Here is a 57671-nt window from a genome sequence, read left to right on the forward strand (position 1 = left end):
CCAGAAACCAGAGTGCGCCTCACGCCGCGGCGAAGACGCCGCGACGCGAGGCGCGAGCTGCCGCTGTTGTAGCCGCACCCTCATAGAATTCACGACGGCGCTGTCTCGTTCGCGTTGACACGTTCCGTAACGGCGGCTCCACAAGATCAGAGCATCGAGTTGAGACTCTCCTGCGGACAGACGATAGAGCTGCTTCAGGGTATTGCGACTGCAATCTACAAGGGTGGAAAGCGGGTGGATGTCTCAAAGAAGATATCATGGGAGTGGAACAGCAAGAAACAGACAACGGGTCCTGTCGTGAATGCACGCTCGTTGCTGGATCCTTTGACCGCACAGTTCAACGGCTCAAGCACGACGGTGACCATCAAAGCGCGCATCGAGGTCGGAAGTAAGCGCAAGTTTGCGAGATTTCAGCTTGGGCTTTCCTGCGATGTGTCGAGCATCAAGGCCAAGCCCAAAGACACGGTTCTCCTCACGCGACTCATCTACGCCGAGGCAGCAGACGCACCAACGGATGACGAGCGCGCTGCGGTGGGGTGGTCGATATTGAACCGCAAAGCCGCCATCAAAACGCACCCCAAGTCGACGATGGCCTCCTTTGGTGCGAAAGACGACATCGGTACAGTCATCGCCCACGTCACGAGCCGGGGTCAGGTCCAGTACGAGTCTTATTCAAAAGGCATGAAGCAGCTCGAACGCGAGCGCGCGAGCAAGCAGGCGGAGCCACGAGCGCAGGGGTGGAACCAGCTCGATCGTCCCGAGCAGTTGAATTGCAGCGAGTGCGCAAAGCTCAAGAAGTGCGCCGAAATCGCCGAAGGCATCTTGAGCGGCACGATCAAGGGCCCATACGCCGCCGCTGGAGGTACTTACTTTTTCCATCTGGATCAGAATGGTGTCGCGAGCGGCGAGCGTAAATACAACATCGTTCGTTTGCCCAAGAAGCCGAATTACGTACACTATTTCTGGACATACGACTTGTCGGAGCAAACGCAGTGAAGTGCGCAGACCGCCGACGAGTCACGTCGGTATGTCAATCTAGCTAGGCGCCGGGGGAGGAGGAAATGCGGTTTGCCCTACGTGCTCGGGCAGGAGGGTCGCATTCGCCGGACCCCCGTCCCGAGCGGGATCCCCAGCATCCCGTTCCCGTCTCGCTTCCCCATTCGCGTTCGCACTGCGCGGCATGACGCCGATACTGAAGAAACACGTGCTTCGCGCGCCCTTGGCCTCCACTACCTCGTCAAAGCCAGCGCTCTCAAGCCATAAGTCCTCGCTCAGCACCGTCTCAGGGATTCAGTACGACGACCCGAGCGACGTCAAAATCCTCAGCGTGTAGGTGATCTTCGTGAAAGGGGGTATACACCGTGTGTTGAAGTCCCCCCTTCCAGCCGCTGCTCCCCCTACGGATTCTTGCAAAATAATGATCTCGCAGTGCATTGACCTTTAGCTGCTCATCGGCCTGCGTGGTCAGGTAGAGCGTATCTGCACTATCACCATTCGGGTGAGTCACACTCGGGTAGCTCGTCGCATCGTCGAAACACATTCCCGTGCACACGATATCGCCCCTGCCGAGCTGGATCAGCGCACCGAGGAAACCGGCAAAACAACCTGGATTGCAGGATCTTCTTTCGGTGTTTTCGTAGGCAAACGTAGCCCACACCCTGTTTGTGCCCGTTTCCGCGTCGTAGTTTAGGTCGTTCGGCATTTGTACCAAATCGACCATGTCAAGAGGATTATTTGGACTTGCCAGGTCGTACCTTTTGATGCCATACGTGGTGCCGGGTTTGCCTGTTGTAACGATCCCAAAGTATAGCCATCGCGGATCCTTGGTTGTCATGTCCGGCGGGGTGGCGGGCTGGTTGTAGTAGTAATTCGTATCGGCATCACCTCCCGGAGCGGCATGTGACTCTATATGTCCCGCTGGTACCGCGGTCCCAGTAACGGTTTGACCATTGGCCCGCCTCCTCACGCTGGTCTGCGGAACCTCACAGATCTCGTGACAATTATCGATCCTGTTGAAAAAATAGTACTTCACCCTATCTGTGAAGTCGTTCTCGATGTGGGAGATCTTCTTCCGCACCGTCCTCCCGCTGTCTGTATACGTCGGCAAAAAGTTGTACGTATTGTCTCTGTGGTGGATTTCGTAGACCTTCTTGTTTTCTATTGTGAGCGGAAACTCCACCGCATTGGTGAAAGAAAAGCTCTCCCATGCGCAAGAGAGCTCGATCCCGATCGACGGCAGGTTCCGCCCTGCGTCTTGGATGTGCTCTGCCCAGACATCGAATTCGGCTCGCGCGTGAGGTCTAAGGGTCAGCTTGAAAATCGCCTTGTTGTTGAATTCGACCAAGTTGTTGTAGGCGCAGGCTCCCGTGTTGTCATTGAGCGCGGATGTTTCCCCTACCCGTGCGGTGAAACTCTCGACATCAGCGGTTCCATCGGTCACTCGCAGCACCTGCTGCGAAACGCCAGTGAGACGTTCGTCATTTGTTCTGAGCTTGATGGTCACACTTGCGCCGTGCCAGACATACGTGCACTCGACGACGACATAAACCACTCGTCCGAGAACATGCGTGTAGATTCTGTCCAGGCGAACCGTGGTCGTACCGTCCGTCTCTGTCACGACTTTGGTTGCAAAGTAGGCACGGAGGGCCAGGACCTGGCATGCGGCGATCGAACCAATCGATGATATCGCGCCATCGTCGGTGCTGGGGGGTGTAGGGGAGGTGGTAAAGGAGTTCATCACTGTGCTTCCTTCGAGATATCGGCCAAAGTCCGCTCCAACAGGAGCAGCAACGTGGATTCGAATCGCTCGGCGAGAGCGCTCGTATCCCTGACGCTCATGTCCGCCAGTGCCTGCTGCACGGCGGGATACAACCAATCACGCGAGATCCCGTGACCGAGCGCGAACATCGCCGTGACCAGGATAGTCTGCGCTCGCGCTCCATGGAGGCCGTAACCGCTCGCCTCCACCCTTCCGCGTCGGATCAGGCCCTGTAGTCTTTCCCGGCCGACATAGGCAGCCTTCTTGGGGAACGATGACGCCAACGCCTGCAGCATGTTCGCGTCAAAGTCGTCGACACGGGCCCCGCTGCTTCGCGCCAGATCGATGAGCGCGGCCAGCGCATCGCGTAGATTCCTACTGCCCTGTCCCAGCACGACGGACTGGTACGCTACGATCTCGTCGTAGATGCGTTCGGCGCGGACCATCTGATCGGTGCTCGCACTGAGCTGCGATGCAAAAACCGGGTATTGCGGGTCGGTATCAAAGTGAGCGCCGAACAGCAGCATGGTCTCCAAGAAGAGTCGTATCGGCCCCTTATTGGTGAATTCGTACACCCTGGCGCGATTGATCCCGTCTCGGACAGCCATGCGCAGTTGCCCATCGTCTATCTCGCGACACCGTCGCGGCGCAAAGGTTCTGATATGCGAGGTCATCTCCTCCTCGAAGCTGCGCTGGGCGCTGGCTTCGAAAGCTTGTATTTGATTTTGTGAAATCTTTAACATAGTACAGTTCGGCTGCCCTCGCGAGGCGCTCATGGCCGGGAAAGGAGTTGCTAGGCGCGGAACGGCAGTGGCCTGCGAATCGTCAGCCATTCACCGGCGCTACAGCCGAGAAAGCAACACCCAGGTCAGCGACCGTCCTCAAACTCGCCACAGACTCCCCCGTCAGCCTCTCCTCTCCACCTACGATACCCGTTCAACGAAGTGCGCAGCTTCTTGCTCGACTACCAGAAACAGTATCCTGCACCAACATGAAAGGCCGCATCCGGTTGTCTTGACGCAGGGGGCCTCCCCTTCACCCCTGAACCATCTCCTGCGTTACCATCCGAAACAAATACTCGCACCTTCCCCACGCCCAGCGCATGCTCTCGCGTACCTGCTCGATCTCCGCATCGACCTGCTTGCGTTCGCGCGGATTGTCCTTGCAATGCTCGAGCAGCCTCGCCAACGCCCCAGGATCCTCCGCCACCTGCGTCATGTGGAAAAATGCCCTCCGGACCGCCGCGATGTCCGGTAACATTACGTTTGCGTCGAGCGGCGCCCGCCCCCGCGCGAGATTCTCGAAAAAAAGGTTCACCGCCTCCTCGAATTGCACACACGCTTCCGAGTACGCCCTCGTGTTGACGTCGCCCCCCACGTACGTCGTCGTCTGTAGCTTCTCGCGCAAAATCACCAGCTCGGGATGATCCTTGAAATGGTGTAACGCCGCCCAGGTCCGCGGCATGTGCCGTCGCATCCACGCGTCGCGCAGGTTCGCGTCCCGTGCCAATCGCTCGCCACTCTCGCCGCGTAGCGGCTTCTTGATGCTCCCAAAACAGGCTGCGAGACCGGCGTCGAAGGCTTTGGTCAACTTGGCTACGACGTTGTTGAAGACATGATCGCCTTTGCCCATGACACGCTCCTCGTAGGCGACGAACCTATGCGACCCCGCCGGACCTACCCACCGCCACCACCCGGAGTGCCCGCCCCCGCCCCTCGAATTGGTCCTGCTGCGGATGTACTTCCCCCACGATCCTCCCCCGCCACCGCCTCCACATCGGCACCTTCTTCCCCACCTCCTCCGGCAGATACCCCACGATCCCCGCCTTCTCCCCCGGCAACCAAATCAAACACCGCAAGAACCTCCCCCCGAACACCTCTCTCTTCTGGTAATGCCTCCCCCCGAGCAGCACCCTCTCCATCTGCTGCTCCAGATAATCCGCCGGCAACCCCTTCTTCTCCCGCGAAAACGCGTCCCTTATCCGCGTCGTCAACCCCTCGCACACCGCCGGTGCCGCCGATAACCCCGGCATCTGCACGAAATCCTTCGCCACCCCGACCGCCGCCTTCAGCCCCTCATCCGCCGCCGTCACCAGCGGCGCCGCCGTCGACATCGCCGCCTTGAGCGCCTCCAGCTCGTCGAACGGCATCTCAATCTCCCCGGCCAGCAACACCATCGGCGGGACAAACTTCCCGTCCTCCCCGATCGCGCCCTCCAGCGCCTCCTCCACACCCTTGCCGTCGGTCCGCGGCGCCTTGGCGAGGACCTGAAAAACCTCTTGCCGATCCTCGATCTCCCACGGCTCGCGCGCTCCATCCACGATCTCGATCTCTCGCGAGCGCGGGCTCCGCTCGAGCTCCTCGAATACCTTCTTCCACGCCGGCACCCGCCGCATTCGCGCTATGCTCTCGGGGTCGTACCACAGAAGCTGCAACATCTCCCGCGCCGGCTCGACGCCCGCGACCTCGTTCTCCGCGATCGCCGGACGCAAATCCCGCTTCGGCACGCTCCACGGCACCGCACCCGCCGCCGCATTCGACGCGGCTACCGCTCCCTCCTGGCTCGCTCGATCCACGCTCGGCGTCGCAATCGCCGCCGCAGCAGCCGCAGCAGCCGCCGCGGCCGAGCCAATCGTCTCCCTGGACGGCGCGGCCATGGCCGGAGCGCCCGCGTTCCATACGCTCTCCGCCGTCGCGCGCGGAGCCGCCACCGGCGGAGGAGGCGGCACGTACGCGGGAGGCGCAATCGGCGGCGCGCTCGCGGCCGGCGTCACAGCCTTCCTCGCCATGGGCGGAAGCAACGTTTGATCCCCCGCCACCGGCAGCGCCGCCGCCTCCAACGCCCGCAGCGCCGCCAAACTCGCCTGCTGCCCGAACGGCAATCCCGCCCCCGCCCCACGCGACGACGACGCGCCCCCCGACTCCGACGGCTTCGCTCCTCCCCAAAACGGCATCACCGGCCCCGCCGCCTTCCCCCCGAACGCTGGCACCAGCGTCATTGCCGCCAGATCCTCCCCCTCATCCCCCTCCCCTGCCGTCAGCGCCGTCGGCGGAATCGTCTCCAGCAAATCTTCCTCGATCTCCTCCGCGGCGACCTCCGCCCTCGAGGCCCCCGCCTCCTCCATCCTCACCACAATCCGCCCCGCCTCCTCCGCGCTCCGTAGCCCGATCCTCCCCCGCCAAACCACGCAGCACAACCCGCGGTCCGTGTCAATCCACAATGTATCCGCGACGAGCTGCACTTCTTCCCGCTCCCCCGTCGCCCGATCCACCACCACGCTCGGCCGCACCCCCGGCAAACTCGTCACCACCCGCGCATGCTCCGGATGCAACCCTTCCAGCACGATCCGCTCGTTCGGCCGGATCTCCGCCACCTGCTGATCCGGCGGCGCCGCCTGGAAATATGCGGCATCCAGCCCCTCCGGCAGCGGCCGCTCCGCCCACCCCGCCTGCGAAAACGTCCCCGCCAAACGCCCGAGCCGCTGCTTCCGCCCCGGCCACTCCCCTCCGACCGGGCCATAACACACCGGGGCATACGTATCCGACCGCTTCGACACGAACATCCCCGGCGGCTGCAAATTCGGGATCGGCACCATTCCATACGCATCCGGCGCCGCGTCGAACCTCATCCCCACGGGGTTGTTCGTCTCCGGCCCGCCCGCCGCTCGCTCCCACCGGAGCGGCATCTTCAAGAACCGCGGCCCTTCCAGCAGTTGCCCGTCCTGCACCCGGAACCCTCGATCACACCACACCTCGATCGACTTATCGAGCTCCCCCACGACGAGCCGCGTCATCACCAATCGCACCGGCTGTTTCCCCGGCGCATACGCGTGCCCCACGAGCATCACGTCCGCGCGTGGCTTGTACGGCGCATTGTCGCTCGGCGTGACCACGCTCCGCGCAGGATCGTCGTCCCAGCTTCCATCCTCCTCGTGCACCGGCTTCTGCTCCGGCGCGAGCGTGCAATGGCCCGGCGCTACCACGAAAGTAGCCTTGACAACCACCGTCAACGCATGCGCCCCGTTATGGGCCTGCCAGGCGAACGTCGACGCGCGAAGGGGACAGAGACAAACGAGTTCCATGGCGACTCCCGATCCTACCTCTTCTTCGTCTTCGTGCCCTGCGCCTTCTCAGGCTCCTCGGGTTCGTCCTCGTGCGCGGGCTCCTCGATACACTTCGGCGGCGGCATCGCCGCGATCTCCGCCGTCGCGCTCGCGATGCCCCGCTCCGCCTTTGCGGGTGCCGGCGCCGGTCCGTGCATCCGATCCCCCACGATCACCGCCACCAGGATCAGCGACATCAGCCCGCCGAGCACGTTCAGCGCTTGCGACCCCGGACGCATCGCGACCGCCGCCGCGCTCGTCGACGCCGCCTGCGTTCGCACCATCGCCGCCGCCGTTGATCCTTCGGGCCGCGAGGGCAACGTCTCGGGGATCCACGAAAAGCCGTCGCTCCCGTGCCACGATTGCGTGATCCGTGGCTCCGGCGCCGCCCAGGGACGCGTCAAGCGCCCGGGCTCCACCATCAACATCGAGTCCGTCAAGCGTCGCGCCGTGCACGCGCGCAGCGCCAGGTACAGATCGAGCCGATCGGCGACCGTCGCGGCCTTCGCGATTCTTTGCTCGCGATCACGCTCCAGACAGTACGCCACCAGATCGTCGAGCTCGGGGTCCACGTTCATCACGTAATCCGAAACGCGCGGCGTCGGACGCGGTCGCAAGCCGTGGCCCTCCTTCAGCTCGAGTGGATAAACCGGACGCACGCCCGTCAGCATCTCGAACAGCACGACGCCGAGCGACCAAACGTCCGTGCGCGCGTCCACGTCGTGCGGCGATGCGAGCTGCTCCGGGCTCATGTACGCAGGGGTCCCGACGATTCCATTGCGCTCGGTCACCAGCGTGTCGCTTGCGTGGAGCAGCTTGGCCACGCCGAAATCGAGCACCTTGACGACGAACTCCTCGGTCCCGGGCTCTTGATGCAAGAAGACGTTCGACGGCTTGATGTCGCGGTGAATGACGTTCTTCGCGTGCGCCGCCGCGAGCGCGCGGGCGATGTCGCGGCCGATCCGCGCGACCTCCGCCTCTTTGAAGCGCCTCGCCCTGCGCAGCCGATCGGCGAGCGTCTCGCCGTGGAGGAGCTGCATCACGACGTAGGGCTCGCACGCCTCCGTCTCGCCCGCGTCGTGCACCTCGACGACGTTGCGATGCGCGATGGCGCCGCAAAGGCGCGCCTCTCGCTGCAAGCGATGCCGGTGGCTCTCGGAGGGCACGCGGAGGACCTTCACCGCCACGCGACGCGATGTCGCGATGTGCTCGGCCTCCCACACGACTCCCATCGCGCCCTCTCCGAGCGGGCGTAACAAGCGGTACCTGCCTCCGAGTCGGCTCCCGGCGATCATGCACAGGGCGCTAGCAGTGTTTTTTCGGAAAGGACAAGTTCGTAGCATGGTCAAACACGGAGCGCGCTCGCAGCTTCGTGTCGACGCTTGCGCGTGCTCGCTCAGAGGCCCGATGGAGAGAACTGGTTTTTGGACTTGTTCACGTTCCTGCACCCGACCCGGAGCGTCAGCGTGCACGGCGGCAGCGGCGTGTACGTCGCCGAAGGCTTTGCAGGCGGCACGGGCCGCGCAGAGGACGACGGCGGAGGCGCGACGTTGGACGAAGGCGCAGCGCTTGGCGCAGCCGTCAGCGTCGACGACGGCGTTGGTGGTGGTGCCGGGGATGTCGTCGGCGCCGCAGATGGTTTGTGCTCAAAATGAATCGCCGGCTTCGTGGTCGACGCGTCCGGGGCCGTCGACGATGCAGGTGCCTCGGTGGCCACCGCTCGCTCGCTCTCCGGCTGTCGCATCACGAGGACGAGCAAGACGAGGGCGAGCATCGCCGCCGCGCCGAGTCCGAACGACAGAAGACGGATCATCCGACCCTGCCGGCGACGAAGAACGGTCGTGCTCGTCGTCGCGGGCTCCTCGCGCACGATCGGCGGCGCTGTTGCTTCCGCGGCAGGCAAGGGGATACCCGCCGTCAACGTCGAGCTGCGCCGATGCGCGGAGAGCGACTCCTGCATCTCGCGCCTCCACGGCGGCAGCGGGTCGGGCACGGGCGCGTCCTTCTGCAAGAGCGCCGTTCCATCCGGCGTCGCGTCGGACGCGACGAGCAGCGGAGACGACGATTGTGAAGGCCGCGCGACGGAGATCGCGGCGCTCGACGGCGCCCTCCAGATCCGGCTCGACTCCACGAGCGGCGTGAGCAACGCGGCGAGCTCGGCGGCGCTCGCGACACGCTTGTCGCGCTCTCTCTCGAGGCACCGCATCACGACGTCCTCGAGCTCCTGCGGCACGTCGCGCACACGCGCCGAGATCGGCGGGATGGGCGCGACGAGCACCTGGCGCACCACATCCTGCAGCGACCCGGTGAAGGGACGAACGCCCGCGAGCAGCTCGTAGAGCAGGATCCCGAGCGACCAGAGGTCCGTTCGATGATCGATGTCGGCGCGAAGCCCGACCTGCTCGGGGCTCATGTATCCGGGTGATCCGATCACCATGCCCGTCACGGTCGCCTGCGTCTCCTCGGCGGGGCCGAGGCTCTTCGCGACGCCGAAGTCGAGCACCTTCACCACGAAGTCGTCCTCTCCCGCGCCCGGCGCGCGGTGCAGGAAGACGTTCGCGGGCTTCAGATCGCGGTGCATGATCTTCGCCTGATGCGCCGCTTCGAGCGCGTTCGCGATGTCGCGGGTGATCCGCGCGGCGACCCTCGGCTCGATGCGCCGCTTGGTCTTCAGCATGTCGGCGAGCGACTCGCCGGAGAGCAGCTCGAGCACGAGGTACGGCTCGGCGTCGTCGGTCTCGCCCGCGTCGAGCAGGCGCACGATGTTCGGATGCGACAGGCGAGCCGAGAGCCGCGCCTCGCGCAAGAACCGCTGCCGCAGCTCCGGCGTCGACTTCGAGAGCAACTTCAGGGCGACCTCGCGGCGCGTCCCGAGCTCCTCCGCGGCCCAGACCGTGCCCATCGAGCCCGAGCCGATGGACCGGACGAGGCGGTACTTCTTCCCGATCGTGCTTCCAGCTTTCATCGTTGGTCAGGGCGGACATGTCGGCAATGCTGCCGATGCCGGGCATGGTAGCGTACGAGGCGCGCCGTGTAACGATTCGTGGTAAGATTTGTTGCCCGTTACCTGGTCTGCGTGATCTGATGCCACGAGCCAAACCCATGTCGGACGCGAGGGGCGCATGACGACGGTCTTCATCATCATCGGCATCATCATCACGGCGCTGGTCGTCGTTTTGATCGTCCTCGGCATGCGCGCTTCGAAGCTCACGGAGGAGCTCGAGGCGGCCGAGATGAAGCATCAGTCGCTCGCCGCGGCGAACCGTGAGCTCCAGGCGCAGGTCACCACGCTCGGCGCCGAGAACCAGAAGAAGATCGGCTGGCTCGACCACATGGAAGAGGAGCTCAACTGGCACAAGGGCGAGCTCGAGAAGCGGCCGAAGATCGATCGCAAGGTCTACCGGATCCTGACGCTCGGCATGAAGGCGACGGGCAAGAGCTCGCTCACGCTGAAGTGGTCGAACCCGCTCGTGGATCTCGGGACGATCGAGGGGACGAAGATCGAGCGCTACGAGCGCACCGTGAGCCACGTGCGCAACAAGGACACGCTCGTCGAGCACGTGTTCGAGGTGCACGACTGGGGCGGCGAGCACATCGTGGACGCGCAGCAGGAGCTCATCATCGAGGAGATCCACGGGCTCTTGATGGTGGTCGACCTCGGCGGCAAGGACGCGCGTCAGGTCGACACGAACCGCATCGGCGAGCAGCTCAACGAGTTCAACCCGCAGGCGCTGAAGTACTTCTTCAGCCCGAAGACGGTGGCGTCATGCAAGAGCGTGGTGCTCTTCATCAACAAGAGCGACCTCATCCCGGGCTCACCCGCGCAGGCGGAGGCGCAGGCGAAGGCGCTCTACGCGCCGCTCATCGACAGCCTGCGGCAGTACGCGACGCAGATCGACGTGAAGGTGCTCGTCGGCTCGGCGAGTTACGGGCACTCGACGCACGTCCTGTTCTCGCACTTCGTCGAGCAGATCCTGCCGAAGTCGGCGTACGACAACCAGCTCCTGCAGCGCATGAAGAGTGAGTTCCGGTCGAGGGCGTCGACGATCACGCCGGGGATGAACGGGCCGACGTCGCAGTCGCAGCCGTCGTTCCCGGCGCCGCAGATCCCGCACGCGCTGCCGCCGTCGAACGGGCATGGGCAGATGCCGGCGCCGCAGCATTACGGGCAGGCTCCGCAGCACACGCCTGCGCCGCAGCCGCCGGTCGCGCCGCCCTTCGGCCCGCGGCCGGGGTTCGGGCAGAAGCTGAACGTCAAGGCGACGATGCCGCTCGAGGACCTCAACCCGATGGAGGCCACGGCGCCGCTCCTGAATCGCCAGCCGCCTCCTCGGCGGGGTTGAGCGGAGGTGGACATGGACGAGACGCACGTGGTCACTGCGGGATACGAGGTCCCGACGTACAAGGTGCCCTACGGGGCGACCTGGTTCCACTTCCTCCACGGCAACGTGCCGGGGCATCAGATCGACTTCATCTACCGGCCCGACGTGCCGCAGGAGCCGCTGACGCGCCAGCATTTCAGCCACCTCTCGCGCCTCGTGAAGTACATCGAGCCGCGGCACGGGAGCGCGTACGCGTTCGCGATCGGGAACCTGTCGCGCGACGACACGCAATACGAGGCGGGGCATGGTGGCCTCGCGTTCATCTTCGGCCTGCGAATCAAGGGCGCAAAGGACCACGCAGGGCGGCAAGACCCGCCGTTTTGCCATTCCGCGGCGATCATCGACCGGCACCTCGACGGAGAGACGATTTACGGGACGGCTTTGCAGTTTTACCAGAAGCTCTTGCCGGACGAGGAGTCGCAGGCGGAGGGGAGCGGCTGGTATCACACGTACGTGCAGCACGCGCAGAACCCGGATGCGCTGTTGCCGCTCTTGAAGATGTACCTCGAGGATTTCGAGGATTTGCACAAGCCGGGGCCGAGTGGACTTTCGTTCCGGTGGACGGTGGAGCACTCGACGCCGCCGAAGCGGGTGGTGATCGTGTACCCGGACCGGGTGGATTTCCCGACGCTGGCGTATTGCATGGCGCGGATCGCGAACGTGCTCGTGGAGTCGGACATCAAGTGGACGGCCATTTCCAATGGGCGCGAGCAGGACGTGGTCGGAGGGTTGACGGTGCGCTTCGTGCCGCGGCGGGAGGCGACGGCGGAGCCTGCGGACGTGGTGCTGATGTATCTGGAGCAGGTGCCGGAGGATCCGGCGGAGATCGCGGCACAATTGTTCAATGCGCACGAGGTGCGGATCTCGCAGATGCCGGACCTGCGGATGAACTGGCGGTTCGTCCAGGAGCAGCAGGCGAAGCAGAATGGGGTGACGACGGGGCACGGCGCGGCGGCGGGGACGGCGACAGCGACGGGGAGTAATGGGATCGGTTCGGTGAGGCCGGGGCCGATGGAGGGAGCGCGGCCGTGGGCGCAGCCGGTGGAGGTGCCAGCGGCGGAGGAGCCGGCGGGGCTCGGCGGGCTGGTTCAGGTGGTGGAGAAGGCGGAGGCGGCGCCGGGGTTGGGGTTGGGGTTGCCGCAGGTGGATCTGGCGGCGGAGCTGAAGAAGAAGCAGCGGAGGAGTCAGTTCACGACGTTGATCGGGGTGGGGGTGTTCATTGCGGTGATGGGGGTGATTGCGGCGGTGTGGATTGGATCGGCGCCGACGGTGCCGGTGGAGGAGCCGGGGGGCGTGGGGAGTGTGGTGCCGGTGGTGGGGACGGGGAAGCCGGAGCCTACTGCCGTACCGACAGCGAAGGCGACGGCTGCGCCGACGGCGACGGCGACGGCGAGCGTGAACGGGCAGGATGCGTCGGTTATTTTGGAGGAGCAGTCGGTGGGGGTGAGTGCGCCCAAGGCGACGGGGACGGCGGCGGGGACGGTGAAGGCACCGGCAGGGACGACGGGGACGAAGAAGAAGGATCCGTTCAAGAAGCCGTTGAAGTTACCGTAGGCAGGGTCATTGGCAGCGGCGGGGGAAGCCGGTGCAGTTGTTGCTGTTGCATTGGCCGGCGCTGACGCAGTAGGAGCCGGTCGGGAGCAGGCAGGCGAAAGTGTCCAGGTTGCACTTGGTGCCGGCTACGCAATCGGCGTCGGAGCTGCATTCTTTGCATTGATTGTCCACGCAGTTCCGGCTGCCGCATTGCGCGTTCCCGGTGCATGGAGCATCGATCGATAAACTGCACAGCTTGCCTTGGCACGTCCCCTCCGCACAATCCGCGCTGGCATCACACGGTTGCCCCAGGAGCGCCTTGCAGGAACCACCTTCGCAAGTGGCTCCCATCGCGCAGGCCAGCCCACCCGCGCGGCCGCAGCTCTTGCAGGTCTTGGTCGCGGGGTCGCACAAGTTCGAGAGGCACTCCACGTCGTCGGCGCAGGGCTCGCCCGCGGCGGAGCGGCAGTAGGGCTTGCGGCAAGCACCGCTCGAACAATCGCTCGTTGCGAAGCAATTCGCGCCGAGCGCACCCTTACCGCCGAGATTGACGCACTCGCCCGTGGCACCACATGCCTTGATGTCTTCGCAGCCTGTGACCTGCAACCCATTCGCCATGCGCGTGCAGGCCCCCTCGGTTCCGGTCCGATTGCAAGATCTGCACGGCCCGGGGCATTCGACGTCGCAGCATATGCTATCAGCTTCGTCGCATACAGTGCTCTCGCACTGGTCGCCAGCGGTGCATGCCGTCCCGTCACAGCGCGGCTTGCAGGCCTCGTCGGTACACGTCAGGCAACTCTGGCACCCTGCGGCTTCATCGCAGAAGCCACCGCTGCATACCGCGCCCACCAATGGTGTGTGGCACTCCCCCGCACCTATACGCTCATCCAGCGTGCACTCGTTCCCGTCGTCCTCGCACGGCTCGTGGCCACCCGCCCCGCCATTCCCACCGATTCCCCCACCGCCACTCGCACCACCATTCCCCGTCGACGCATTCTTCTCACTGTACGTGGCCGTATCGAACGGGTCGAACGAGCAGCCGTCCGCCACCAGGACAATTCCCACGAAAAGGATCCCAAGCCCCAGCGGCGCTCCATATCGCTTCATGCGCTTACCCTCGAGCAACGACACAACCGATCGCCAACTCGCCCCTACCACACACCTTGCACGACGAGGCCGCCCAGCGTCGGGGCCACCATAAACGAAACTCGGGGTGGCTCCTTCATGTCCGCGGACTGTTTTTCCCACGGTTTGGCGTAGATCAGCGTCGCCACACCAACCGCCCCCGCCCCGATGAACGAAACGAGCGACGTATACGCGAGCCCGACCCGCGTCGATACGTACTCGTCATGCCGACGTGCGCAGTCGATTTCGCAGCCGGCCGATAGGGCTTCTTGCTCCCGAGCGTGGATGACGTTCACCCCGATCGCCGTGCCCGTTCCCAGGAGCACGAGGGCGCTGGTCAGACCGACCCCCGCATACACCAGACCGTTGCCTGTCGACGGGGGCTGCGCTTCCTCCTTTCGGTCTGGAAAGGGTCGCGTCGGCTTTTCGATCGGGACCAGCATCACTCCGACCAGCATCGGCTTCGTGTCCCCCTCCTCGAGCGTCACCCGGCGCTGCTCCGTGACAAACCCCGGCGCCGAGACGACGATGTCATGGCTCCCGGGATCGAGCATCCGTGGCGTGTCGAGCTGGCTACCGGAGATGTCGACGCCATCCACGGTGACTCGGACCGCTTCGGACGGGGCTCCGGTCACGCGCAAGTGGATGGAGGGGATGCGGGTATCGACCGCCTTCAGTAGCTCCGACGCTTCGGCCTGCGCCGCGAGAAATGCCGCATTGCCGTCGGCGGGCAGTCTCGAGACCTCCAGGAGAACATTGCGAGCCTCGACCAGCCGGCCAAGCTCCCCGTATGCCTTCGCGAGGTCGAGCCCTGTCGTGGGGACGTACATGAGCCCGTGGGCTTTCTGGAAGTGCTCGAGTGCCGCCTCCGCGTCGCCCGCAGCGAGTTTTTCGCGTCCCTCGATCAGTAGCTTGCGGGCGACGTCACGATCCGTCTGCGAAGGCTGACCGTGAGCCGCGGAGGAGACGAGGAGCCCCGCGGCGAGGAGCAGCATGAACGGAATGTGCGAACCCGTGAATGATGCGCGGTGTCCCATGAAAAACCTCCGGCGCGGATCGAGGCGCACGGGCAAGGGAAGCGCAGGCTTGGTGGGTTTGTCAAGAAAGTGGCGTGCGTGTTATGGTGTCATTCGCAGCGGCGGGGGAAGCCGGTGCAGTTGTTGCTGTTGCATTGGCCGGCGCTGACGCAGTAGGAGCCGGTCGGGAGCAGGCAGGCGAAGGTGTCGAGGTTGCATTTGGTGCCGCCAACGCAATCGGCATCGGAGCTGCATTCCTTGCATTGATTGTCCACGCAGTTCCGACTGGTGCACTGCGCGTTCTCGGTGCAGGTTGCCTCGGTCGGTAGACTGCACAGCTTGCCTTGGCACGTCCCCTCTGCGCAATCTGCGTTGGCATCACAGGGTTGCCCCAGGAGCGCCTTGCAGGAACCACCTTCGCAAGTGGCTCCCATCGCGCAGGCCAGCCCACCCGCGCCGCCGCAGCTCTTGCAGGTCTTGGTCGCGGAGTCGCACAAGTTCGAGAGGCACTCCACGTCGTCGGCGCAGGGCTCGCCCGCGGCGGAGCGGCAGTAGGGCTTGCGGCAAGCACCGCTCGAACAATCGCCCGTATTGCTGCACGTTGCACCAAGCGCGCCCTTGCCGGCGAGGCTACCGCATGCCCCCGTCGCATCACACGCATCGCTGCCGTCGCAGTCGGGAACCTGCAATCCATTCGGCATCCGCGTACAGGTCCCCTCCGTCCCGGTCCGATTGCAAGATTTGCACGGTCCGGCGCATTCGACGTCACAGCATATGCCATCAGCATCGTCGCATACCGTGCTCTTGCACTGGTCGCCAGCGGTGCAAGCCGTTCCGTCACAGCGCGGCTTGCAGGCATCATCGGTACACGTCAGGCAACTCTGGCACCCTGCGGCTTCATCGCAGAAGCCACCGTTGCATACGGCGCCCACCAATGGCGTGTGGCACTCCCCCGCATCCGTACGCTCATCCAGCGTGCACTCGTTCCCGTCATCCTCGCACGGCTCTTGGCCCCCCGCTCCACCATTCCCCCCAATTCCCCCGCCACCGCTCGCCCCCGCCCCACCGCTACCGCTTGTGTTCGCCTCTTCATAACTCGGCATGGCAAACGGATTGGCCTCACAGCCATCTGCCGCAACCACCAACCCGACGAAAACGCCTCCCATCAAGAGCGACGCGCCATACCGCCTCATTCGTGCACCTCCAACCCAAGAGAAGATCCGTCGTCCTCGCGCAACCTACCTACCAAGTGCCCTGCACGACGATGCCCCCCACGGTCGGCACAACGACGAACGAAGCCATCGAAGCCTCCTTCGTGTCCGCAGTCTGCTTCTTTCCGCTCAACGCGTGGATCAAAGTCACCGTACCCACCGCCCCCGCGCCGATGAACGAGATGAGCGACGTGTACGCGAGCCCCTCCACCATTGAAGCGCGCTGTTCGTAGAGCGGCTTGCATTCTTGATCGCCGCTGCAACCAACGTTCCGCGCCGCATCGAACGCCTGGTCCTGAGCGACCTTCCCCCCGATCGCCGTCCCAATCCCGAGCAGCAAAAGCCCCCCACTCACCCCCGCCCCCACATACATCCACGTCTTATCCTTCGGCGGCGGCGACTTCTTCCCCGGATCCACCGGATCCCCAACGAGCCCCCCTCCACCCCCCACCGCCCCAAGCTTCAGCGGCACCCCGACCTCCGCCCCCGCCGACAGCTCGAGACTCTGACTTGCCCCCTGAAACCCATCCTTCTTCGCCTCGAACGAATGCGTCCCCGGCGGCAAGAAAATCGGCCCTGGCAAAAGTTGCTTCTCGATCGGCCGCCCATCCACCAGCACCTCGGCGTCCGCCGGCTCGACCTTCATCGTGACCGTCACGATCTTCGGCTTTGCTTCCTTGATCAGCGCCTGGGCCGCTGCCACCTCCGCCGGGTCCGGATTCGGCTCTTCCCGCAGGAAATACTGCAGGTGCTCTGCCCCGGACAACGCGTCGCCCACCTTCACCTCGGCTCGACCCAGATTCAGAGCGATCTGCGGCAGCGGCCTCAACGCGAACGCCTTCCCGAACGCCGTCCGCGCCTTTTCCCACTGCGCGAAGCCTGCCGCGACCTGGCCCTCCTCGAAAAGCCGCTTGACTTCCGTGTTCACGTCGGGCTGCGCCGATGCCGCAGGTGCCGCCGCAGGCCCCTGCGCAAACGCAGGCACCGTCACGAGCAAGGTCGCCGCGATGAGTGTCGTCCTCAACATGGTCCGCCGTTCGTCATGTGTTGCGCGTCGCGATTGTTCCGCAGTTTCAGCGCGTCCACAAGAGGCTAGCTCGGGAAGCACACGTCAGCCCGGCGAACACTTCCTGAACAGTCCCACGCCCGTGCACTTCGGGGGCGCCGCCGACTTGTAGACCCTCTTCGTGGCTGGCGCCTTGTACGTGGCCGGCGGAGCAGGCGCTTTCGCAGCAGCCGACTGCGCCACCGTGGGCGCAGCCGTCGCCACCTCCACCGTCGCGCTCGTCGCCACCATGGCGCTCGCCGCCACGACCGGCTCCGACGGTGCCTCCGCCGTCGCCTCCGCCTTCACCGGAGCCCTCGGCAACTCCGGCGCCGCCGCTGGAATCACCACCGCGCTCCTCGCGGCCTCCGCCCCTTCCTTCCCGCTCGCCGTCCCCTCCCCCGCGCCGATCTTCCCCGCGTTCACCACCAGCAACCCGACCACCCCGATCGCCGCTGCCACCCCCGCGCCCATCACCCCGAACAACACGCCCTTCCCGCGCTTGCGCTTCCCCGCCATCGCTGGATCCACCAGCGGCATCGGCGGCGCGGGATAACCTCCCGTGCCGTGTGCGAGCGCGCCTGCGGCCGACGTCGTGCCCGACGGATCCATCGTCGGGATACGCACCATCTGCGCCTCGCTCACCATCTGCGTCTGCCCGTTCGACGCTTGCTCCGGCACCACACCTTCCAGCGCGATGTGCGACTGCCGATGCGCTGCGATCGCCTGCTGCATCTCCTCCTTCCACGCGGGCGCCGGCGACGCGATCGGCAGGTTCGGCTGCAGGAGCTGCGTGCCCGTCGACGCGTCCTCCCCGCGCGCTGCCTTCGGCGCGCTCGGCCGCATGTCCATCAACATCCGACCCTGCAGCGGCAACGTCGCGGCGAGCTCACTCTCGTCGTCTACACTCTCCAGCGTCGCGCGCAGCGCTGCGCCTGGCAGCGGCGCGGTCACGTCCATCGGCGTGAGCGTCGGGATGCGTTGCGCGACCGCTGCCTGCGGGATCGGCTGATCCACGCCCGTGAACGTCGCCTTGCGCGTCATCGGCCGCGGCATCCCCGCGATCGCGAGCAACGTGTGCGCGAGCTCGTCCGTGCTCGGGAACCGCGCGTCACGCTTCGCCGCCGTGCAACGCGCGACGACCTCGTCGAGCTCCGCGGGCACGTCGCGCACCTTGCTCGACGGCGGCGGCACGGGCGTGATCAGGATGTGTCGGATCACGTCCTGCACCGAGCCCGTGAAGGGACGGCTCCCCGTCAGCATCTCGTACAGCACGATCCCGAGCGACCAGATGTCCGTGCGGTGGTCGAGGTCCTTGCGCATGCCCACCTGCTCGGGGCTCATGTACGCGGGCGACCCCACGGCTGTGCCCGTCTGCGTCGCGACGCTGTCGACCGAGTCGAGGTTCTTGCACACGCCGAAGTCGAGCACCTTCGCGAGGAACGAGTCCTCGGACAAACCCTCCTCGCGGTGCAGGAAGATGTTCGCGGGCTTCAGGTCTCGATGGATGACCTGCGCGGCGTGCGCGACGGCGAGCCCACTCGCGACTTCGCCCGCGATACGCGCCGCGACCGCTGGCTCGATGCGTCGCTTCACCTTGAGCATCTCGCCGAGCGTCTGCCCGTGCAGCAGCTCCAGCACGAGGAACGGCTCTCCTTGCGGCGTCTCGCCCACGTCGAAGATCTGGACGATGTTCCGGTGCCGCAGCTTCCCGCACGCGCGCGCCTCGCGCAGGAGGCGCTGGCGCAGGTCGTGCGTCAGATGCTCCTTCTGCTGCGGCAAGATCAGCTTGAGGGCGACCTTGCGGTTCGTCGCGTGGTCGAACGCCGCCCACACGGCGCCCATCGCGCCCTTGCCGATCTCCTGTTCGAGCCGGTACTTGCCGCCGAGGAGGTCGCCCGATTTCATGGTCTCGCAAGCATTCCATGGAAGCGAGCAGTGTCACAAGATTTTTGTTTGGCGCCGTGCTCTGTTCACGAACTTCACAAGCACGTTTGACGTTTTCTAGACGTTGCCCGATTGGTCTGGGCACGCGTTCAGCAGCAACACATGTTCCCGGAAGGGGCGCCGCGCGGCGCCGCGAGCGAGCTACCTCGCCAAACCCAGGATCACGGCCACACCGACACCAAATGCCACGAGCGCGCTCACGGCGAGGCCCAGCATGGATGGGCGCCTCCGCTTCTTCGACGCCGGAGCGATGCTCGACGGTTCGACGGGCCTCGCCACGTGCTGCATGGACGGCGGCGGAGGGCTCGGTGGGGGCGTGGAGCGCTGCGCTTGCGCGAGCACCACACGCGCATCGATCATGAGCGCGGTCCCACGGGGACCCGTGATCGGTTTCGTGGGCTCTTTCCCGAGCTGGCTCACCGGAGCGGACACGGGAAGCGCCATGGCGCGCTCCGCGAGACCGACGTGAATCCGCGACCCTTCCTCGGGCCCCACGTAGGCCTGGAGCAGGCGCTCGACCACCGCGGCGGACGCAATCCGTTTGGCACGGTCACGCTCGAGGCACATGGCCACGACGTCGTCGAACGCCGGCTCCACGTGGCGCAGGCTCTCCGAAACGCGGGGGATCTTGCCGGTCGCGATCCGAATGAGCAGCTCTTGCCCCCCGCCTTGAAAGGGCCTCGTCCCCGCGAGCATCTCGAAGAGAACGACGCCGAGCGACCAGATGTCCGTGCGAGCGTCGAGATCCCGCGCGCCCCGGAGGGCCTCCGGGCTCATGTATGCCGGGGACCCGACGGCGCCGCCGACGGCCGTCACGAGGGATTCGTTCGCCTCGAGGTTCTTCGCGACCCCGAAATCGAGGACCTTCACGACGAGCCCGTCGACCCCGGCCTCCTGATGGAGAAACACATTGGCGGGCTTGAGGTCCCGGTGGATGACGTTCACGGCGTGCGCTGCAGTGAGAGCGCGAGCGATGTCACGCCCGATCCGAGCGGCGAGAGGCTGCGCGAGTCGACGCTTTCGGCGGAGCAACTCGGCGAGCGTTTCGCCGGAGAGGAGCTGCATCACGAGGTAGGGCTCTCCCTCGGGTGTCTCCCCGGTGTCGTGAATCTCGATGACGTTCCGGTGCGCTATCGCTCCGCAAATGCGGGCTTCACGGAGCAGGCGATGCCGGAGATCGTCGGACGGTTTCGTGAGCAGCTTGATGGCCACGCGCCGCTGGGTAATTTCGTGCAAGGCTTCCCAGACGACGCCCATGGCACCTGCGCCAAGCTGGCGCAGTAGGCGGTACTTGTTTCCGAGTCGATCCCCGGCCTTCATCCGGAGCGTCCTAACACCGTAAGCTCTGGTTCGACAAGTTTTGTGCAAGGGCCAACAGACGCGCAGCGCTCGATACCACGCCAATCACATGATCGCGAATGGGAGGAGTTGGCTCCATGCTCGACCGCGTCCGGGAAACGTTTCCGCCTTCGGCTACCATTGTCGCGCCTTGCGCCACTGCCACATCGTGTGCCCGCAGTCGTTCGTCACCGAAGCGATGGGCCCGCGCCAATTCACACGTGTGTCCGCAGGTCAAGAAAAATCGACGCGCAGCGGCCAGACGATTCACGCGTGATGATATCCAGGATCCGAGCGTGGTAAAGGCTACCGATTGCGGACAATAACGCAAAGCGGCGTGGGGCAACCGACGGCAAAGTGTTCGACCTCGATTTTCGTGGGACTCGCCCCGCGCTACAGTCGCGCAGCGCTCTCGCGAGCCGGCACCAGAGGGAGGACCACCTTGCCCAGCGTCTCGACCAAAGTCGACCTTTGCCAGGGACACGACGCGTGTACCCCCCGCCCGTTCAATACGTTCAGCCCCAGCGTCCTCGTCGAGGGCTTCGAGGTCGCGCGCGAAACCGACGTGTTCCAGGATCACGGCTGCCCCGATCACGTGCCACACAGCGCCGTCGTCACGCAGGGCTACCCGAGCATCACGGCGAACGGGCTCCGGATCGCCTACGTCGGCGCCCCCGTCTCCTGCCCATCGAGCGTCGTCGGCACGGGCCGACCCAGCGTCCTCGCTGGAGAGGGCTCCCGGATCTCCTGGAGCCGCTGAGGGAGCGAGGCGCCCATCATGAAGGTTCGCTCGCTCGGACCACTCCCTGCGGACGCGCTCGTGTATCGTCCTCGCGACGACAGGTGGCGGCTCGCGATCGTCTGCAAATCGACGCAACGGCTGGTGCCTGGCCAGGCGACGCTCGCGACGGCCCAGGAGCCGCTCCACGCCGACGACCTCCTACCGATCAAGCCGCGCGTCGATATCGTCCTCGTCGGCACCGCGCACGCGCCCCGTCGCGCTCCGGCTCGCTCGATTCCCGTGCGGCTCGTCGTGGGCGACCTCGAGAAATCCCTCGAAGCATGCCTCCCACGAACCGTCTGCCCGGACGGCGCGCTTCGGGAGGGCGCGCTCGTCCAATCGATCCCGCTCCGGTGGGAGCTCGCGGCCGGTGGGCCAGGCACGGCGAACCCCGTCGGCATGGCCCAGGACGTCCACCCGGCGTTCGGCACCCGCGTCCTGCCCCAGATCCAGCCCCTCGGGTGGTTCCCCGCCGAGCCGAGCGACGAGATCCCCATTGTCGGGTTCGGCCCCATCTCGCCGGCCTGGCCCGGCCGCAGGGACAGGCTCGGCGACCGCGCGGCGAGCTTCCGCCACGGCGACTGGTCGAACGAGGTCCTCGGTGACGGCTTCGATCTCCTGTACTTCCAGGCCGCGCCGCCCGATCAACAGCTCGAATCGTTGCGCCCCGACGAACGAATCATCCTGGAGAATCTGCTCCCCGACAGCCCGCGGCTCGTGACGAACCTCGCGGGGTTCATGCCTCGCGCCTTCCTCCACCGGAGCCCCGGCGGCATATCGCCGGTCGCGCTCCGCGCCGACACCCTCTGCATCGACGCGGATCGCGGCCTTTGCACCGTCACGTACCGCGGCCATCTGGATCTGGTGACACGCGCGGATCCCGGGATCGTCTACATCGTCCTCGAGGAGCCCGGGCAGCCCATCGGCGTCGAGGAGCTCGAGGCTCGGCTCGGAGCCCTCGCGGCGTCCGACATTTCCAGCGAGAGCTGGGCCGGGGCCCCTGTCCCCCCATCACATTCGGAGAATGCCGCCGCGGCGCAGATGCTCGCGGCGTTTGGCTCCAACGGGACGACCGAGATCGACCTCGACGCGCTCAGCCTGCCGCCCGCGCTGCCATTCCAGCCGAAACAACCCCGGGCGCCCTCGCGCGACGCGGATGATGACGAGGCTCGCACGGCCGTGATGAATGTCGCCGGGCTCCGCGCCGAGGTCGAGCGGCGCTCCTCGCCCCCGGGATCGGCAGGAGAGCGGGACGAAAAAACGGGCATGTTCCCGAATACAGGGCTCGGCCCGAGCCCCGTCTTGCCCTTTGTCAAGCCTGCCTCGCCGCCTGCGACGCCCGCCGTTCCGCCCGTGCCGGGCCCCCTGCCCGCGATGGCCCCGCCGCCGACGCCGCCGATGGCCGCGAGCCCGCCGCCCTCGGCGCCCACCTTCGGGCCGCCACCTTCGGCCATGCGCTCGACGCCCACGTCGTTGCCTGCCTGGGTCGTCCCTCCCGCTCCCGTGGCGCCGATCCCAGTGGCTGCGGCGCCGGTCGCGCCCACGCCTGCGCCCACGCCCACGCCTGCGCCGTGGGATCAGCGCCGCCTCGGCGCCGCCCCTGCGGCTCCGCGGCCCGACGCGTCCGAGCGCCCTGCGGGCAAATCGATCGAGCTCATCTGGTTCGACCCGGCGTTCATCGCGCGCATGAAAAAGCACCCGCAATGGGGACCCATGTTCAAGCCGGCCCCGAAGCCGCCGGCGCCCGAGCGAGGCAAGCCCCCCCCGCCGCCGCCCTCGCCGGAGGCGATCGAAGAGGCACAAAGGGCCGACATCTTCGGCATTCTTTCCTGCGCGGAGCCCTCGTCCCAGGGCGAGCTCGCGACCGGCGGCGGGAACGGGGCTTCGGAGGGCGCCCCGCTCCACCTCGTCGCGGGGACGCTCTCGTTCCCGCTCGACGATATCGAGCTGCTCAAGGCGACCACCGCTGCCGCCGCCCCGCTCGCGACGACCGACAAGAAACTCAAGGAGCTGCTCGAGCTCGTCGAGGGCGTCCTGAAAATGCCGCTCGAGGGCGCGCCCGAGGTGGCGACGAGCTTCGTCCAGCGCATCCGCGAGGCGTGGTCGAGCGCCAACCGCATCCTGCCGCCCGATTACCTCGTGACGCACACGGAGTGGGTGCTCTTGAACCAGCGCCATTACCAGAAGCGCGAGCTGCTCGACCAGGCATGGGTCCGCGCGCTCTTTTCGGCCGAGGGCTCGAGCTCGCCGCTCCCTGCGTACGTCTCCGCCAAGCTCTCGAAGCGCCTGCCGCTCTTCCGCCAGTTCCCCGCGCGCCTCGTCGTGGAGGTGCTCCCGCAGCAGGACATGTACGAATCGAGCCCGATCGCACTACGCGTCGTCGCCCTCGCGCGGCAGCTCGACGCGGCGACGCGGCAGACCAAAACGAGGAGCCAATCCACCTAGGAGGGACCATGTCCGTCGGTCAGACGTCCGGGCGCAATACGACGAACTCGGCGCCAGCGCAGAACGCGAATCGGCCGCGCGTTCACTGGTGGCGCCGTATGGATTACAACAGCTTCGAGCGCAAGATCTCGCAGTTCGGGATCGAATCAGCGCGCGTCGGGAACAAGTACATCATCACGTCGAACAACATCCGGCTCGAGGTCTCTCCGATCGATTTTTCGGGGATCGTCGTCGCAGATTTCGATGCGATGAACGAGAAGATCAGCCGGTGGCGCCAGGCCAAGGTCAATGACGACCTGCTCGCCTACGGCGCGACGACCGGCTCGCTGCTCGATCAGTCGAACGCTCAGGGCTACATGGGCAGCGAGCAGCACACGGTGTGGGCGATGGGCGCCTCGGCCCGCACGGGCTGCTTCATCCCGCCGGAGTTCTTCTTCGAAAACGAGGGGTTCGGCGGCACCGCGGGCAATGGGCCGAACGTCTTGCCGCTCGGGAACACGGGCGAACCGATGTCGACCATCGCGATGGCCCACGATTCCGACTGGATGATCGGCCGCCTCTTCAGCATGGGCCCGCTCGCGCGGCTGAACACCGTCACGCCGCACATGCAGTACCAGATCCAGCGAATGGGCTCCGCGGGCCTGTTCGACGGGTTCCAGACGAACGAGCTCTTCGCGCGGGACAACCGATTTCCTCTCATCTCGGATCCGCGGACGCAACAGGAGCGGGAGATCAACGCCCGCATCACCTCGCTCCTCGACGCGGCCGGGGCGCAGGACACGTATTATCGCGAGAACGGGATCTGGCTGCGACAGGGCCGTTGGGGCTGGAACGTGAAATACACCCGGGCGCACGCGGCCTTCGATTTGCAGGTGAGGTGGCGCTCGTGGCTCCAGATCATCGGCGTATCGGGCACGGTGTACGATTTCGCGCCCGAGTACCTGTGGGATGGCAACGAGAGCGCGACGCGTGGAAAAAACGACGTGCGCACCCACAACGACGCGCGCGCGCCGGGGTTCCCGGAGTGAAGGACGGTCCCTCATGAACGATGTCCAGAAATTCGCCGGTGCCACGACCTCGAAGCTCGGCGCGCCGACCCTCGGGGAGAACGCACGCCTCGGCTTCCCGGACCTGCCCGATGTGCGGCTCTCGGTCCGCGAATTCGAGGTCGAGGAAGGAATCAGCCGCCTCTTCACGATCCGGCTCGTGTGCGTCTCGCCCGCCGAGGATCTCGACCTCGCCGCGCTCGTCGGGGCGCGCGCCGGCTTCGAGCTCTCCTGGCGCCCCGATCGGGTCCTTCGTGGGCTCTGCGCGTCGGCGGAGCTCGTCCGGGTCTCCGACGACAAGGAGGGCCTCGCCACGTACGAGGTCGTCCTCGTGCCCACGCTCTGGCGGCTCTCGCAGCGCGTCCAGAATCGCCTGTTCCAGCACGTCACGATCCCCGAGATCGTCCGGACGATCCTCGGCGAGTGGAAGATCGAGCATACGTGGCGCATCCAGGAGCACGCGTATCCGCCGCTCGAGCTGCGCACGCAATACGGCGAGACGGACCTCGCCTTCGTGTCGCGCCTGCTCGAGGAGGCGGGGATCTCGTACTGGTTCGTCGACGAGGGCGCAGAGGCGAGCCGCCTCGTCCTGGGAGACGCCCCGCACAGCGGGGAGCGACGCGCCGGCGGGCCCATCCCGTTCGTGGACGACGTCTCGCTCGCGGCGCCCGCCCGGAGCGATCACCTGACGCACGTGCGATTGAAAGAGCAATCGCGCCCCGGGCGATTCTCGACCCGCGATTACGATTTCTTGCGGCCTCGGCACGCGCTCTTCGCGCAGGCGGACGCGACGCGCGCCGTCGAGCACGCGCACGAGCAATTCCATTTCGCCCCGGGCTTCGGCCTCGCGGAGAACCCCCTGCTCTCCGGTCGGACCTCGCAGACGCCCGTCGCCGACGACCTCGGCGTCGCCCGTCGCCGCGAGGAGTACGCGCAGGAGCGCCAGAAGCGCATGCTCGAGGCGGCGAGCGGCGAGCGGCGCGTCGCCACGTACGAGGCGAGCGTCTCGGATCTGTCGCCGGGCGCGGTGTTCTGCATGGGCCGGCACCCGCACCCCGAGCTCGCGGAGGACAAGGCCCTGCTCGCCGTCCGGCACCGCATGACGGGCACGGTCGCGGATACGAGCTCGTGGCGCTTCGAGGGCGCCGCTGTCCACGCGTCCGTCCCCTTCCGGCCGCCACAGATCACGCCGAAGCCGCGGATCCACGGCCTGCAGACCGCGGTCGTCGTGGGCCCGGAGCCCTCGAACCTCGCGGCGCAGGTCTCTCTGCCGCGCGCGGTCGGGGCGGTGGAGAGGCTCGCGGTGGAGGGCGCCGCCTCGGCCGACGTCCTCGTCGACAACACCATTTACGTCGACGAGCACGGCCGCGTCCGCGTGCAGTTTCCCTGGGATCGCGAGCACGGCTTCGACCAGCGGAGCTCGGCGTGGACGCGCGTGAGCCAGGGCTGGGCGGGCGCGGGATATGGCCTGTTCACGATCCCGCGTGTCGGTCACGAGGTCCTCATCGCGTTCCTCGACGGCGACCCGGACCAGCCGCTCGTGGTGGGCCGCGTGCACAACGCGGCCGAGCCCACGCCCTACCCCTTGCCAGCGGCGAAGACGGTGAGCACGTGGAAGACCGCGTCCTCCCCCGGCGGCGAAGGCGCGAACGAGCTCCGCTTCGACGACGCCGCGGGCGCCGAGCATGTCTACCTGCAAGCGCAGAAGGACATGGATCACCTCGTCAAGAACGACCTCAAGCAGGCCGTCGGCAAGGACGCGACGCGGTTCGTCCAGGCCCACGACACACACGCCGTCGGCGGCAGCCGGACCGATTTCGTCAACTTGAACGAGGCGCGCGCCGTCGGGGTGAACAAGGCCGAGTTTGTCGGAATGAACCGTACGAGCCACGTCGGCGTCGACGACCAGACGGTGGTGGGCACGCGCTGGAGCGTGACGGTCGCGCGTGGCTTGACGAACCGGCTCGTCCACGATCTCGAGGCCATCGCGGGCAACGTCGGCGACGTCGTGCGCAGCGCGGCGACGACCGTGCTCGGCGGCATCCCCGCGACGCCGCTCTCGGTCGCGGCGGAGTCGGCGCTCGCGAGCCTCGGGAGCGCGCTTTACGAAGGGCTGAAATCACTCGTCGAGCCGCCGAACCTCGGCTTCGAGACCGAACCCGGCCCGCCGCCCACGACGATCGAGGTGGTGGACCGGCAGATCAAATTCTCGACGGGCGAGGCGTCGATCATCCTCGACGGGCCCAACGTGACGATCAGCGCGCAGGGCAACATCGTGCTCCACGCGATGGATCACGTCTCGGTGCTGAGCGAAAAAGAGGTCGCGATCGGCGGGCGGAGCAAGGTCGCCGTCGTCTCGGCGACGGACGACGTGATCGTGCAATCGAGCAAGGACCTGCACCTGAACCCCTTCGCCTCGGGCGGCGGCCTCCCGAAGGCGCAGCGCCTCGATCCAGCGGCGCCCATGGCGATCGGGCCCGAGGTCTGCGCGGTGTGCGGCGGCGAGCTCGTCGGCGAGGACATGTTCCGCCGCTCCTGCGCCGCGATGCTGGGCGCGCTCCCCGCGGGTCGCGCCTCGAGCCTGCCCACCTCCGCGGGCGCGGGCGGAGGAGATGGCGAGGCCTTCGCGAGCGAAGCGCGGAGCCTCCAGGTCGATCTGCAGCGCCACGGCTTCAAGGGCGACATCATGGAGCACGCGGTGGACGTCATCACGCGTGGCCTCGATGGCAGGTCGCCGGCCTACGAAGACGTGCTCGCCTGGCTCGCCGAGCAGCGCCACATCGACCGGCAGACGCACGAGCGCCTTCGCGCGATCACCCCGGCGGACGCGGCAGCGTTCAGCGGGATCTACCTTGGATGGTGGTCGCAAGGAGCCGAAGCGCCGGCGATGGCTGTGTGGTCGTGGGGCGGCGCAGCGTTGACGCCGGAGCCGATCGGCAAATGCCAGATCGATCTCGTCATCGGCCTCCCCACGGGAGCGCGGGTCACGTTCTGCGATCGAAGGGTGCTCCAGGTTTTCATCGAGCTCATGCTGACCGGGACGGTGCGACATGTCTGAGACGAAGAAGGCGCCCGAGCTCCTGCACGTCGCGCTCTTGCGCGAGGCCGACGATCTGCGGGCGCTGCACAAGCTCATCGGGTTGCGGATCGACGAGGACCCTTGGGAGTACTGGGACACCACCGGCGTGGCGCTCCCGAGCGCGGTGGAGAGCCTGCTCGGCGTCTGCGGTTTCGGCGGAAAAGCGCCGCCCGTGCCGGAGGTGCGTGTCCTCGACGAGACCGGCGTGAACGCGGTCCCGATGATGGGATTCACGGTCCCTGCGGCTGAATACGGCGCCGTGCGCGCGGCGCTCATGGCCTCGGCGCGTGGCCAGATCGGCGGGTTTTCCCCGATCGTCGTCGCGCTCTCGGGCTTCCACGACGCGGCGATCGACGTCTTCGCCCACGTCTGGAGCCTGTCCGGCAGGCCACGCGTCTGGGTGCGGAGCGCCGCGCTCGGCACGCGCGGCAGCGCCGAGAGCGCGCCGCAGAGCTTGCTCCCCTTCGCAGGGCGCGACCCGAGCTTCTCGGCGAGCAGCTACATCCGTTCGCTCGCGCGCGCCGCCGGCGGCTGACGATCCGGCGGGGCGGAGCTACAAAACCCGCCGGATCACGTCCACGACCTCCCTCGCCGTCGGCCGCGCGTCCGGATCCTCGGCGAGGCAACGTTCGAAGAGCGCCGCGAGCGAAGGGGGGAGCCCCGGCACCCGCCGCAGGTTGTCCGGAACCTCGATGGGCCTTCCTTGCACGACGAGGAAGAGCGGCGGCATCGGGAAGGGTCGCTCCTCCGTCAGGAGCTCGTACGCGATGATCCCCAGGCTGAAGACATCGGAGGAAGGGCGCAAGGCCCGCGAGCGACGCGCGAGCTCGGGCGCCATGTAGCCCGGTGTCCCCACGAGCATCCCGGTCCTCGTCACGTTCATCCCGGCGGGTTTGTTCCTGGGCAATATCCTTGTTTTCTCGTCGTCATTCGCCTCGGTAGTTCCCTCCATCTCCTCGACGGTCGCGGCGATCGCGTCGTCGCCGGCGAGCGTCGAGATGCCGAAATCGGCGAGCTTGATGAGGGGCGTCCCGTCGGGCTCTAGCGTGACGAGCACGTTGCTCGGCTTGAGATCCCGGTGCACCACGCCGCTCGCGTGAACGGCGGCGAGCCCCTCGGCGATCTGCGCGAGCGTCGAGAGCGCGAACGCGACATCACCCCTGCGCCTCTCGTGTTTGTCGAGCGGCGCGCCGGCGACGAGCTCCATCACGAGGTAGAGGTGCCCCGCCTCGGTCACGTCGACGTCCGCGATCGACACGAGGTTCGGGTGGTTGAGGCGCGCGAGGATGTTCGCCTCGCGGATGAAGCGAGCGACCGCGGGTTTGTCCTTCGCGCCGGTGAGCAGCTTCAGCGCGACGCTGCGCCCGTCGGTGACCCGCGTCGCCTCGTACACGACGCCCATGGCGCCCTCCCCGAGCTTGCGCACGACGCGATATCGAGCGGCGGCGACGTCGCCAGCCTTCAGCCGAGGCACGGGCGCGCCGCTCTCGTGCCCGAGCACGGCCGAGAGGAGCGTCATGGTGCGCGCCTCGATCTTGCGGCGCAGCTCGTCGTTCAGCACCTCCACCTCGGCGTTCTTCGCCTCGAGCATCTGGATCTTCGCCCGGACATCGCGGCGCATCCCTTCGAGCGCGAGCCCGAGCTCGGCGAGCTCGCTCCCGCCGTCCACCGCGATCGGCGTCTCGATGTCGCCCTTCGCCAGACGCGAGGCCGCGTCGAGCAGCGCCCCTTGCTTCTCGATGCGCCTCTCCTGGAGCGCGCTCATGAGCTCCAGGCGGACGGCGCGTGTCGTGACGATCGTGATGGAGAGCTGCGTCCCGAGGCCGAGGAGGATGGTGAGATCGGCGTCGTTGAAGGGCGCGCGCGACTCGTCCGCCTCGAGGTACACGACGCCGAGCAGCTCGTCGCGGATCAGTAGCGGCGCGGCCATGGCGCTCCGGCGCCGCTTGCCGCTCTGGCTGCGCGTGATGAGGGGGCGGCGCTCGGCGCGCACGCGCTCGACGACGTCGGCTCGAAGCGCGAGGCCTTCGAGGCTCCTCGACATCTCCGCGGGGCCTGCGCCGATCGACGCCCCGGCCACGTCTCGTTTGGCGCGCAGCTCGAGCTCACCGGTCCGTTCGCCCTCGGTCCTCGTGAGGAAGAGCAGCGCGCGTTTCGCCTTGAGCAAGCGGATGAGCTCGTCGAGCGCGACCTGCGCCTGCTGCCCAGGCTCGAGCACGCGCGCGGACGCGAGGCTCAACCCGAGCACGGTGGAGTATTGCCCGAGCCGCTCCTGCACCTCGAGGAAGCGCCGCGCGAGGATGAGGCCCATGGCGAGTGTCAGGATGAAGAAGCCGATGTGCCCGAGGGGCAGGTTCGCCCGCGAGAGCACGCCCATCGCGCCGAGGACGTCGTAACAACCCGCGGTGGCCGCGGCGATGAACCCGGCGCCGAAGATCCGCGCGTCGGGGCTGCCGTCCCAGGCGCCGCGCACCGCGCGCGTGATGAGGACGACGGCGGCGACGAGGAGCAGGACCTGGTAGGGCAAGAGCGTACGGAGGACGGGCACGACGCCGGCGGCGACGAGGACGGCGGCGAGGGCGGTGTATCCGACGAAAGCGAAGCGGATCCACCGGACGAGCCCGAGCCATCCCCGGCCGAAGATATGCTCGAAATAGGCCGTCAGGAAGCTGCCCATGAGATAGAGGCAGAAGAGCTCGGCGTGGACCCAGGCGAGCGGCGCGTCGGCGACGAGCTGCCGGGAGGGCGATACGGCCGTGAAATAGGCGCCCGTGGAGAGCGCGAGGATGCTGTACGTGAGGTACGCTCTCTCCTTGCGGCGCGCGAGGAAGAGGCAAAACACGAACGCGCCGAGCGAGAGCATGATGAGGCCCATGCCGAGCGTCGGCAGGTCACGCTTGATGACGGCGGTCACGAGCGCCGATCGCTCCCCGAGCATCGGCTCGCCGAAGAGGCCGATGTTGACGTGATCGGAGTGGATCCGGAGCGCCAGGTGTTTCCCGTGAAACCCCTCGCCGAGCGGGAGGTAATGCGCCTTGTATCCGAGGAAGCGCCGGGCGCCCTCGCCCTCGAAGTTGCCGAAATGGTAGATCTGCTCGCCGTCGAGGTACGCTTCGAAGATCTGATCGACGCCGCGCAGGTACAGGGTATCGTCGCCGGGGGCGTCCCCGGAGAGCTTCGTGCGGAGCCAGAGGGTGGTGCGGCCCTCGCGTCCCGACGGTGAGCCCCTCGCGTCGAGCGCCAAAAAGCCCGGGGCGTCGCCAGGCGCGGCCCAGGCGAGTGATCCGTCGGCGAGCCGCGGCGAGTCCCCCCAGCGGTATTCCCAGGCGCCCGTGTAGAGCCGCACGGACTCGACCGGGGTCGAGACCTCTGCGCGCGCGTCCAGAGGCACGGCCAGCGAGAGCCCGAAGGTCACGACGAGCCATCGAAGGCCGAGCCGAGGTTTGGCGCGCATGTCTCGTTCAACCCTGCGATCCCGGGGAGGAAGGCCCCGAGCCGCGCGAGGCGAAGCGGGCCTCTCCGTTGCAGAGGAGCCCTGCGAGATCGGCCGGGTCGAGTGCGTCCTGGTCGTTGCCCGCCACCATTGGTATTCTACCAGCGCGGACGGCTTCGCCGCAACGCCGATGGTGGGCGCGGAGGGCCGCGGCTGCCATGCGGTCCCGCACACGCCTTTTCGCGGTCGAGCGTGGACTCGCCTTCCTCGCAACCCGCACCGGCGACGAGACCGCGCCTTTGGTCCAGGCCATGCGCGGTCTCGTCGCCGCCCATTTGCTCACGCGTGGAGAAACGCCCGATCCGGCGCGCATCAACAGGGGATGGTTCCTGGGTGCGAATGCGAGGAGGCCGTCGCGTAGCATCGGCGTTTGGTCAATTCAGGCTCTGGCGGTCGCCCTCCCCAGCTCGGCACTTCCCTGATACGGTTCATCGGCGGCCTCCATCATGCCCATCGCCATGCCCTCCAAGATTCGGATCCTGTTCCTGGGAGCCAACCCCTCCGATACCACGCGTTTGGCGCTCGGGCGGGAGGTCCGCGAGATCACGCAGCGCCTTCGCGGAACACACGAAGGCGAGCGCTTCGAGATCGTGCAGGAGTGGGCCGTTCGTGTCGGCGACCTGCAGGCGGCGCTGCTCCGGCACAGGCCACAGATCGTCCACTTCTCGGGGCACGGGCGGAGCGAGCGGAGCGGCAGCTCCCCCGGTTCGATCGACGTCGCGCGGGAGATGTTGTCCGCCGATGCGTCGAGCGAGGAGGATCTCGACGGCGAGATCCTGGTCGAGGACGATGGTGGGAGAGCCAAGCCGATCCCCGCGTCTGCCCTGGCAAACTTGTTCGGGATCGTGGGCGGCGTTCGTTGTGTCGTGCTGAACGCCTGCCATTCTTCCGCCCAGGCGGAGGCGATCCAGCAGCACGTGGAGGCCGTCGTCGGCATGAGGCGATCGATCCATGACGCTGCGGCCGTCAGTTTTGCATGGGCATTCTACCAAGGGCTCGGGTTCGGAGCGTCGCTGAGCCAGGCGTTCGAGCTCGGCAAGAACCAGATCGAGCTGGCCGGATTCGGGGATGGTGAGGTGCCGAGGTTCCTGACACGGAGGCCCCCGAACATGCCCCGTGACTTCGGCGCCGCCGATTCCGTGCCGGCTCCATCTGCGTACGATGGGCCGGTTTCGAAGCGTGTCATGGTGGGTCGCGAGGAGGAGGACATCGTCGATCCATTCCTCACGCGTGTCGAGCGCATCGCGAAGCTGCGCCACCCGGGCGCGCGGATCACGCGCGGAGACGCGCCTTCACCGTTCGCGGGCGTGCTCGAAGTCGAGGTCGATGCCGGCGGTTTTTTCCGGATGAGCCTCGTCGCCGCGCTGGACCACGAGATCACGGAGGAGCTCGCGGCGCGTTTTTCCGCGGAGATCGACGGTCCCTTCCGCCGAGGCCATCCGCTGCTCCGCTCGACGCTGGTGCATCGTGGCCATGCCGCGCCGGTCGTGCTTCGCGCGGAGCTCGATCGCCGGGGCATCGAGCTCCAGACGTTCGACGGGTACCAGGGGCTCTTCGACCTCGAGCCTTATCTCGGCTGGCAGACGCGCGAGCTCGAGAGAAGCCCGGCGTACATCTCCACCACGTACGTCGATCCGCCTGCGTGGATCAAGATCGCGGGCAATCGCGAGCTCCAGCACACGGAAAACGCGCTGCAATCGATGTGGGAGCTTCTCGCGACGCCGGCGCAGCGGCGCTTCCTGCTCGTGCTCGGGGAGTTCGGGGCGGGCAAGACGTTCTTGCTCCGCGAGCTCTGCCGGCAGATGGTCGAACGCAAGCACCCCGTTTTGCCCGTGCTGCTCGAAATGAGCAAGCTCGAAAAACAGCACAGCCTCGCGGAGCTCATCGGCGCGCATTTCTCCCGCGCGGATGTCTCCGGGTACAACTACAAGGCCTTCGAGTACATGCTCGAAGAGGGGCGCGTCGCGCTGTTCTTCGACGGTTTCGACGAGCTCGCGGACAAGGTCACGTACGACAGCGCGACCGGTCACCTCGAAACGGTGCTCTCGGCCGCGCGGGGGCAAGCGAAGGTGGTGCTCTCCAGCCGACGCCAGCATTTCCTGACGGAGGGTGAGATCCACAAGGCTGTGGAGCGTGAGTTCGCGCGGAAGGCCGAGAGCGCGGTGCACGGTGGGTATCGGCTCATCATGCTGGAGCCCTTCGGCGAGCCGCAGATCCGGCGGTATCTGCGTAACGTGCTCGTCGATGTACCGGCGGCCGAGGCGCGATACCGGTTGATCGACGAAGTGAAGGATCTGCTCGGGCTCTCGCACAACCCGCGTATGCTCTCGTTCATTGCGGACATCCCGGAGGAGTCGCTGCGGGAGGCAAAGGAGCGCTGGGGCGAGATCACCTCGGCGAGGCTGTACGAGCTCCTCGTGAAGCGATGGCTCGATGGGGAATACGAGCGCTCGCGGCGGCAAGGTTGGTCGAAAGGCATCTCGCGCGAGGCGCTCTCGCGGGGCGTGGCTTCGCTCGCCATCTCGATGTGGCACGCACGCGTGAAGACGGTCTCGAAGGACGAGATTCATGAAGGGATCGCGCAGGCGCTCGCGGCGCTCGGGGAGCCGGCGCTCGATCCGGCCGTGCTCATCCACCTCTTCGGCTCGGGGTCGCTTCTCGTGCGGGACGAGGAGGGTCGGTTCTCGTTCGTCCATCGGTCGGTGATGGAGTGGCTCGTCGCAAAACAAGCGGCCGACGAGCTCGTCCTGGGCCAGGATCCGCTGGCGCTCGTGGTCGATGAGATGAGCGCGCTGATGGCGGATTTTTTCGCGGCGATGGCAGGGAGAGACCGAGCCTCCACGTGGGCGCTGGAGAAGCTTGGCGGAGCGGAGGACGGCATCGTCCTGAGAAACCTGACGCTCTTGCTCACGCGAATGGGCGCGTTGTTCGAGCGGGTGAACTTCGAGGGACAAGATCTCCGCGGGAGGGATTTTTCCAGGGTGGACTGGCGCGCCGCGAACCTTCGTGGCACGGATCTTCGTGGGGCGACGCTGAAGGGGGCGAACCTGCGGCGCGCCTCGCTCGTCGAGGCCAACCTATCTCGCGCGGACCTGCGGGGCGCCGACCTCGCGCGGGTGGATCTGGCGAGGGCCGATCTTTCGTTCGCCCGGGCGGCGAGCGCCGATTTTTCGGAGGCGAGGAACCTCGACCCTGCTCGACTCCGCGGCGCGATCCTACTCGGGGCAAAAGGTATCCCGGAGGAACGGCACGAGGCCTTGCTCGCCGTGGGGGCCGTTCCCCCCGTTTTACGGAATGTCGAGCCGATGTATGCGGCAGCTTCGCCATGCAAGAGTGTCGCCTGGGCCCCGTCGGGTTCGCTGCTCGCTACGGCACACGGGGACGGTTTCATTTGGCTCGTGGATACGGTCGCGGGTAAGGTCCTGCGTATTTTGTCAGGACACACCAGCAAGGTACGCAGCGTCGCATTCAACCCTGATGGCAAGATGCTCGTCTCCTGTTCCGAGGACAAGACCGTTCGGCTCTGGGATGTCGTGAACGGCCGTGTCCTCCGCGTCTTCAATGGGCATAAGGCTGCCGTGTGGAGCGCACGGGTCTCCCGCGATGGGAAGACGCTGGCCTCTGGTTCGTCCGACAAAACCATTCGGCTCTGGGACATTGAGACGGGCCGTACTCTACACACCCTCGAGGGGGCCGAAGGGCATACGTCTGCCGTGAGAGACATCGCTTTCTCTCCCGATGGCAGGACGCTTGCATCTGTTTCCAACGACAGGACCGTTCGACTCTGGAGTGTCGCAACGGGCCGCGCCCTGCAGGCTTTCAAGGGGCATACCGGGCATACGCACGCAGTTCTGAGCGTGACGTTTTCTCCCGATGGCAAGACGCTCGCCTCCAGTTCGGACGACGCTACCGTGCAGCTCTGGGATGTCGCGACCGGTCGTGTCCTGCTTGCTTTCGGGCGGCCTTTCGGGCGGCAGACGAGCGAACTATACGACTCCGCGTTCCAAGGGCATGCCGACGCTGTCTATACGGCTGCGTTTGCGCCTGATGGAAAGACGCTTGCCTCCGGTTCGCACGATAAGACCATCCATCTCTGGGACGTCGCGACCGGCCGCGCCCTGCGCACCTTCGAGGGGCATGCAGCGGCGGTGAGAAGCGTATTCTTTTCCCCGGATGGTAAGACCCTCGCTTCCGGCTCGGACGACAAGTCCGTTCGGCTCTGGGACGTCACGACCGGCCGCGCCCTGCGCACCTTCGAGGGGCATGCGCCTTTCGTGTTGAGCGTCGCGTTTGCTCCCGATGGCAAGACGCTCGCCTCCGGTTCGGATGACAAGATCGTTCGGCTTTGGGACGTCGCCAAGGGCGGCGCTCCACGCGCCGTAGGGGGGCATGCGTCGGCGGTGGGGTGCGTCGCGTTTTCCCCCGATGGCAAGACGCTCGCCTCCGCTTCGTCCGACAAGACCATTCAGCTCCGAGACGTCGCCACAGGCCAAGCCTTGCGTAGTCTCACAGGGCACGGCGATTCAGTCTACAGCATCGTGTTCGCCCCCGATGGCAAGACGCTCGCTTCCGGTTCGTATGACAGGACCGTTCGGCTCTGGGACGTCGTGGGCCGCGCACAGCGGGTCTTCAAGCATCATACGATGGGGGTGTTCAGCGTCGCGTTTTCCCCCGATGGCAAGACGCTGGCCTCCGGTTCGGCGGACAAGACCGTTCGGATCTGGGACATCGTGACGGGCCGCACCTTGCGCATCTTCGATGGGCATGGGGCTGCGCTATTGAGCGTCGCGTTTTCCCCCGACGGCAAGACCCTCGTCGCCGGTTCGGCGAACAATGCCGTGCGACTTTGGGAGGTAGCGACGGGCCGCGCCATGGGCGTCTTCGAGGGCGGGGCGACTGCTGTGAGGAGCGTCGCGGTTGCCCCCAATGGCAAGACGCTCGCCACCGCCTCGGATGACAAGACCGTTCGACTCTGGGACGTCGCGTCAGGCCGCCCCCTGCGTGTCTGTGAGGGACACATGTCCGCAGTATTGAGTGTCGCGTTTTCCCCCGATGGTAAGACCCTCGCCTCCGGTTCGTATGACAATACCGTTCGGCTCTGGGACATCACCACCGGCCAATGCCTCGCCATTCTCCTCACCACCCCCGAAGGCTGGGTCGCATTCACCCCCGACGGCCGCTACAAGCTCGGCGGCGACATCGCCGGCTCCTTCTGGCACGTCGCCGGCCTCTGCCGATTCGAGCCCGGCGAGCTCGACGAATACCTCGATCTCCGCCTCCCCGACGACGCGCCGTTCCTCCCCGCCAAACCCTGAAGACCCCGCCAACCCTCACGTCATCCGGCCGAGCGCCGCGCGTCCCGCGTCCACGAAGATGCCCACCCAGCGCTCGACCTCTTCACGCGAAACACCGAAACGCGAAGCCACGGTCGCGGCCGTCGCCGTGCCCCGGAGCACCGCGAGCACCGCGTCTTCCCTGCGAACGCTCTCCTCCGTGCCCCTCGATGCCGCTCCTGCTGGCGCCGCATGTCGAATACCCGCAGGGCACCGCGCAATGGGCAGCCTCGCGGCCGGGTCGCCGAGCAGCACATAGGCCGCGAGATCCTGCCGTTGCATCCAGAGGTTGGCACGACGTACCCTGCTCGCCTGCTCCTCCACGAAATCGGAAGAGAGGCTCGCTCGATGTGCGCGCTCCTCGTAGGAGATCGTGAGCTCCGTGCTCACCGAACGAAAGAACCGCGCGATCTCGTGGTGCGCGACGCCGAACCGATGCCCGTGCACGAAGGCCTGCAAGATCCCCTGGAACCGTTCGGCGCGGCTCTTCGGGACGAGGCCTCCGCTTTCGAGGTCATAATCGAGGAAGCTCCATGTCCACGCGAGATCCACGTGACCCACCACGCCGAGCGGCCCCTCGGGGTTCGCGAGCGCGGCCTGCGGCAGGGCCGCGATGAAGGGCGGATCGCCTCGCTGGGGTAATGCGGCGAGCACCCCGTCCGCTGCGTTTCCGATCACGCCGAGCTCGTGGAGCCTGCTCAGCCAAGGCAAATACGCGCTGCGCGACGGCGTGCCAGCACCGTAACAAGCGAACATGAACCAGACGCCGCCGGGCAAAAACGGGCCGCGGCTGATGTCGTTCGCCGTGAGGAGGTCACCCTTGCGACCGAGGACCATCGCGCCCTGGTGAGCATGTTGCTCCTCGCGGGATCGCCATCCCGCCCTCGGAATCCCCGCGCCGTGGCTCATGGTGAAGAGCACCCCGGCGCGCGTGCGTGCCGCTTCGCGGAGCAAAACCCCGGCGGCGCTCGACAGGTCGAGCGCCGTACCCGCGGGATCCGTCGGGACCTCGACGATTTCCTCGGCGCCGAACGTGCCCGCGGCCTGGCCCTGCCGCGCCATTTCGAGGCTGGGTCGCACGAGATGGCGATCCCCCTCGACCATCGCCCGCGTGCCGTCCAGTACCGCATGATAAAGTGTCCGCGCGCGCGGCGCCTCCGTCGCGTCCGCCCAGCGGACCGCTTTATCGACGTAAGCCTCGTATCCGCGGTCGTCCCTGAATGCCAGTCGACCCACGAACACCTCGCCGCCGAGCATCTGCTGGAAGTCCCAGGAGATGAGCTCGGGGCCTCCGAGCAGGAGGAGATATCGAGGCCGCGCCGCCTCGCGCCGACCAACGGCGTCGCGATACTCTTTTTGAATCCACGCCGCGACGGCGACGGGATCCATTCCGGGATCGACGCGGTACACGAGCGCGTCCTCCCCTTGCTCTTCCTCGCGCTTTTTTCGTAGCGGCTCGAGCAGGGAGAGCAAACGGTCGCCGGCGGGGCCTTTGGGGGCGACGAGGGCCCAGCGTTGCTCGGGCAGCGCGTCCGGCGGAGCGTGTACATTGGCCAGGCGGTGCAGAGCCTCGGGCGGCGCGCCCTGCGCGGGCGCGTCGAGCGTCGCGACGAGCGGGAGGCCTTCGTCGAGGATGGGGCGGTGATCGTCAGCGTGGGCGAGGAAGAGCTGGATATCGGTCAAGGGACCCTCGAATCGCTTCCATCGTCGTCGAGACGAGCGGAGCGCGCAACCCTCTTCGTGGCTTTCGTGCGCGCCCGGAGCGCGCGAGGGCCCCCATTGGATCGATCCGTCAGCCGCAGAAGCCGCTCCAGGACGACATGATGCCCGGAGGCGAGACGGACGCCGCGGACGAGCAGCTCGCGCCATAGCTTCCGCTCATCGTCACGCCATAGGTCCACGGGGTCGAGCAGACGAACCGCGACGAGGAATAGACCGGGGAGCAGCCGAAGTTCGTGCAGGCCTGCGCCGCGATCGTGAACGTCTGGCAGCCGCCGGTGCACGCGACCTGCGCGAGCGCGGCCGCGCCGTAGTACCCGGAGACGGCCGAGCTCGGGCCGGTATAAAAGCCGATGTTGCACGAGAGCGTCAAATTCGTATCGACCGGCGCAGCCGCGATGCTCTTCGCGGTCTCCTGGAGGTTCGCGAGCTGCGCCTGGAGCTGCTCGATCGCGTCGTCCACGGCCGGATCTTCCTCGACCTGCGCGGCGCTTCGCGCCTGGAGCTCGGAGAGCTCCTTTTCGGCTTGCTCGATCGCCCACTCGTGCCCCTCGGCGCCGACGACGATGCGGTTTCCGCCGTCCTCTGCCCCGTTCTCGAAGACGCCCGGGGCGAGCTCCTTCCACGCCGCGTTGGGCACGAGCGAGAGCGCCTCGCCTTCTCCCGTACGCTCGAGCCGCATTTCACTCCCCGTGGGGATGGCCAGCGCTTCGCTCTCGTCGATGAGCGACTCCTGGACGTTGTCGGGCCCCAACGAGGCGTCCATACAACCCGCCATCAGGGCGCTGCTGGCGATCAGGGCCGCGGAGAAGAAACGAATCGCGAAGGTCGAACGTGCATTCATGGTCGGGCTCCTCTTCTTTGCTCGGTCGCGTTTGCGGCCGCTTTCCCTCCTATCTGCAGCGAGCGTGCCAGGCCTGCCGGGCCCCCCAGCGTTTCCCTTTTCGGGCGAAAAGGGGCGTGACGCCGGGCGCTGACGCGTCAGGAGCCGGATTGGCGTCTATCGAGTGGGATTGTCGCGTCAGCGCCCGCTGACGCCTGAAGTCACGAGGCCGAGCTCTCGCACGCGGCGCAAGAGCGCCCGCTCGGAGACCTCGAGCCGCTCGGCCATGCGCGCGAGATCACCGCCGAGCTCACGGTGGCATTGAACGATCTCCTGCTCCGTGAGGTCACCCGCGGTGCGGAATCCAGGAAGTCGCTCGATGATCATGTAGATGGCTGCCCGCGAGATGCCGAGCTTCTCTGCGGTCGCGGCAAAATCCCAGCGACACGAGCGCAAGGCCTCCCGGAGCTCGGCCTCGGTGACGTCGGCGGGCTTTCGGCGAGATGCGCTGCGTGAACGGGACGGGCCCTCGTCGCTCGGGGCCTTGATGGCGGCAGGCGGAGGATCGGGCGCGGGGGCTTTCGGGGGATCGGGGGGCGCCTGCGGGATGGGCTGCGGGTTCTCCGGCTCTCGTGGAGGTTGCTTCACGAGCAGCCGCTCCACGGCGGGCGTCATGTCCGCGCGATTGCGCCCACGATTGCCGACGACGATTTGCCGAATGACGTTTCGGAGCTGTCGCACGTTGCCAGGCCAGTCGTAATCGACGAGGCGCGCGACGAGGGACGCGGGGACCCACGGCTTCGCGCCGCCAGTCGGCGCTGCGAGGCGCTGCAATTCCCCGATCTCTGCGAGGTCCTCGCGCAAGAACCGCACGAGGAGCCGCCCGATGTCATCCCGACGCTCGCGGAGCGGCGGAATCCATATCTCGTACGCCGCGAGCCGGTTCAAGAGCGGCGCCCGAAACGACCCCGACGCGACCTTTCCCTCGAGATCCGCGTCGGTTGCAGCGACGACACGCACGTCCGTTTTCCGGAGCTGCGTGGAGCCCACGGTCTGGATCTCGCCCGTCTCGAGCGTACGCAGCAGCGCGACCTGGAGCTCGACCGGTGCCTCGCCGATCTCGTCGAGGAAAAGCGTGCCGCCGTGCGCCTGCTCGAAATACCCGACCTGACGCCGGATCGATCCGGTGTACGCGCCCTTCTCCGCGCCGAAGAGCTCGGAAACGGCGAGCGATGGTGCAATGGCACCCAGGTTGACAGCGACGAACGGTTTGTCACGGCGTGGACTCGCACGGTGAACCGCGCGGGCGACGAGCTCCTTGCCGCTGCCAGTCTCGCCGCGGAGCAGGACGGGCAGGTCGAGATCGGCGATGCTCTGAATGTCCCAGAGCACGCGGCGGAGGCCGTCGCTCGCGCCCACGAGCTCGCGCGATTCGTCGCCCACGCCTCCGTCGAGGACGCCTCCGGGCGTGCCGACGTGATGTGCGAGAAGGACAACCCGGTGGCCGAGCTCGATCACGACGCCGCGAGCGAGCTCCTTGGCAGAGAGCATCGTGCTCCCGACGACCCGCTGACCGCGCACGGACACCGTGGTGCTGCTGTCGCCGATATCGATACGGACGCTCCCGTCGGATGCGGCCGAGAGCAGGATTGGTTTGCGGCTGAGGTGCTCGTCGCCGAGGGGCTCGCCGTCCCCGAGGGCGTCGGGAGGCGCGAACGCCGGCAAGGTGCGAGACAGCGCGAATGGGCGCCCCGGAGCGCCGTCGACGAGGACACGATCCCCCACGCGGTCGAGGACCGGGTGGTAAAGGACGGTCAAGGCAAGGGTGGGGGCGTCGTCGCCGGATGTGGTGGCGGTGCCGCGACCCACGAGGGTGGTGCGGGTGAACCCGGTTCTCCTGCCAGTGGGCATGCGCCGCCGATGGTAGGACGGGGGGAGCGGCGGGGGCAAGGGGAAGCGGCAGGGGATGTCGACGAACGCGGGCGAATGGCGTGTCAGCCGCCCCTCCCGGCGTCACCTCCGTTCACTGACGCGTCAGCGATCCCCGAGACGAGCCTTCTCGGGTCCGGAGCACCCGGAATGGAGCTTGCGGGCGGACGCGGCGCGGAGGAGTTCGTCATGCCCAATGTACTGGGGATGTTCATTTTCTCCCGCTGCTCGCGTTCCGCGAGGAGGAGAAGTGGTACGGCGCCGGGGCTTGATGGCCGACGGTCGCGACCAGCCAGGCACGGAAGCTGCTCTGGGCAATGACAGGACAATCGACCCGTTCTCGAGAGGTAACCATGCTCCACGACATTCGATACGCGATGATGCTCTGTGCCCCCTTCGCAGCGCTGGCCATGGGCTGCGGGACGACCGCCACCATAACTCGCATCAATGAACCCGAGATCGAGGGGAAGATCGTCTCTTCCGCGGACGACATGCTCCTCGTCGAGACGCGGGCAGGCAACGAAATGGTTGCGACACGGAACGTCACGGACATCGATCATCCGGGGAACGTGGCTGCCACAATCGGCACCCTGCTCACCGGCTACGGCGTCGCGAACATCGTCGTCGGCGCGCCGGATTGCGAAAGGGGCGGAGCGGCATACTGCTTCGGGGTATTCCTGCCGGCGACGATCGGGCTGCCGCTGATGGCCTGGGGCTTCGCGACATGGGGCCGATCCAAATACGCCGCGAGCACAGGCTCGAAGTCGAGCGACGTGAGCTTCAACGTGGTGCCCGCGGCGTCGTTCCAGAAAAACAACACTTTTCTGGGGGCGAACGCGACGGTCTCCTTCTGAGCCGCTCTCGAGCTACGGCGTCACGTCGAGCGGCGCGTCGTTGCCCGAGGCGATGAAGCTGGCCCAGTAAAACGGGTGCGCGCGGTCGGGCCGCTCCAGCATTTCGATCTGGCTCTGGCGCAGTGCTTCCACGCGACCGACCCCGGCCAGGAGCTTCTCGTAGTAGGCCTCCATCAGCTCGCACGTCGCCGCATCATCGACGCGCCACAAGCTCATCACCTGCGTCTCTGCGCCGGCCATGACCAGGGCGCGCCGCAGACCGTACACGCCGTCGCCGCTGGAAATCGTTCCCACCCCCGTCTCGCACGCCGACAAGACGACGAGCTTCGTCCCCATCAGGTCGAGTTGCGAGACTTCCAGCGCCGTCAAGATACCATCATTCTGATCGCCGTGCCGGCGGTTGGCGCAGGCCAACGCGATGCCCGAGCGTAAAAGCGGATTGTCGATGAATGATTTCGGGTGCGTCGTTCCACGCACCGCTGCGTCCACGTCGTCCGGCGGAGGCGGGAGGAAAAACCCGTGCGTCGCGATATGGAGGAGCTTTGGTCCGGCGAGCCTCGTGATGGCCGTCTTGGTCGCGGTCGTTCCCGCGAGGAGCGTGGCACCGGGAATCTTTCGTGCAAGGGCGCGGCCTTCCCGCTCAGCGAAGTGTAGCGGTTGAAACCCGGTCTCACCCGCGGCGTCGGTCGACTTGCCATAGTCGGGCGCTGCAACCACGACGGGACCTTGTCGCCAGGCGGCCTGTTTGGCCAGGCGCAACAGATCCCGGCCGCTCGCGAGGTAGTTGAATTGGTACCGCTCGACGAGGTAGCGCCCCTCCTCGTCCACCAGGGCGCCGAAGGGTACGAGGTTGAGCAGTCCATCGGGGCTCAGCAGGATCCGACGAGTCGGACCCAGCAACCGGCGGATGGGTTGCAGGAGCATCCGATCGAGCTCGCGTGCAGGTGCCCGATGATCCGCGATGGGCGTGCTCGAGACATCGAATTCGCGCGCAGGCGGCCTCGGAGCGGCGGCAGGGTTTCCAAGGGTCGAAGCCAGCTCGACGACCGCCCAATCGATGGGCTCAGCTTCGCCGAGATCGACCCAGGCGATCTCGCCCTGACGATGGAGCACGTAAGCCACATAGCGTGGTTTGCCCCAAAGATCCGTTTGGGGGTCGAATGGCCGGTAGCAAACCATGTCCACGAGGACCGCGCCCTCGGGAATCTCGGCCTGTACCTGCTCGATCGTGACGGGCAGCAGCTCACCCTGGCGCTCGACGGCGCGACGGCTGATGTCGGCCTCGAGATTCTGGCGCTCCTCATCGAGACGAGCCAGGGTCGCACGGTGGTCGCGATGCAGTGTATCGCCTGGCCCTCGCCACATGAAGGCACTGTACTCGGTGATGACGCATCGCAGCCGGTCAAGCCGCTCCTGATCCGCCACGGTGAGGCGACGGCGCAGCGCAGCGAAGCTGTCCGTCATCGCATCGAGCACCCGACCTTTGCGGTTCAGGATCGTGGTCAGCGCGAGCCGCGTCGCCTCCTGGGCGTCGGATGCGAACTGGACATGCAGGGAGATGACCTGATGGGTGCAGCCTCGTAGCGTATCCATATAGGCACGCTTCTGCTCGTCCGATCCGGTCATCAACAGAACCGCGGCGTTGCGATCCTGAATCGCCGCGGCGCGCTCCATCTGTCGCATGGCCTCCGTGGTTTCACCAGCGGCCAGGAATAGCGCCGCGAGGTTGTTGCGCCAGGTGGCCACGCGGGGGTGGTCGGCCCCCCGCGTATTCTCCAGGGTAGCGATGGCGCGCAGGAGGGGCGGCTCCGCCTTGGCATAATCCCCTTTCCTGTAGTGCAGCATCGCGAGGTTGTGATGCGCGTTCGCTAGATCGTCGGGGTGCTGGGACCCCAGCGCATTCTCCAGGAGGACGATCACGCGTTGGTACATCGGCTCGGCCTTGTCGTAGTCCCCTTTTCGAACGTTCAGCAAGGCCAAGTTGCTGAGCGATTTGGCCACGAGGGGGTGCTCCGGACCCAGCGTGTTCTCCAGGAGGGCGAGCGCGCGCTGGTAGAGTGGCTCAGCCCTCGCGTGGTCCCCTTTCGTTCTATACAGCTCAGCGAGGTTGTTGAGCGATTCGGCCACGTCAGGATGCTCGGGTCCCCAGGCCTTCTCCCGGATGGCGAGAGCGCGTTGCCAGAGTGGCTCGGCCCTCACGTAGTCCCCTTTCAAGTAGTGCAGCCTTGCGAGATCGCCGAGCACAGTGGCCACGTCGGGGTGTTCGGGTCCAAATGCCTTCTCCACAATGGCGAGCGCGCGCTCATGGAGGGGTTCCGACCGGGCGTAGTCCCCCTTCTGTTCGTGCAGCATCGCAAGGCTATTGAGCGATTGGGCCACGTACGGATGGTGGGGGCCCAGCGCTCGCTCCCGAAGGGTGAGCGCGCGCTGATGAAGCGCCGCGGCCTTGGGGTTGTCTCCTTTCCAGTACCAGAGCATCGCCAGGCCGTTGAGCAATTGTGCCACATCCGTATGTTCCGGCCCGAGCGCACTCTCCAGAAGAGCGAGTTCACGTTCCGCGAGCGGGATAGCCTCATCATACTTCCGCTCTCCGTAGAGGCGGGCGACCATATCGTCGAGCTGCCGAGCCTCCTCGAGCGCGCTCGCCGGATCCCCCGCCCCACCGGGCAGCTCCGGTCTCGACGCCTTCTCCAGAATGGCGACGGCACGCTCGACCAGCGGCTTCGCTTTGTCCCCGTCCCCTTTTAACTCGTACAGCAGCGCGAGGTTGTTGAGCAGGGTCGCCACGACCGGGCTCTCCGGCCCCAGCGCATTCTCCAGAATCGTGAGCGCCCGCAAATAAAGCGGCTCCGCCTTATCGAGGTCCCCTCTCGTCCTGTGAAGGCCCGCAACGCTGCTGAGCGATCCGGCCACGTCGGGGTGTTCTGCACCGAGGGCGCTCTCCAGCATGGATAACGCCCGTTCGGCCAGCGGAATCGCCGCATCCACCCTCCCGACGTCGGCGAGCTCCATGGCCTCGTCGTGCAGCTTCTCGGCCTGCGCCACGAACGAAAAATTCATGGACGTCCTCACGACCTCCCCCCGCCCCGCACGATCTCCACCATCACCATCGTGGCCCTCCACCACTCCGCAGGCTCCTCCTCGTCCGGCAACATCTCCCTCCGCGTGCTGCCCATCGCCTCCTCGAACGACTCCTTCACCCGCAAGGAGCCGAGATCCACCTCGGGTGACGCCGTCCCCACGACGATGAGCCGATCGACATTGGAGGAGCGACCCGTCGAGACCCTGCACGAAAATGCTCGGCCGAGATGGCCTCGCATCCAGAACGCCTGCCGCCGCCAGGGCGCGACCTCGAGCTGCGTCTGTCCGAGGATCTCCACCCTCCCGCTCGCAGCGCAATTGATCACCTGCGCAAAGATGGGCGAAGACGAACGGTTCTCCACGGAAAAACATACCGGTTGACCATCGACGAGCCGATACCGATACCGGTGCTCGGGATCGGGCTCCGCCTCGGGGAGCGGTGGGTCGGTAAACTCTTCGGGCATGAGCTCCCCTGCGTTCCGCGCGTCGAGCACCCGCATGCGCAGGATGCCCGGCCCGTCGTGGCATCGTCGGACGAGGCGAAGCGGCAGGTTGTAACGCGCATAATGCAAAAGACCCCGGAGGAGCGCGGATCGGTCGTCCCCCGGCACCCACGCGAGCGGGGGTTCCCCCTCGGATCCGGCCGCGCCGGGCCCGTACACCGCGTCGCCGATCCAGCGCCGCCCGTCGGGCGAACGACCCACGAAGACCTCGCACACACGCTCCCCACGCCCTTCGGCGGGCACGACCGAAAATGGTCCCTCCGCCGAGAGCCACCGCGCGAGCTCGGCGTCGAAGGGATCGAGGCCCACGACCAGGGCGTCCTCTCTCCCGGGTTTGACGAGACGACCCCTCGCCCCCTCGCCGAGGCGAAACGCTTCCCCGACGGGCCCCGCCAGGGCAGTCGAAAGGGTCGCGCTCTCGACGCTCAGGAGCCCGCGCCTCGCGCCGAGCTCCTCGGAAGAATGTAACGGAGGGAAAAACGATGGCGTCGGGCCGTAGATCGCGACCGTGGCCCCGCGCCCGAGGCCGACCAATGAGCCGGCCTGGATCCGATATTTTCCGTCGACCTCGCTGACCGAATACCCGGGGTCCTGCCTCCGGAAGGGTCCGCCGAACAGACGCCTCTCGTTCCGCCCGAGGAGACACGGGTGCTGGCTCGGAAACAAGGACGTGACGCGCGCGCGGAGGGCTTGCCAGACATCCGCCCAGCGGAGGGCATGGATCCTCTCGTCGGGCTCTCGGGCGAGCAAGTCGAGGAGCGCCGCCGTGAATGCCCCGTGACGAATGCCACCGGCATCGGGCCCCTCGTGCGCGGATTCGCTCGATTGCGCGGACGCGACGACCAGGAAACCAGGATCCGAGGGATCAAACGACGAGAGGAGCCCCGCATCGAGGTCCCCACCGCGTCGCAAGGCGACCGGGGAAACCACGTCGGGGTCGTCGACGGCGCAGAACCGGACGGCGCTGTCCGACGGGCGCAAAGCGGAGCGCGTCGCGCCCGCGGAGCAACAACAATCCAGGACGACCGTGAGGTCAACGGTGCGCGCGGCGATACGACGGAGCATGTCGTTGACCTCGTGATCGAAGAGCAAGCTCCCGCCCGCGAGCGCGTCGACCGGGACGAGCGCCTCGCGCGCGACCCTCGTGCCCCGCGGCAAGACCTGCGTGCCATGTCCCGAATAATGGATGAAGACCCGATCACCCGGACGGACCCGCTCCCCTGCGAGCGCTTCGAGCGCAGCGCGGAGGTTCTCCAATGTCGGCTCGCCCTCCGGGAGCCGCGGTCGCCTCGATGACACCGGGTGACGCGCCACGAGCTTCGTGATCGAATCGGCTGGGATCGAGAGACGGTCGAGCAAGAGCGCCTCCAGCGCGTCGACATCGTTGGCGCAGCCGTAGAGCGGATCGACGCATGGATAGGCGTCGATGCCGACGAGCAGGACATGGGAGCGGGTTGATTCCTCGCCGGAGTAGACGGTCATGAGCGTTCGATGAAAGCAAAGGACGAACCTCCCGTAAAGTGAGGAGACAGCGTTCACTCAGCGGTGAATTGACACACATCAAACCGGTTGACCCGTCAGCCTCGGTCACTGACGCGTCAGCCGGTGCCACGCGGGCTGCGTTCCTGGGTGACAATCCAGGCACGAACGCTGCATGATGGCCTGCTCATACGCGGCGCGATGAAGACGCGCCAAGCTCCGGACTGGAGGAAGGTTCATGACGACGACGGGCCTGCTCGATCTCGGCGCTGCCGAGATCATCGATCGAAGGACGGGAGAACCTCTCGGGTATGCATTCACCGTGGCGCACGGCAAAGGCCAGCTCCAGCGCTGGCTCCTGTTCCGGCACCCGCAGAACGAGCTCGAGATCCGGCCGCCCCCCGCGTCCATGGCGAGCTGGTCCCTCGCCGACTGGCAGGCGAACGTGCCTGGCCTCTGGAGGCCCAATGGATTTTACGTCTGGGCGCAGGCGGACGTGTACCAGCAAGGCGGCACGTATGACGGCGTGACCTGGACCCAGCTCCCGCCCGCCTCTCGCCTCCCCAAACCCACGTTCCCCGAGCGCCCCGGGAGCAACTACCAGCTCGATTGGACGGGCAAGGTCGTCGACGTGCTCCAGGAAGATTGGCGCGGCCGTGCCTTCGTCGTGCGGGGCTTGACGCAGGAATCGAGCATCGAGTACTGGTCCTTGCCGGCGCGATATCAGCCGGCAGGGAACACCCGTACCGCCGCCATCGCCGTCGGGGTCGAGGAAGCCTCCTCGCTCGATGTGTTCGTCGAGGAATGCAACAGGACGTGGAGCTCCGGTGGCACGTTCGTCATCACCGGCTGCATCAATTACCACGGCCCTGCGGCGCCCTTCGCGCCCTGATCTGCCCCGTTGCATCGATCGCCGAGGCCAAGTACGCTCGGGGCATGCCCCCGGCGGTCGACGCAGCCGCGACGCAGACGGAGAGCGAGCCACTCGAGGAGGACTCGTCCGCCGCGGCTCATGAAACGGCCCTGGCAGACACCTTCCTCGCCGATCCGCCAGAGCACGCAGAGGCCGCCTCCGCGAGCCTCGACGAACAGGGACGCACGATCGAGGATCGTTATACCCTCGTCAGGCACCTCGGCCGCGGCGCACACGGCGACGTATGGGCGGCCGACGATCGTATCCTCGGCGAGCAGGTCGCGCTCAAGTGGATGCGCGTGGCCCATGGATCCATGCGGGCCCGTATTCGCCGCGAGATCACGACTTTGCGCATGCTGCGGTTTCCCGGCGTCGTGCGGCTGATCGACGAAGGCATCGCCGATGGAAGGCCCTTCCTCGTGATGGAGCTCGTCGAAGGCCGGCCTTTCCCGGGCGCGGAGAAGCCCCCCGGGACGCCGCGCCGCATACCATGGCGAACCCTCGCGGGTTCGGCGCTCGCGCTTCTGGAGACCCTCTCGCACGTCCACGCCGCCGGCGTCGTGCACAGGGACCTCAAGCCCGAAAATGTGCTCGTGCGCCCCGACGGGCGCCCCGTCGTGCTCGATTTCGGTATTTCACGACTGCAGGCGCCCGGCTCCGAACGGTTGACGAGCGCAGGGCAGCTCGTGGGCACGCCGCTTTATGTCGCGCCCGAGCAGATTCTCGGTCGTACGGTCGACGCACGGACGGACCTCTACGCCATCGGCGTGATGCTCTATGAATCGCTCACGGGTCGCGTGCCCCACGAAGCGAAAGACGTGACTTCGATGCTGCGCGCCCGCCTCGTGAAGCCGGCGCTGCGTGTGGAGGAGCTCGCCCCGGAGCTGCCGGCCGTCGTGGCTCGGGTCATCGATCGATTGCTCGCGACACGCATCGAGGATCGATTCGGCTCTGCTGCGGAGGTGCTGGCAGCGCTTCGAGGCGAGTCGACGAACCCTTCCGCGAGGCTCCCGTGGCTCGGTCGTCGCACGGCCGTGCACGAGGTCGTCGACGCCGTACAGGCGGGGCGCTCCGTCGATATCGTGGGCCCTCGCGGGTCGGGCCGTTCGCGTTGCATGCAGGAGGCCTCCCGCGAGCTCGCGGCCCGAGGTTGGTCTGCGGCGTGGACGCGTCCCTCGCGGGCACCACTCGGCAGTATCCTCCCATTGCTGGGAGAACCAGCCGGCGGAGCCGAGCTGCGACTCGAAAGTGCGCTCGCATGGGCAGACGACGCGCTGTCGAGGGCGCTCGGCGAACGCGCCGTCCTGTTCGCAGATGACGCGGAGATGCTCGATCCCTGGTCCGCGAAGATCCTCGCGCGGTATCGGGAGGTCCCGGGCGGAGTCGTCCGCTCCCTCGTGTCGCGGCCTCCCGGGGTATCGTCCGACGAGGTCGTGGAGGTCGCGCCGCTCGACGAGGCCGTGCTCGCGCAGCTCTTTTCTGGCCCCGACAAGCTATTTCATCTGCGGGAGGACGCTGCGCGGGCGTTGTGGGAGCGGACGGACGGGCTCCCCGCGCGAATCGAGGCGGAGCTCCTCGCGTGGACACACCTGGGCCTCGCTCGCCGCGACGGTCCGCTCTTCGCGGTCGATCGTGACGCCCTGAGCCGGCTCCACGCGGGGCTCGTGGTCGTTCCGAGCGCGGCAATGACGGCGAACGACCTCGACGATCCCCTGCACGTCGAGGAGACGCTGCGCTGGCTCTCGCTCGCCGGTCGCCCCCTGACACTCATGCAGCTCGCGCGCGTGATGCAGTGCGCCCCGTGGCGCGTCGAGGCAGCCTGTGAAGCGCTCGTTCTTCGTGGTGCAGTAAGGCGCCAGAGGCACGACAGCTTCGAGGGGCGCGGGCGCGTGGATTATCCGTGGAATGAGCTGCAGCGCGCCGAGGCGCACCGGGCCATCGCAGCCATCCTCGAGCCCGGCGACGAGGGACGGCTCCATCACCTGCTCTCCGCGGGGCTCGCCCGGGAGGCGGCGCGAGAAGCAGCCGTCGCCGCGCGGCGATATGCGGTCGAGGGAGACCTGGACGCCGCGACGGCAGCGCTCGCCGAAGGCCTCCGGGCTGCGCGCGAACAAGGCGCCACGCCCGAAGAAGCGGAGATCCTGACCACATGGGCGAAGAGCGCCTTTGCGCAGTACACACCGCGCGCGCTCGATCGGGTCCTCTACGAGCTCACGCGCGCTCGAACACGCGGCGCTGAGCTGGATCGGCTCGAATCTCTGCTCCGCGCGGGGCTCGCTGCGCCGGGGGCAGGCGGGCTCCATGCCCTCGAAATGGCTGACGACATCGAACCGTTTCAGGATCCGGAGCTCGAGCGGCGACGACATCGAATACGCATCACCGCGGTGGCGGCCCGCGCGTCGGCTTCACTCCTCGCGGAGGTGCTCGAGGAGGTCGAGGCCTGGGCAGAACAGAGCGGCCATCCGCTCGCCCAGCTCAGCCTGGTCGAGGGGCGCGCGCTCCAGCGATACCACGAGGGTCGTTTCCAGGAAGCAGCGGCGCTCCATGCCCAGGCCGCGACGCTCGAGCCATGGAAGACGGGGCGCATCTCGCTCACGCTGAACAGCGCCTCTGCATTGCTGGAAGCGTTCCGCCACGCCGAGGCAGCCGAGCGCGCCACGGAGGCGCGCGCGCTCGCAGCGCAATGCCGGGACCCCTACTGGGAAGGGCGCGCCGAATGGTTGATTCGCGCGGCGCGGTATCGAATGGGAGAGCTCGAGGGACCCGATCACGAGTTCGTCGACGCCGTCGCCCGGGTCGGCGCGCTGGACCTGGAAGCTCTCGTTTGCCTGAACGAGGCAGCAGCGGCCATGCGCGCGGGGATGCTGGGCGAGGGCGCGGCGCTCGCGGGACGGGCAGCCTCGGTATGGCTCGGGATGGGACGGCCTTTCGCGACGATGCTGGCCCGCGCGCTCGCCATCGCGTGTGGCGCGCCCCCGGACGCGGGAGAAGTGGAGACACTCGCGGAGCGGGCGGTGGCTTGCAAGGTCCCTGGCCTCGGGATTCAGGCGCTTGGCCTGCTGGGTCGAGTTTCCCCCGAAATGAAAGGTCTACGGAAGGATGCGATCGCGGGGCTCGTGCGGGAGATCCCGAGGACAAACTGGGATCGGCGGATGGATGTGCTCTCCGTGAACGAGTCGCTGGAGGGAGTCGTCGACACGCCGGGGGAGAGGGTCGGTGACGACGATGGCAACGACGGCCCGGAACGTCCCGCCGCTTGTTGAATCTCGGCAGCCAGATCCTGGCTCCTGCCAAGGGGCACGATTGAGCCGGGCTCGGCGGGTCAACGAGCGCCGCTCGGCCCCGAGGCCCCGTCCCAAACGAAGCTGAAATCGGTGGTGCTCGTGGTTTCACCAGTTACTGGAGAAGAGTTTCACCGTGGGGAGCGCGTCGCCCATTTCGCCGGGGCCGTCGCCGCGGCTCTCGAAGTCTCCAAGGCCGAGTCGATTGCCGAGCCCCCAGCATTTGACGGCGCCGATGGAGAGGAGCGCGCAGGCGTGGAGGTCATTTGCCGTGATGGCCGCGGTCGTGAAGAGCGCGCCCTTGTCGTCCGCTCCGAGGGCCACGACGGGCAGGGCATCGCCCATCTCGCCCGGAGCGTCGCCGCGGTCGTTCAGGTCGCCGAGGCCGAGCGAGCCGTAATCGTTCTTTCCCCAGCATCTGACGCCGCCGCCCGGCCCGAGCGCGCAGGTCCCGTTGTTGCGCGCCGTGATGGCCACGGCCCACGTTCCGTTCCCGAGCTTCACCGCGGGGAGGTTCGTTCCCATCTCGTTCGGCGCGTCGCCGCGATGTTCCGTGTCCTCCAGACCGAGCTGGCCAAACTCGTTGCCCCCCCAGCACTTGACCATGCCTTCGTCCAGGATCGCGCAGGTATGTGTATACCCGCCTGCCGAGATGCTCTTGACGGGCTTGTCGGTCCCGAGATCCACATAATCGAGGGCCGCGCCCAGCGTGCTGGGTGTATTGCCTCGGTCGTTCGTGTCGCCGAGGCCGAGCTGGCCATAAAAATTCCCTCCCCAGCATTTGACCTTGTCGTTGAACAGGATCGCGCAGGTGTGCGTCGCCCCCGCCGTGATGGCCTTGACCTTGCCGCCAAGCTGCAGCTCGGGGAGCGCGTCGCCCATCTCACCCGGATCGTCGCCGCGGCGCTCGGTGTCGCCGAGGCCGAGCTGCCCCGAGTCGTTCAAGCCCCAGCACTTGACCATGTCGTTCGAGAGAATCGCGCAGGTATGGTAGACGCCCACGGCGACGGCCTTGGCCGTCAAACCCTGGCCGAGGTCCACGGCCGGGAGAAACATGCCCATCTGATTGGGCAGGTTGCCGCGGTGCGCAGTGTCGCCCAGGCCGAGCTGACCGAACTCGTTGGTCCCCCAGCATTTCAAGGCGCCGCCCTCGAGCAGCGCGCACGCGTGACCATTGACCTCGATACGCGTGGCCACGCCGTCGAGATCCACCGGCGGCAGAGCGCTCCCCATCTCGTTCGGCTCGTCCCCGATGTTCATGCTGTGGCCCAGGCCGAGCGAGCCGTACGCGTTCAATCCCCAGCACTTGATCCGGCCGCCGCTCAGACGCGCGCAGGTGCCCAGGCCGCCCGCGGAGACCTCCAGGACACGCTGCTCCTTGCAAACGGCGGAGCATGCATCGGCGTCCGACGTGCCCCCGTCGTCGCATTGCTCACCGTTGCCCGCCGAGACGATGCCGTCGCCGCATTTGCAATCGGCGCCCTCCTCCTCCACGAGCCCGTCGCAATCGTCGTCGACCCCGACCGTCGCGCACTTCTCGTCGTCGGGCAGCACCTCCCCCACGCACGCCCCGACGGGATTGCCCTGGGCATCACATTGCTGGATCCCGCTCTTGCAGGCGCCGATCCCCAGGGTGCCCGTCGACCCCCCGTAACAGGGCGCCGACGGCAGCGGGGCGTGGCTGGGGACCGAGCCCACACAACGATCCTCGGTGCAAGGATTGCCGTCGTCCTCCACGTCCGACTCGACGATGACGACCTTCACGTCTCCGTCGCCGTCACAGACCACCTCGGTGCAATCACCCGCCGTCTGCTCGGGGAGCGCCGTCCCCTCGGCTTTGCCCTCGCAGAACGCGCTCCCCGTCGCACGCGGCTCTCCCTCGTCGATCCCCAGCACCGCATTGCAGCTCGCGACGGCAGCCGCCGCCGCAAAGGCCGCGCCGAGCCCACGCCATCGCATCGATCGCATCCTCACCACGCCCCCTGCACCCCGACCCGGGTCGGCGAAACCTCGAGCCCCCATCGAACCCGCCCCGTCTTCTCGGGTCCGCCCTTCGACGAGGGCGCCGTGATCAGCAGGACCACGCCTCCCGCCGCCAGCACGCCGCCCACCACGAGCGCCGCCGTGGCCCCGTTCCCGAGCCCCACCGCCTGCCGTCGCAGATCGAGCCCCGTCTCGTCGCACGTGTTCTGCGCGTCGCAATGCCCATCTTCATTGCTCGCGTTTTTTTTCCCCACGGCCAGCCCCGCGAGCAACCCGCTCGCCCCGAGCCCCGCGGCCCCGACGACGATCGTCGCGATACCGACGGGCCGTTGCCAGGCGCGCGGCGCGGGCGCGGACGCGGCTCCGACGGGCGGAGCGGCCGCCGCCGCTTCGAGCATGGGCACCTTCAGCCGCTCGTTCACGCCGTCCGCGCCGATCACCACCTTGCCCGACCACGGGCGATGGCCCGGCGCTTTCACCTCGATCACGTGCTCGCCCTTGTCGACCGGCACCGCCGTCCCCCAGAGCGCCTCGCCGAGCGCGAGTTTGTCGCTCGAAATGGTGAGCCCGGGCAGGGCGCGCACCTCGTCCGGGACCTCCACCGTCAACGTCGCGAGCAGCGGCTTCAAGGCCGCGACCTTCTTGCCCGCCTCGACGGCGCGTGGCGCTTGCCCGGCGCGGCTCGCCAGCGTCTCCAGGAGCCCGTATTGCGCCCACGCGCTCGCGAGGCGGCCCTGGGCCTCGTAACACCGGGCGAGCGTCTCCTTCGCGCCGAGGGCCTCGGGGAGCATCTTCGAGGCTTGTTCGAGCTTCGGACACGCGCTCGTGTAGTTCTTCGCGTCCATCTCCTCGACGGCCTGATCGAAGAGGGACTGGGCTGCGGCCATGACCTGGGGATCGGCGGACTGCGCCCTCGCCGCGACAGGGACGAACAGCAGGGCCAGGACGAGCGTGCAGGAGCGCAAGGGGAGACCAGGCATGACGAGGTTCACCAGAGGGTGGGACGCTTGCTCGGAGGGGGGGACGTAGGAGGGGGGGGACGTCGGCGGTCGCGCCGCCGGGCGCGCGGCGGACGCAGAGGCCGTGCTCGCAGCCGCAGGGGCGGGCGAGGGCAAGAGGAGCTTGATGGCGAAGAGCTCGCCGAGCTCCAGGTGGCGCGCCGCGACGACGCGGCCCATCCCGCCCTCTCCGAGCGAGCGCTCGACCCTGTACTTGCCGAGGAGGACGTCGCCGGGCTTGACGGAAGTGTCCATGGGGAAGGTGCGGATGGGGGCGAAGGAAGCGGGGCCTGGAGAGCCCTCCACGCCGACGGCGCCCGTATCCTACCAGCTAGGGGCTTCCGCACCAAGAGAAGCGAGGGGGGCGTTCTCGGGCGAGCGGGTTCCATTCCTCCCCCCTCGAGGGTCGGCGTGCGGTTGGAATGATGAGGGGGTGAGTCCACCGGTGACGGTCGCGTCGGCCGTATTCACCGTCCAGCGCCATTTCTGGGCGCCTCGGCTCCCTGAGGGGCACGGCCGCGGGAGATTTTCAGCGCATACGTGATCGACGCTTGCAGGTTCGCGCACGTGACGATGCCCGAGAAATCGGCGCCGACCTCCACGAGGGTGCGGGCCACCTCGGCGCGAATGCCGCTCAGCACCATCTGCGCGCCGAGCAGGCGCGCGGCGTGTGCGATCCGGACGAGCGCGCCGGCCACCTGCTCGTCGAGGGCGACCACGCCGGTGACGTCGAGGATGGCCACGCGCACGCCCCCGCCGCTGATGCCCGCGAGGAGCACCTCGAGCGCCCGGTCGGCGCGGTCTGGATCGATCGCGCCGACGAGCGGCATGGCGACGATGTCGTCGCGGATCGGGACGAGGGGCGTGGAGAGCTGGCGCAGGCGCTCCTCGCTGGCCCGCAGCGCCTCGTACGCCCGTTTTTGCTCGGTCATGTCGAGGATCTGCGAGATGAAGTGGACGGGCTCGCCGCTCTCGTCACGCACGAGGGCGACGTGTAGCAGGGCGTGGACGATCGAGCCGTCCCGGTGGATGTACCGCTTCTTGAGCTGGTAGCGCGGGATCTCGCCGCGGACCGTCTTTCCGACGAGCTCGACGTCGATCTCGAGGTCGTCGGCGTGCGTGATGTCCTGAAAGCGCAGCCGCACGAATTCTTCGGGCGTGTATCCGAGCAGCTCCGCGAGCGCGCGGTTCACGCGGACGAAGCGGCCTTCCAGGCTGACGATGGTCATCCCTATCGGAGCACAATCGAACGTCTGCTGGAATCGCTCCTCATTGAGGTATCGCTCCCGATCGGCGAGCGCGTGGTCCTCGCTGAGCCGGCGCGCCTCCTCGACCTGGGCGCGGAGGGCCTGATTCTCCGCCGCAAGCTCGGCATTGCGGCTCCGTAAATCAGCGTAGGTGAACAGCTGTGATGTGTCGTCGCTCATGTCGCTATGATCCAAACGCTTTGTCAGGTTACACCCTACCCGCGCCTCGGGGAAACCTTCGTTTGTCATTTCGCAAGGCGACGTCCAGATGTCGACGTCTTCACAAAGTGCCGCTGGAGCGCCACCCCATCGCGGGTCCAGGCACAGCAGCTCGTATTTTATTTCGCTGTGTCAGCTTACCTGCGGCGTGCGATAACCATCGCCACAGGTAGCTGAATAGGCAAAAGTAAGGTTTGTAGTCTTCGAGTGGACGCTACCTAAGCGCCACAGCGCACGCGTCGCCATGTATTTGCTCGTCGGTTGACGTGCGCCCCCTCATCCCACCATGATGGCCTGGCACGCGGCGGCAACATGAAGTTTCTTCTTATCCGTCGTTCCAGAATTCCGATGACGACTCGTTCCTGAGGCGGCGTACCGTCGACCTGCGTCATCCATGCACGATTCGTGGGGGGGCAAGGAGCCGATGAATGAGCGTCGCCGACACGGGGTGCATCGTACCTGCAGCCTGGAATGACACTGCGGTCGCCTTCCCCGAACACGCCTGCCTTCACGAGCTCGTCGAGGCGCAGGTCGAGCGCACGCCGGGCAGCGTCGCCGTCATCTTCGAGGGTCGGGCGATTTCCTATCGCGAGCTCGACGAGAAGGCGAATCGCCTCGCCCACCGGCTCCGTCGCTCGGGCGTCGGCCCGGAGAGCCTCGTAGGCGTCTGCCTCGAGCGCTCGCTCGAGCTCGTCATCGCGCTCCTCGCCATTCTCAAGGCCGGCGGCGCATACGTGCCCATCGATCCCGAGTACCCGCGCGAGCGCGTGGCCTTCATGCTCGCCGATTCGGGGGTCTCGCTCTGTCTCACGCACGCTCGGCTCACCGGAGCTCTCCCCCCTTTTTCCGGCCAGTTCCTCGTGCTCGACGCCATGGCCGACGATCTCGCCCGCGAGAGCGTCGAGGGGCCGCCACGGGTCATCGGGCCGCAAAACCTCGCTTATGTCATCTACACCTCGGGGTCGACCGGGCGGCCCAAGGGCGTCCAGATCCCGCATCGCGCCGTCGTCAACTTCCTCGCGTCCATGCGCAAAAGACCGGGGATCACGGAGCGGGACGTGCTTCTCGCGGTCACGAGCCTGTCGTTCGACATCGCCGGCCTCGAGATTTTTCTGCCGCTCGCGGCCGGGGCGTGCCTCGTGGTCGTGAGCCGCGCGGTGGCTGTTGACGGCGCGCGCCTCTCGGCGCTGATGGCGCAGCCCGGCGGCGGCGCGGGGGCCTGCACGTTTTTCCAGGCTACGCCGGCCACGTTCCGGCTCCTGCTCGAAGCGGGGTGGGAGGGGAGCCCCGCGCTCAGGGTGCTCTGCGGGGGCGAGGCCCTGCCGCGTGATCTGGCGTCGAAGATCCTCGACCGAGTGGGCTCGCTCTGGAACGTCTACGGCCCCACGGAGACGACGATATGGTCCACGCTCCATCAGATCACCTCGAAGACGGCGCCGATCCTCATTGGTCGCCCCATCGCGAACACGCAGGTCCACCTCCTCGACGCGCGCATGGAGCCCGTGCCCATCGGCGTGCCCGGGGAGCTGTTCATCGGCGGCGTGGGCGTGGCCCGCGGCTATCTGAATCGCCCCGAGCTCACGGCCGAGCGATTCCGACCCGATCCCTTCGCGCGCGAGCCGGGGGCGCGCATGTACCGCACCGGCGATCTGGCGGCGTGGCAGGAGGACGGCAATCTCGCGTACCTGGGCCGTATCGACGATCAGGTCAAGATCCGCGGCCACCGCATCGAGCTCGGCGAAATCGAAGTGGTGCTGCGTGAGCATTCCATGGTGCGCGACGCCGTCGTGTGCGCACGCGAAGACACGCCCGGGGACAAGCGCCTCGTGGCCTATTTCGTCCCGAGGGCGCGAGGGGCAACAACCAACCTCGACGAGGAGCAAGTCGGCGCGTGGCGCGACATCTATGACGGGGCTTATCGCCAATCGAGAGCCGAGGATCCGACCTTCGACGTGACGGGCTGGATGAGCAGCTATACCGGCGAGCCCATCCCCGAGCCGACGATGCG

General features: G+C 67.1%; 33 protein-coding genes (1 of these 33 running past the window's edge). 14 read left to right on the forward strand and 19 right to left on the reverse strand.

The genetic code is table 11. The features are described 5' to 3' along the window. Positions 1-297: 297 nt before the first annotated feature. The gene (locus GF068_RS39970) at positions 298-996 is read left to right on the forward strand and encodes a hypothetical protein (protein ID WP_153824812.1); all 699 of its coding nucleotides are present in this window, start codon (positions 298-300) and stop codon (positions 994-996) included. A gap of 286 nt (positions 997-1282) precedes the next feature. Here GF068_RS39970 and GF068_RS39975 read toward each other — a convergent pair whose 3' ends face one another. From GF068_RS39975 to GF068_RS40000, 6 genes are all read right to left on the reverse strand, one after another. After that, the gene (locus tag GF068_RS39975; protein ID WP_153824813.1) at positions 1283-2737 is read right to left on the reverse strand and encodes a hypothetical protein; all 1455 of its coding nucleotides are present in this window, start codon (positions 2735-2737) and stop codon (positions 1283-1285) included. Continuing rightward, positions 2737-3591: a hypothetical protein gene (locus GF068_RS39980; RefSeq protein WP_153824814.1), complete on the reverse strand. Its 855-nt coding sequence runs from the start codon at positions 3589-3591 to the stop codon at positions 2737-2739. The genes GF068_RS39975 and GF068_RS39980 overlap by 1 nt, the downstream gene beginning before the upstream one ends. Before the next feature lie 202 nt (positions 3592-3793). Beyond that, positions 3794-4390 (reverse strand): hypothetical protein, encoded by a 597-nt coding sequence (locus tag GF068_RS39985; RefSeq protein ID WP_153824815.1) that lies wholly within the window; start codon positions 4388-4390, stop codon positions 3794-3796. A 25-nt stretch (positions 4391-4415) separates the two neighbouring features. Further along, positions 4416-6839 carry a DUF2169 family type VI secretion system accessory protein gene (locus tag GF068_RS46710; RefSeq protein ID WP_153824816.1) on the reverse strand — a complete coding sequence of 808 codons (2424 nt, stop codon included), beginning with the start codon at positions 6837-6839 and terminating at the stop codon, positions 4416-4418. A 14-nt stretch (positions 6840-6853) separates the two neighbouring features. After that, on the reverse strand, positions 6854-8203 hold the full coding sequence (locus GF068_RS39995; RefSeq protein WP_153824817.1) for a protein kinase domain-containing protein: 1350 nt from the start codon (positions 8201-8203) through the stop codon (positions 6854-6856). Between the two features lie 53 nt (positions 8204-8256). Then, positions 8257-9825, reverse strand: a complete 1569-nt coding sequence (locus tag GF068_RS40000; RefSeq protein WP_153824818.1) for a serine/threonine-protein kinase — start codon at positions 9823-9825, stop codon at positions 8257-8259. A 157-nt stretch (positions 9826-9982) separates the two neighbouring features. On the opposite strand from GF068_RS40000, the gene GF068_RS40005 reads away from it, so the two are divergent. Both GF068_RS40005 and GF068_RS40010 read left to right on the forward strand, forming a co-directional pair. Further along, entirely contained in the window at positions 9983-11203 is a 1221-nt protein-coding gene (locus tag GF068_RS40005; RefSeq protein WP_153824819.1) for a GTPase domain-containing protein, read from the forward strand. Positions 11204-11215: 12 nt separating this feature from the next. Next, positions 11216-12796: a hypothetical protein gene (locus tag GF068_RS40010; RefSeq protein ID WP_153824820.1), complete on the forward strand. Its 1581-nt coding sequence runs from the start codon at positions 11216-11218 to the stop codon at positions 12794-12796. Positions 12797-13926: 1130 nt separating this feature from the next. Here GF068_RS40010 and GF068_RS40015 read toward each other — a convergent pair. Continuing rightward, on the reverse strand, positions 13927-14895 hold the full coding sequence (locus GF068_RS40015) for a PEGA domain-containing protein (RefSeq protein ID WP_170319964.1): 969 nt from the start codon (positions 14893-14895) through the stop codon (positions 13927-13929). Between the two features lie 444 nt (positions 14896-15339). Between GF068_RS40015 and GF068_RS46715 the strand changes: the two genes are divergently transcribed. Continuing rightward, positions 15340-15471, forward strand: a complete 132-nt coding sequence (locus tag GF068_RS46715) for a hypothetical protein (protein WP_275939345.1) — start codon at positions 15340-15342, stop codon at positions 15469-15471. Between the two features lie 687 nt (positions 15472-16158). Here the strand turns inward: GF068_RS46715 and GF068_RS40020 are convergent. The 3 genes from GF068_RS40020 to GF068_RS40030 form a co-directional block, all read right to left on the reverse strand. Further along, positions 16159-17055 carry a hypothetical protein gene (locus GF068_RS40020; RefSeq protein WP_153824822.1) on the reverse strand — a complete coding sequence of 299 codons (897 nt, stop codon included), beginning with the start codon at positions 17053-17055 and terminating at the stop codon, positions 16159-16161. Positions 17056-17238: 183 nt separating this feature from the next. Further along, the gene (locus GF068_RS44635; protein WP_206079657.1) at positions 17239-19080 is read right to left on the reverse strand and encodes a serine/threonine-protein kinase; all 1842 of its coding nucleotides are present in this window, start codon (positions 19078-19080) and stop codon (positions 17239-17241) included. A 180-nt stretch (positions 19081-19260) separates the two neighbouring features. Then, positions 19261-20439 (reverse strand): protein kinase domain-containing protein, encoded by a 1179-nt coding sequence (locus tag GF068_RS40030; RefSeq protein WP_153824823.1) that lies wholly within the window; start codon positions 20437-20439, stop codon positions 19261-19263. 460 nt (positions 20440-20899) lie between these two features. Here GF068_RS40030 and GF068_RS40035 point away from each other — a divergent pair, with 460 nt between their 5' ends. From GF068_RS40035 to GF068_RS40055, 5 genes are read left to right on the forward strand one after another with little or no spacing between them, the layout of a single operon-like run. Continuing rightward, positions 20900-21217 carry a PAAR domain-containing protein gene (locus GF068_RS40035; protein ID WP_153824824.1) on the forward strand — a complete coding sequence of 106 codons (318 nt, stop codon included), beginning with the start codon at positions 20900-20902 and terminating at the stop codon, positions 21215-21217. Between the two features lie 18 nt (positions 21218-21235). Continuing rightward, complete coding sequence (locus GF068_RS40040) at positions 21236-23683, forward strand: DUF2169 family type VI secretion system accessory protein (protein WP_153824825.1); 2448 nt, start codon at positions 21236-21238, stop codon at positions 23681-23683. Positions 23684-23691: 8 nt separating this feature from the next. Continuing rightward, entirely contained in the window at positions 23692-24711 is a 1020-nt protein-coding gene (locus GF068_RS40045) for a hypothetical protein (protein ID WP_153824826.1), read from the forward strand. 13 nt (positions 24712-24724) lie between these two features. Next, the gene (locus GF068_RS40050) at positions 24725-27787 is read left to right on the forward strand and encodes a type VI secretion system Vgr family protein (RefSeq protein WP_170319965.1); all 3063 of its coding nucleotides are present in this window, start codon (positions 24725-24727) and stop codon (positions 27785-27787) included. After that, positions 27780-28343 (forward strand): hypothetical protein, encoded by a 564-nt coding sequence (locus GF068_RS40055; protein WP_153824828.1) that lies wholly within the window; start codon positions 27780-27782, stop codon positions 28341-28343. The genes GF068_RS40050 and GF068_RS40055 overlap by 8 nt, the downstream gene beginning before the upstream one ends. A gap of 18 nt (positions 28344-28361) precedes the next feature. On the opposite strand, the gene GF068_RS40060 is transcribed toward GF068_RS40055, so the two are convergent. Further along, entirely contained in the window at positions 28362-31262 is a 2901-nt protein-coding gene (locus tag GF068_RS40060; RefSeq protein ID WP_153824829.1) for a protein kinase domain-containing protein, read from the reverse strand. Positions 31263-31759: 497 nt separating this feature from the next. Here GF068_RS40060 and GF068_RS40065 point away from each other — a divergent pair, with 497 nt between their 5' ends. Beyond that, a complete protein-coding gene (locus tag GF068_RS40065; RefSeq protein ID WP_170319966.1) occupies positions 31760-36616 on the forward strand; it encodes a WD40 domain-containing protein in 4857 nt (1618 codons plus the stop codon). Positions 36617-36631: 15 nt separating this feature from the next. Here the strand turns inward: GF068_RS40065 and GF068_RS40070 are convergent, their stop codons facing one another. From GF068_RS40070 to GF068_RS40080, 3 genes are all read right to left on the reverse strand, one after another. Then, on the reverse strand, positions 36632-38317 hold the full coding sequence (locus GF068_RS40070; protein WP_153824831.1) for a helix-turn-helix domain-containing protein: 1686 nt from the start codon (positions 38315-38317) through the stop codon (positions 36632-36634). Positions 38318-38426: 109 nt separating this feature from the next. Further along, positions 38427-39197 carry a hypothetical protein gene (locus GF068_RS40075; RefSeq protein ID WP_153824832.1) on the reverse strand — a complete coding sequence of 257 codons (771 nt, stop codon included), beginning with the start codon at positions 39195-39197 and terminating at the stop codon, positions 38427-38429. A 177-nt stretch (positions 39198-39374) separates the two neighbouring features. Continuing rightward, the gene (locus GF068_RS40080; RefSeq protein WP_240808122.1) at positions 39375-40994 is read right to left on the reverse strand and encodes a sigma 54-interacting transcriptional regulator; all 1620 of its coding nucleotides are present in this window, start codon (positions 40992-40994) and stop codon (positions 39375-39377) included. A 428-nt stretch (positions 40995-41422) separates the two neighbouring features. Here GF068_RS40080 and GF068_RS40085 point away from each other — a divergent pair, with 428 nt between their 5' ends. Continuing rightward, the gene (locus GF068_RS40085) at positions 41423-41959 is read left to right on the forward strand and encodes a hypothetical protein (RefSeq protein ID WP_153824834.1); all 537 of its coding nucleotides are present in this window, start codon (positions 41423-41425) and stop codon (positions 41957-41959) included. A gap of 12 nt (positions 41960-41971) precedes the next feature. Here GF068_RS40085 and GF068_RS40090 read toward each other — a convergent pair whose 3' ends face one another. Both GF068_RS40090 and GF068_RS40095 read right to left on the reverse strand, forming a co-directional pair. Continuing rightward, complete coding sequence (locus GF068_RS40090; protein ID WP_170319967.1) at positions 41972-45019, reverse strand: CHAT domain-containing tetratricopeptide repeat protein; 3048 nt, start codon at positions 45017-45019, stop codon at positions 41972-41974. Positions 45020-45027: 8 nt separating this feature from the next. Then, positions 45028-47025: a caspase family protein gene (locus GF068_RS40095; RefSeq protein ID WP_153824836.1), complete on the reverse strand. Its 1998-nt coding sequence runs from the start codon at positions 47023-47025 to the stop codon at positions 45028-45030. Between the two features lie 235 nt (positions 47026-47260). Between GF068_RS40095 and GF068_RS40100 the strand changes: the two genes are divergently transcribed. Beyond that, positions 47261-47914, forward strand: coding sequence for a hypothetical protein (locus tag GF068_RS40100; RefSeq protein ID WP_153824837.1), 654 nt, complete (start codon positions 47261-47263; stop codon positions 47912-47914). A gap of 44 nt (positions 47915-47958) precedes the next feature. Then, on the forward strand, positions 47959-51198 hold the full coding sequence (locus GF068_RS40105) for a serine/threonine-protein kinase (RefSeq protein ID WP_170319968.1): 3240 nt from the start codon (positions 47959-47961) through the stop codon (positions 51196-51198). 126 nt (positions 51199-51324) lie between these two features. On the opposite strand, the gene GF068_RS40110 is transcribed toward GF068_RS40105, so the two are convergent. From GF068_RS40110 to GF068_RS40120, 3 genes are all read right to left on the reverse strand, one after another. Next, positions 51325-53175, reverse strand: a complete 1851-nt coding sequence (locus GF068_RS40110) for an RCC1 domain-containing protein (RefSeq protein ID WP_170319969.1) — start codon at positions 53173-53175, stop codon at positions 51325-51327. An 11-nt stretch (positions 53176-53186) separates the two neighbouring features. After that, entirely contained in the window at positions 53187-54452 is a 1266-nt protein-coding gene (locus GF068_RS40115; RefSeq protein WP_153824840.1) for an outer membrane protein assembly factor BamD, read from the reverse strand. Between the two features lie 212 nt (positions 54453-54664). Beyond that, on the reverse strand, positions 54665-55624 hold the full coding sequence (locus GF068_RS40120; RefSeq protein ID WP_170319970.1) for an STAS domain-containing protein: 960 nt from the start codon (positions 55622-55624) through the stop codon (positions 54665-54667). Positions 55625-56091: 467 nt separating this feature from the next. Between GF068_RS40120 and GF068_RS40125 the strand changes: the two genes are divergently transcribed. Beyond that, a protein-coding gene (locus GF068_RS40125) for a non-ribosomal peptide synthetase/type I polyketide synthase (protein ID WP_153824842.1) crosses the window boundary here: on the forward strand, positions 56092-57671 show its 5' portion. The gene runs 9802 nt beyond the window's last position; the window shows 1580 of its 11382 coding nt (coding positions 1-1580); the start codon lies at positions 56092-56094; its stop codon lies beyond the right edge, outside the window.

Source organism: Polyangium spumosum (assembly GCF_009649845.1).
In the GTDB taxonomy this organism is placed as follows: domain Bacteria; phylum Myxococcota_A; class Polyangia; order Polyangiales; family Polyangiaceae; genus Polyangium; species Polyangium spumosum.

Bases quoted from the DNA above. Each gene is read 5' to 3' on its own strand.
- GF068_RS39975 (WP_153824813.1), bottom strand. From the start codon at position 2,737: ATGAACTCCTTTACCACCTCCCCTACACCCCCCAGCACCGACGATGGC.
- GF068_RS39980 (WP_153824814.1), bottom strand. From the start codon at position 3,591: ATGGCTGACGATTCGCAGGCCACTGCCGTTCCGCGCCTAGCAACTCCT.
- GF068_RS39985 (WP_153824815.1), bottom strand. From the start codon at position 4,390: ATGGGCAAAGGCGATCATGTCTTCAACAACGTCGTAGCCAAGTTGACC.
- GF068_RS46710 (WP_153824816.1), bottom strand. From the start codon at position 6,839: ATGGAACTCGTTTGTCTCTGTCCCCTTCGCGCGTCGACGTTCGCCTGG.
- GF068_RS39995 (WP_153824817.1), bottom strand. From the start codon at position 8,203: ATGCTACGAACTTGTCCTTTCCGAAAAAACACTGCTAGCGCCCTGTGC.
- GF068_RS40000 (WP_153824818.1), bottom strand. From the start codon at position 9,825: ATGAAAGCTGGAAGCACGATCGGGAAGAAGTACCGCCTCGTCCGGTCC.
- GF068_RS40005 (WP_153824819.1), top strand. From the start codon at position 9,983: ATGACGACGGTCTTCATCATCATCGGCATCATCATCACGGCGCTGGTC.
- GF068_RS40010 (WP_153824820.1), top strand. From the start codon at position 11,216: ATGGACGAGACGCACGTGGTCACTGCGGGATACGAGGTCCCGACGTAC.
- GF068_RS40015 (WP_170319964.1), bottom strand. From the start codon at position 14,895: ATGCTGCTCCTCGCCGCGGGGCTCCTCGTCTCCTCCGCGGCTCACGGT.
- GF068_RS44635 (WP_206079657.1), bottom strand. From the start codon at position 19,080: ATGAAATCGGGCGACCTCCTCGGCGGCAAGTACCGGCTCGAACAGGAG.
- GF068_RS40030 (WP_153824823.1), bottom strand. From the start codon at position 20,439: ATGAAGGCCGGGGATCGACTCGGAAACAAGTACCGCCTACTGCGCCAG.
- GF068_RS40040 (WP_153824825.1), top strand. From the start codon at position 21,236: ATGAAGGTTCGCTCGCTCGGACCACTCCCTGCGGACGCGCTCGTGTAT.
- GF068_RS40045 (WP_153824826.1), top strand. From the start codon at position 23,692: ATGTCCGTCGGTCAGACGTCCGGGCGCAATACGACGAACTCGGCGCCA.
- GF068_RS40050 (WP_170319965.1), top strand. From the start codon at position 24,725: ATGAACGATGTCCAGAAATTCGCCGGTGCCACGACCTCGAAGCTCGGC.
- GF068_RS40055 (WP_153824828.1), top strand. From the start codon at position 27,780: ATGTCTGAGACGAAGAAGGCGCCCGAGCTCCTGCACGTCGCGCTCTTG.
- GF068_RS40060 (WP_153824829.1), bottom strand. From the start codon at position 31,262: ATGCGCGCCAAACCTCGGCTCGGCCTTCGATGGCTCGTCGTGACCTTC.
- GF068_RS40065 (WP_170319966.1), top strand. From the start codon at position 31,760: ATGCCCTCCAAGATTCGGATCCTGTTCCTGGGAGCCAACCCCTCCGAT.
- GF068_RS40075 (WP_153824832.1), bottom strand. From the start codon at position 39,197: ATGAATGCACGTTCGACCTTCGCGATTCGTTTCTTCTCCGCGGCCCTG.
- GF068_RS40085 (WP_153824834.1), top strand. From the start codon at position 41,423: ATGACAGGACAATCGACCCGTTCTCGAGAGGTAACCATGCTCCACGAC.
- GF068_RS40090 (WP_170319967.1), bottom strand. From the start codon at position 45,019: ATGAATTTTTCGTTCGTGGCGCAGGCCGAGAAGCTGCACGACGAGGCC.
- GF068_RS40095 (WP_153824836.1), bottom strand. From the start codon at position 47,025: ATGACCGTCTACTCCGGCGAGGAATCAACCCGCTCCCATGTCCTGCTC.
- GF068_RS40100 (WP_153824837.1), top strand. From the start codon at position 47,261: ATGACGACGACGGGCCTGCTCGATCTCGGCGCTGCCGAGATCATCGAT.
- GF068_RS40105 (WP_170319968.1), top strand. From the start codon at position 47,959: ATGCCCCCGGCGGTCGACGCAGCCGCGACGCAGACGGAGAGCGAGCCA.
- GF068_RS40110 (WP_170319969.1), bottom strand. From the start codon at position 53,175: ATGCGATGGCGTGGGCTCGGCGCGGCCTTTGCGGCGGCGGCTGCCGTC.
- GF068_RS40115 (WP_153824840.1), bottom strand. From the start codon at position 54,452: ATGGACACTTCCGTCAAGCCCGGCGACGTCCTCCTCGGCAAGTACAGG.
- GF068_RS40120 (WP_170319970.1), bottom strand. From the start codon at position 55,624: ATGAGCGACGACACATCACAGCTGTTCACCTACGCTGATTTACGGAGC.